Annotated in this window: 47 protein-coding genes (1 of these 47 cut by a window edge); 24 read left to right on the top strand and 23 right to left on the bottom strand. The window is 43.8% G+C overall.

Annotated features, from left to right (window positions below; all coding sequences use genetic code 11):
* Both AB4Z08_RS04715 and AB4Z08_RS04710 read right to left on the bottom strand, forming a co-directional pair.
* Nucleotides 1-251 carry the beginning of a FecR family protein gene (locus AB4Z08_RS04715; RefSeq protein ID WP_441572600.1) on the bottom strand. 871 nt of this gene lie to the left of the window's left edge, so 251 of the gene's 1,122 nt are visible here — the first part of the coding sequence; its start codon is at nt 249-251; its stop codon lies off the left edge, out of view.
* A gap of 76 nt (nt 252-327) precedes the next feature.
* A complete protein-coding gene (locus tag AB4Z08_RS04710; protein WP_441572599.1) occupies nt 328-891 on the bottom strand; it encodes an RNA polymerase sigma-70 factor in 564 nt (187 codons plus the stop codon).
* A gap of 267 nt (nt 892-1,158) precedes the next feature.
* On the opposite strand from AB4Z08_RS04710, the gene AB4Z08_RS04705 reads away from it, so the two are divergent.
* Nucleotides 1,159-1,986 (top strand): hypothetical protein, encoded by an 828-nt coding sequence (locus AB4Z08_RS04705; RefSeq protein WP_441572598.1) that lies wholly within the window; start codon nt 1,159-1,161, stop codon nt 1,984-1,986.
* A 138-nt stretch (nt 1,987-2,124) separates the two neighbouring features.
* The gene (gene carA / locus AB4Z08_RS04700) at nt 2,125-3,237 is read left to right on the top strand and encodes a glutamine-hydrolyzing carbamoyl-phosphate synthase small subunit (RefSeq protein ID WP_441572597.1); all 1,113 of its coding nucleotides are present in this window, start codon (nt 2,125-2,127) and stop codon (nt 3,235-3,237) included.
* Between the two features lie 754 nt (nt 3,238-3,991).
* On the opposite strand, the gene AB4Z08_RS04695 is transcribed toward carA, so the two are convergent.
* The gene (locus AB4Z08_RS04695) at nt 3,992-5,191 is read right to left on the bottom strand and encodes a pyridoxal phosphate-dependent aminotransferase (RefSeq protein WP_441572596.1); all 1,200 of its coding nucleotides are present in this window, start codon (nt 5,189-5,191) and stop codon (nt 3,992-3,994) included.
* 107 nt (nt 5,192-5,298) lie between these two features.
* Nucleotides 5,299-5,703 (bottom strand): DUF1573 domain-containing protein, encoded by a 405-nt coding sequence (locus AB4Z08_RS04690; RefSeq protein WP_441572595.1) that lies wholly within the window; start codon nt 5,701-5,703, stop codon nt 5,299-5,301.
* A gap of 224 nt (nt 5,704-5,927) precedes the next feature.
* Here AB4Z08_RS04690 and AB4Z08_RS04685 point away from each other — a divergent pair, with 224 nt between their 5' ends.
* The gene (locus tag AB4Z08_RS04685; RefSeq protein ID WP_441572594.1) at nt 5,928-8,306 is read left to right on the top strand and encodes an alpha-ketoacid dehydrogenase subunit alpha/beta; all 2,379 of its coding nucleotides are present in this window, start codon (nt 5,928-5,930) and stop codon (nt 8,304-8,306) included.
* Nucleotides 8,307-8,575: 269 nt separating this feature from the next.
* On the opposite strand, the gene AB4Z08_RS04680 is transcribed toward AB4Z08_RS04685, so the two are convergent.
* Both AB4Z08_RS04680 and AB4Z08_RS04675 read right to left on the bottom strand, forming a co-directional pair.
* Complete coding sequence (locus AB4Z08_RS04680; protein WP_441572593.1) at nt 8,576-9,115, bottom strand: hypothetical protein; 540 nt, start codon at nt 9,113-9,115, stop codon at nt 8,576-8,578.
* A 103-nt stretch (nt 9,116-9,218) separates the two neighbouring features.
* Complete coding sequence (locus AB4Z08_RS04675) at nt 9,219-9,539, bottom strand: hypothetical protein (protein ID WP_441572592.1); 321 nt, start codon at nt 9,537-9,539, stop codon at nt 9,219-9,221.
* 74 nt (nt 9,540-9,613) lie between these two features.
* Here AB4Z08_RS04675 and AB4Z08_RS04670 point away from each other — a divergent pair, with 74 nt between their 5' ends.
* The 3 genes from AB4Z08_RS04670 to AB4Z08_RS04660 all read left to right on the top strand — a co-directional run bounded on the left by AB4Z08_RS04670 (nt 9,614) and on the right by AB4Z08_RS04660 (nt 12,366).
* Nucleotides 9,614-10,435 (top strand): alpha-1,2-fucosyltransferase, encoded by an 822-nt coding sequence (locus AB4Z08_RS04670; RefSeq protein ID WP_441572591.1) that lies wholly within the window; start codon nt 9,614-9,616, stop codon nt 10,433-10,435.
* Nucleotides 10,436-10,444: 9 nt separating this feature from the next.
* The gene (locus tag AB4Z08_RS04665; protein ID WP_441572590.1) at nt 10,445-11,401 is read left to right on the top strand and encodes a D-2-hydroxyacid dehydrogenase; all 957 of its coding nucleotides are present in this window, start codon (nt 10,445-10,447) and stop codon (nt 11,399-11,401) included.
* Between the two features lie 242 nt (nt 11,402-11,643).
* A complete protein-coding gene (locus AB4Z08_RS04660; protein WP_441572589.1) occupies nt 11,644-12,366 on the top strand; it encodes a response regulator transcription factor in 723 nt (240 codons plus the stop codon).
* A gap of 108 nt (nt 12,367-12,474) precedes the next feature.
* Here the strand turns inward: AB4Z08_RS04660 and AB4Z08_RS04655 are convergent, their stop codons facing one another.
* Entirely contained in the window at nt 12,475-13,185 is a 711-nt protein-coding gene (locus AB4Z08_RS04655; protein WP_441572588.1) for a YebC/PmpR family DNA-binding transcriptional regulator, read from the bottom strand.
* 170 nt (nt 13,186-13,355) lie between these two features.
* Nucleotides 13,356-14,861, bottom strand: coding sequence for an amino acid permease (locus AB4Z08_RS04650; protein ID WP_441572587.1), 1,506 nt, complete (start codon nt 14,859-14,861; stop codon nt 13,356-13,358).
* 196 nt (nt 14,862-15,057) lie between these two features.
* Between AB4Z08_RS04650 and AB4Z08_RS04645 the strand changes: the two genes are divergently transcribed.
* The 3 genes from AB4Z08_RS04645 to AB4Z08_RS04635 all read left to right on the top strand — a co-directional run bounded on the left by AB4Z08_RS04645 (nt 15,058) and on the right by AB4Z08_RS04635 (nt 18,407).
* A complete protein-coding gene (locus AB4Z08_RS04645; RefSeq protein WP_441572586.1) occupies nt 15,058-16,335 on the top strand; it encodes a dicarboxylate/amino acid:cation symporter in 1,278 nt (425 codons plus the stop codon).
* A 65-nt stretch (nt 16,336-16,400) separates the two neighbouring features.
* Nucleotides 16,401-17,090: a DedA family protein gene (locus AB4Z08_RS04640; protein ID WP_441572585.1), complete on the top strand. Its 690-nt coding sequence runs from the start codon at nt 16,401-16,403 to the stop codon at nt 17,088-17,090.
* 81 nt (nt 17,091-17,171) lie between these two features.
* Nucleotides 17,172-18,407 (top strand): MFS transporter, encoded by a 1,236-nt coding sequence (locus tag AB4Z08_RS04635; protein WP_441572584.1) that lies wholly within the window; start codon nt 17,172-17,174, stop codon nt 18,405-18,407.
* On the opposite strand, the gene AB4Z08_RS04630 is transcribed toward AB4Z08_RS04635, so the two are convergent.
* The 3 genes from AB4Z08_RS04630 to AB4Z08_RS04620 form a co-directional block, all read right to left on the bottom strand.
* Entirely contained in the window at nt 18,404-18,865 is a 462-nt protein-coding gene (locus AB4Z08_RS04630) for a MarR family winged helix-turn-helix transcriptional regulator (RefSeq protein ID WP_441572583.1), read from the bottom strand. The two genes, AB4Z08_RS04635 and AB4Z08_RS04630, sit on opposite strands and share 4 nt — an antisense overlap.
* Before the next feature lie 266 nt (nt 18,866-19,131).
* Nucleotides 19,132-20,073: a malate dehydrogenase gene (mdh, locus tag AB4Z08_RS04625; protein ID WP_441572582.1), complete on the bottom strand. Its 942-nt coding sequence runs from the start codon at nt 20,071-20,073 to the stop codon at nt 19,132-19,134.
* Nucleotides 20,074-20,171: 98 nt separating this feature from the next.
* Nucleotides 20,172-20,630: a peroxiredoxin family protein gene (locus AB4Z08_RS04620; RefSeq protein WP_441572581.1), complete on the bottom strand. Its 459-nt coding sequence runs from the start codon at nt 20,628-20,630 to the stop codon at nt 20,172-20,174.
* Between the two features lie 235 nt (nt 20,631-20,865).
* Here AB4Z08_RS04620 and efp point away from each other — a divergent pair, with 235 nt between their 5' ends.
* From efp to accC, 3 genes are all read left to right on the top strand, one after another.
* The gene (gene efp, locus AB4Z08_RS04615; RefSeq protein WP_133808683.1) at nt 20,866-21,432 is read left to right on the top strand and encodes an elongation factor P; all 567 of its coding nucleotides are present in this window, start codon (nt 20,866-20,868) and stop codon (nt 21,430-21,432) included.
* Nucleotides 21,433-21,561: 129 nt separating this feature from the next.
* Nucleotides 21,562-22,038 (top strand): acetyl-CoA carboxylase biotin carboxyl carrier protein, encoded by a 477-nt coding sequence (accB, locus tag AB4Z08_RS04610; RefSeq protein ID WP_441572580.1) that lies wholly within the window; start codon nt 21,562-21,564, stop codon nt 22,036-22,038.
* A gap of 121 nt (nt 22,039-22,159) precedes the next feature.
* Complete coding sequence (accC, locus tag AB4Z08_RS04605) at nt 22,160-23,497, top strand: acetyl-CoA carboxylase biotin carboxylase subunit (protein WP_441572579.1); 1,338 nt, start codon at nt 22,160-22,162, stop codon at nt 23,495-23,497.
* 82 nt (nt 23,498-23,579) lie between these two features.
* Here accC and AB4Z08_RS04600 read toward each other — a convergent pair whose 3' ends face one another.
* Together AB4Z08_RS04600 and AB4Z08_RS04595 are read right to left on the bottom strand one after the other, a co-directional pair.
* On the bottom strand, nt 23,580-24,404 hold the full coding sequence (locus tag AB4Z08_RS04600) for a hypothetical protein (RefSeq protein ID WP_441572578.1): 825 nt from the start codon (nt 24,402-24,404) through the stop codon (nt 23,580-23,582).
* A 360-nt stretch (nt 24,405-24,764) separates the two neighbouring features.
* A complete protein-coding gene (locus tag AB4Z08_RS04595; RefSeq protein ID WP_441572577.1) occupies nt 24,765-26,954 on the bottom strand; it encodes a glutamine synthetase III family protein in 2,190 nt (729 codons plus the stop codon).
* A 291-nt stretch (nt 26,955-27,245) separates the two neighbouring features.
* On the opposite strand from AB4Z08_RS04595, the gene purL reads away from it, so the two are divergent.
* Nucleotides 27,246-29,474, top strand: coding sequence for a phosphoribosylformylglycinamidine synthase subunit PurL (gene purL / locus AB4Z08_RS04590; protein WP_441572576.1), 2,229 nt, complete (start codon nt 27,246-27,248; stop codon nt 29,472-29,474).
* A 116-nt stretch (nt 29,475-29,590) separates the two neighbouring features.
* On the opposite strand, the gene AB4Z08_RS04585 is transcribed toward purL, so the two are convergent.
* From AB4Z08_RS04585 to AB4Z08_RS04575, 3 genes are all read right to left on the bottom strand, one after another.
* Nucleotides 29,591-31,918 (bottom strand): TonB-dependent receptor, encoded by a 2,328-nt coding sequence (locus AB4Z08_RS04585; RefSeq protein ID WP_441572575.1) that lies wholly within the window; start codon nt 31,916-31,918, stop codon nt 29,591-29,593.
* A gap of 7 nt (nt 31,919-31,925) precedes the next feature.
* Nucleotides 31,926-32,999, bottom strand: a complete 1,074-nt coding sequence (locus AB4Z08_RS04580; RefSeq protein WP_441572574.1) for a PepSY-associated TM helix domain-containing protein — start codon at nt 32,997-32,999, stop codon at nt 31,926-31,928.
* Nucleotides 33,000-33,632: 633 nt separating this feature from the next.
* Nucleotides 33,633-34,874, bottom strand: a complete 1,242-nt coding sequence (locus tag AB4Z08_RS04575) for an aminotransferase class I/II-fold pyridoxal phosphate-dependent enzyme (RefSeq protein ID WP_441572573.1) — start codon at nt 34,872-34,874, stop codon at nt 33,633-33,635.
* Between the two features lie 174 nt (nt 34,875-35,048).
* On the opposite strand from AB4Z08_RS04575, the gene pafA reads away from it, so the two are divergent.
* The 3 genes from pafA to AB4Z08_RS04560 all read left to right on the top strand — a co-directional run bounded on the left by pafA (nt 35,049) and on the right by AB4Z08_RS04560 (nt 38,328).
* Entirely contained in the window at nt 35,049-36,716 is a 1,668-nt protein-coding gene (gene pafA, locus AB4Z08_RS04570; protein WP_441572572.1) for an alkaline phosphatase PafA, read from the top strand.
* Nucleotides 36,717-36,851: 135 nt separating this feature from the next.
* On the top strand, nt 36,852-37,631 hold the full coding sequence (locus tag AB4Z08_RS04565) for an enoyl-CoA hydratase/isomerase family protein (protein WP_441572571.1): 780 nt from the start codon (nt 36,852-36,854) through the stop codon (nt 37,629-37,631).
* Nucleotides 37,632-37,776: 145 nt separating this feature from the next.
* Complete coding sequence (locus AB4Z08_RS04560) at nt 37,777-38,328, top strand: hypothetical protein (protein ID WP_441572570.1); 552 nt, start codon at nt 37,777-37,779, stop codon at nt 38,326-38,328.
* 404 nt (nt 38,329-38,732) lie between these two features.
* On the opposite strand, the gene AB4Z08_RS04555 is transcribed toward AB4Z08_RS04560, so the two are convergent.
* Complete coding sequence (locus AB4Z08_RS04555) at nt 38,733-39,155, bottom strand: hypothetical protein (protein ID WP_441572569.1); 423 nt, start codon at nt 39,153-39,155, stop codon at nt 38,733-38,735.
* A 149-nt stretch (nt 39,156-39,304) separates the two neighbouring features.
* On the opposite strand from AB4Z08_RS04555, the gene AB4Z08_RS04550 reads away from it, so the two are divergent.
* From AB4Z08_RS04550 to AB4Z08_RS04540, 3 genes are all read left to right on the top strand, one after another.
* Complete coding sequence (locus AB4Z08_RS04550) at nt 39,305-40,726, top strand: tetratricopeptide repeat protein (protein ID WP_133808696.1); 1,422 nt, start codon at nt 39,305-39,307, stop codon at nt 40,724-40,726.
* 180 nt (nt 40,727-40,906) lie between these two features.
* Nucleotides 40,907-41,671 carry a phosphosulfolactate synthase gene (locus tag AB4Z08_RS04545; RefSeq protein ID WP_441572568.1) on the top strand — a complete coding sequence of 255 codons (765 nt, stop codon included), beginning with the start codon at nt 40,907-40,909 and terminating at the stop codon, nt 41,669-41,671.
* A 141-nt stretch (nt 41,672-41,812) separates the two neighbouring features.
* Nucleotides 41,813-42,544, top strand: a complete 732-nt coding sequence (locus AB4Z08_RS04540) for a shikimate dehydrogenase family protein (RefSeq protein WP_441572567.1) — start codon at nt 41,813-41,815, stop codon at nt 42,542-42,544.
* 108 nt (nt 42,545-42,652) lie between these two features.
* On the opposite strand, the gene AB4Z08_RS04535 is transcribed toward AB4Z08_RS04540, so the two are convergent.
* The gene (locus AB4Z08_RS04535; RefSeq protein ID WP_441572566.1) at nt 42,653-43,450 is read right to left on the bottom strand and encodes a class I SAM-dependent methyltransferase; all 798 of its coding nucleotides are present in this window, start codon (nt 43,448-43,450) and stop codon (nt 42,653-42,655) included.
* 161 nt (nt 43,451-43,611) lie between these two features.
* On the opposite strand from AB4Z08_RS04535, the gene truB reads away from it, so the two are divergent.
* Nucleotides 43,612-44,307, top strand: coding sequence for a tRNA pseudouridine(55) synthase TruB (gene truB, locus AB4Z08_RS04530; protein WP_441572565.1), 696 nt, complete (start codon nt 43,612-43,614; stop codon nt 44,305-44,307).
* Here truB and tamL read toward each other — a convergent pair.
* A complete protein-coding gene (gene tamL, locus AB4Z08_RS04525) occupies nt 44,288-46,717 on the bottom strand; it encodes a translocation and assembly module lipoprotein TamL (protein WP_441572831.1) in 2,430 nt (809 codons plus the stop codon). The genes truB and tamL overlap by 20 nt on opposite strands.
* A 102-nt stretch (nt 46,718-46,819) precedes the next feature.
* Between tamL and AB4Z08_RS04520 the strand changes: the two genes are divergently transcribed.
* The 3 genes from AB4Z08_RS04520 to AB4Z08_RS04510 are packed head-to-tail and all read left to right on the top strand — an operon-like array spanning nt 46,820 to nt 50,894.
* Complete coding sequence (locus AB4Z08_RS04520) at nt 46,820-47,560, top strand: TrmH family RNA methyltransferase (protein ID WP_441572564.1); 741 nt, start codon at nt 46,820-46,822, stop codon at nt 47,558-47,560.
* Between the two features lie 6 nt (nt 47,561-47,566).
* Nucleotides 47,567-48,598, top strand: coding sequence for a hypothetical protein (locus tag AB4Z08_RS04515; protein ID WP_441572563.1), 1,032 nt, complete (start codon nt 47,567-47,569; stop codon nt 48,596-48,598).
* Nucleotides 48,564-50,894 carry a hypothetical protein gene (locus AB4Z08_RS04510; protein ID WP_441572562.1) on the top strand — a complete coding sequence of 777 codons (2,331 nt, stop codon included), beginning with the start codon at nt 48,564-48,566 and terminating at the stop codon, nt 50,892-50,894. Before AB4Z08_RS04515 ends, AB4Z08_RS04510 begins: the two co-directional genes overlap by 35 nt.
* On the opposite strand, the gene AB4Z08_RS04505 is transcribed toward AB4Z08_RS04510, so the two are convergent.
* Nucleotides 50,895-52,130 carry an ABC transporter permease gene (locus AB4Z08_RS04505; protein ID WP_441572561.1) on the bottom strand — a complete coding sequence of 412 codons (1,236 nt, stop codon included), beginning with the start codon at nt 52,128-52,130 and terminating at the stop codon, nt 50,895-50,897.
* A 186-nt stretch (nt 52,131-52,316) separates the two neighbouring features.
* On the opposite strand from AB4Z08_RS04505, the gene AB4Z08_RS04500 reads away from it, so the two are divergent.
* Nucleotides 52,317-53,606 carry a DUF5103 domain-containing protein gene (locus AB4Z08_RS04500; protein WP_441572560.1) on the top strand — a complete coding sequence of 430 codons (1,290 nt, stop codon included), beginning with the start codon at nt 52,317-52,319 and terminating at the stop codon, nt 53,604-53,606.
* A gap of 65 nt (nt 53,607-53,671) precedes the next feature.
* Here AB4Z08_RS04500 and AB4Z08_RS04495 read toward each other — a convergent pair whose 3' ends face one another.
* The 3 genes from AB4Z08_RS04495 to glpK all read right to left on the bottom strand — a co-directional run bounded on the left by AB4Z08_RS04495 (nt 53,672) and on the right by glpK (nt 57,537).
* Nucleotides 53,672-54,982, bottom strand: a complete 1,311-nt coding sequence (locus AB4Z08_RS04495) for an NAD(P)/FAD-dependent oxidoreductase (RefSeq protein ID WP_441572559.1) — start codon at nt 54,980-54,982, stop codon at nt 53,672-53,674.
* A 315-nt stretch (nt 54,983-55,297) separates the two neighbouring features.
* Entirely contained in the window at nt 55,298-56,008 is a 711-nt protein-coding gene (locus AB4Z08_RS04490) for an MIP/aquaporin family protein (RefSeq protein ID WP_441572558.1), read from the bottom strand.
* Nucleotides 56,009-56,043: 35 nt separating this feature from the next.
* Entirely contained in the window at nt 56,044-57,537 is a 1,494-nt protein-coding gene (gene glpK, locus AB4Z08_RS04485; protein WP_441572557.1) for a glycerol kinase GlpK, read from the bottom strand.
* Nucleotides 57,538-57,671 lie beyond the last annotated feature (134 nt).

Here is a 57,671-nt window from a genome sequence, read left to right as displayed (position 1 = left end):
AGGCTGCCAGCCAGTATGCCGGTGATGACTGCCGCTGCAGCAATGCGCCGGATAATGACAAATCTTCGTACCTGTCCTGTTTGTTTTTGAATATTGCGGAGCGTTTGTGCTTCTATATCCGACAGGTCGTTCAACTCCAGATCCTGTTCCTGCAAGGAATTGCACCAGGCATTGTAAACGGAGATATCTTCGTCTGTGGCGGTATTATCTGCAACGCGCGCAATGATAGCGGCTAATTGTTCATTGTTCATTAAAAGCCTTTTATATCCCTGGTTTGTATAGTAAGAGACATGAGCGAAGGCTACCCCCCAAGGAGCAGAAAAAAAATTAAAGAAAAAGAATGGAAAGAAGTCGTTTGTTGAGATCGGACCTTAATTTTTTCAGGGCAATGGTGATCTGATTTTCCACTGTTTTTTCAGAAATGCCTAATTGCGCTGCAATTTCTTTGTTGCTCAGGTGTTGCTCTCTGCTGAGTTGGAATATTTGTCGGGCGCGCTGAGGGAGGGTTTCGGTCCATTCATTAATAACCTTTTTCAGCTCTTTGGCTTCTATATCATCTTCTATGATGGTAAAGGTTTTCAATGGAACATTTGCCGAAATAATTTCAGCATGGCGCCGGGATGTTTGTATTACTCTGGCCAGCCGGTATTTAACCGAAGCGATGAGGTAACTTTTTAAAGAAGTTATTTCAAGTCTTTCCCTGTTTTCCCATATCCACACAAAAATTTCCTGGATGGCATCACTGCATTCTTCTTCACTTCTGAGAATGTTATAGGCGTAGCGGTAAAGCGTAGTAAAATACCGGAAATATACTTCGTTGAATGCATGTACTTCTCCTTTCTTTATTAAAAGAAGTAATTCATCATCACTTAGTAGTTTATAATTCCCCATATACGTATTAGCCTTCAGCGACGAATCCGGCGCTTATTACTGCGCGTGGATCTCAGTAACTCATCCGGTTCAAATTTGCTACTTTTTTTATGAATAGCCCAATAATTAAAGAGGGTTATTTATGAGCGGGGGAACTGGCGATTTTCAGTGGAAGCGCTCCTGTAATAAGTGGACGAGCTTAAGTGGCATGTTCTAAAAAATAAATCTCCCGGATATTAAATAAATATATTTCGTAATATTACACTCGTTGCACTTAATGATATTCCTATGAAATACCTGCACTGTGATAGTTGTGGACATGCCAATCCACTGAAATCCGAATACCTCACTTTCTGTGATGACTGTGGTAAAAAATTGCCGCAGACTTTTGCCGATTGGCGGAAAACGCATCCCATGGGCTCATTTTCAGAGTATACACAGCAGGTGGGCATCTCCCTGAAAGCAGATAAAACCAATGTTTTGCTCAGCTGGATGAAAAAACAGGCCCAGCCAACTAACAGGGGAAAAGTAATCCTGTTTTTTTCTCTTTTCATTGTATTGATTGCCGTTACTGGTACATTATTCGGCAAAAGGGCCATGTTTACCTTTATATACCCGAAAGTGCCGGCCAGTTCCCTGTATAATAGCTGGCAAACAGCTACCATAGGCCGGCAGGCCCTGGAAATAAGTACACCTGTGAAGTTGTGGGTGCATGACCAGCCATTGCAGGGAGAAGAAGCTAAAGTGATAGAATACGCCAAAAGCTATAGAAATGAGGATGGAGGAGGAATTCGCATAGCCGTGAATATGTTCAGCTACCAGGGTAATGTGGCAAACGACCTGGAAGCCGCCGTAGCAGCCTCGCATAGCAGTATGGAATTAAGTGAAACCGCCAGCGAAATGGATTGTAAGTCAGTACCGGTACTTATTTCCGGCATGAAAGGTATTTTGGAAGAAGGCAATTATTTATATAAAGGAGGAATCCGTTTGGCCTTCTGTAACCTGGTAATGATTAAAGGAAGCAGTCGTTGGCAGATACAGATCAATTACCGGGATGATGACCAGGTGGGCCACCAGGTGGCTCAGAGAATACTGAAGTCTGTAAAAATTAAATAACATCTCTATTTGTGGCAAAAAAAATCTGTAATTAACTGTTGCATTTCATACCTTTGCACGGTTTTTTATCCGAACCTTCAGGGCTTTTTGTACCCTTGAAGGTTTTTTTTAAAATATAAAACAAGACAGATACCAGAAATGCCTCAGACAAGAACCATCCAACCTGCCATACTGCTGTTAGACGACGGTACGGTTTTTCAGGGAAAAGCTTTTGGGAAAATTGGCACTGCTGCCGGTGAATTAGCTTTCAATACCGGTATGACGGGTTACCAGGAAGTGTTTACGGACCCTTCTTATAAAGGACAGGTACTTATAATGAACAACTGCTACATCGGGAACTACGGCACCAAAAAGGATGACGTAGAGAGCAGCAGTGTTAAGATCAATGGTTTGATCGCAAAAAATATCGCGTATAACTATTCCAGGAAGATGGCCGATGAGTCGCTGGAAAAGTTCCTGACCGATAATGAGCTGGTTGCCATTTATGATGTAGATACCCGTGCGCTCGTTTCCCACATCCGCAGCAAAGGTGCCATGAACTGCATCATTTCTTCTTCCGTTCTGGACATAGAGCAGCTGAAAGCTGAACTGGCTAAGGTTCCTTCTATGGAAGGTCTGGCTTTGTGCAAGGAAGTAACCACTCCGGAAGTATACAATGTAGGTGATCCGGCAGCGGAAATCCGTATTGCGGTACTGGACAACGGGGTGAAAAGAAATATGCTGAAATGCCTGTCTGACAAAGGTGCCTACCTGCAGGTATATCCTACTGACACTACTTTTGAAGTATGTGAGGAGTTTAAACCGCATGCCTACTTTATTTCCAATGGTCCTGGCGATCCGGCTCCGCTGACATATGCAGTGGAAACGGTAAAGCAGATACTGGCTGCAGAAAGACCAATGTTTGGTATCTGCCTGGGTCATCAGCTGCTGGCACTGGCCAATGGTATTCCTACTTACAAAATGCACCATGGTCACCGCGGATTGAATCATCCGGTAAAGAACCTGAAAACCGGTCTTTGCGAAATCACCACCCAGAACCATGGGTTTGCAGTAGATCCTACCGCAGTTGCAGCCAGTGAAAATGTGGAAGTAACCCACATTAACCTGAATGATAATTCTGTAGAAGGTATCCGTATCAAAAATAAACCAGCATTCAGCGTACAGTATCATCCGGAATCAACACCTGGTCCGTTCGATAGCCGTTACCTGTTTGATGACTTTTTTGAGATGATTAAGCAGCATAAGGCTTAAAGTAAAAAGCAAAAAGCTATAAAAGCGAATGACCGAAGCGATTATAATATCCGCTTCGGTCATTCGCTTTTATAGCTTTTTGCCTTCCGCTTTATGCTTTTTAAAAAATGGACGGTCCCGAAGAATCGGGACCGTTGCATTTTAAAATTCCACGTTATGAAAACAAACGAAATAACGATAACACATGGTGTTAGTTTTTCCGCCCGTTTTATTACATAACAATATTATAGAAAAAAGGTAAATGGGAAAGCGAATATTTTCAGATTATTTATAAAGCAAATGGGGATTTTGCCTGTTTTTCGGAAGAAACGAATAAAAAGGGCAAAAAAATACGGCTCTGTGATCAGAGCCGTTTGCCTTTATAAATTCCACGTTATGAAAAACTGATACAAAAATACGATATTTTGCTAAAACGTTTTAGTTAATCTTTGAGTTTTACAGAAGAGTGATAATTCTTCTTTGTATAACGATTCAAAGGTCGGACCAAATAAACAGTCTAAGAAATAAAGCAGGTTAAATTTTTCTTAAACAAGTTTAGATTTTGCTGTTCATCGTATCTGTAAATATTTTTATAATTTGATTTTTTTTGTCGTTGTTGTTATTTATGTATCAAATATACGAAACAAAACATGAAAATTCCAAGCACTTGGTGTTAAATAATTGCATTTTTCTATAAAAAAACAAATATTAAATTATTTATAATATGTTTCATGTCTATTTTATTGAATTTTACACCTCACCCCGCTAGGAAAAATTATTTGGAAATTTTACCCGGATATACCTCCAGTGCTTTTTCCAGGCAGACCATTGCATGACTAATGTCCGTTGTATTTAATACATAAGCTAAGCGGACTTCATTTTTACCCAGTCCCGGTGTCGCATAAAACCCGGTGGCCGGCGCCATCATCACGGTCTGGCCCTCATGATTGAAGGATTCCAGCATCCACTGACAGAATTTATCGGAATCATCGATAGGCAATCTTGCCATGGCATAGAAAGCACCACCCGGATTTGGACAGTATACGCCCGGAATCTCGTTCAGCATCTTCACCAGGATATCTCTGCGACTCAGGTATTCCGCTTTGATACCATCAAAATAGTCAGCCGGCAGGTCTACTGCTGCTTCACCTGCAATCTGTGCAAAGGAAGGAGGGCTCAGACGGGCCTGGGCAAACTTCATGGTAGCATCCAGTACTGACTGGTTTTTGGTGACAAATGCACCTATACGGCCCCCACAGGCACTGTATCTTTTAGAAATGGTATCCATGAGGATCACATTATCTTCCATCCCTTCCAGGTTCATGGCAGAGAAATGCTGGCCAGTGTAGCAAAACTCACGGTAAGCCTCATCAGAAAACAGGAACAGGTTATATTTCAGGCACAGCTGCTTCAGTACTTCCATTTCTTCCTTACTATATAAATAACCGGTAGGGTTATTAGGATTACAGATAAGGATCGCTTTGGTCCGTGGAGTAATGGCTTTTTCAAAATCAGCCATCGCGGGTAACGCAAAGCCGGTTTCAATACTGGCTGTGATTGTTTTAATTTTTACTTCTGCTTCTACCGCAAAACCATTGTAGTTGGCATAAAATGGTTCCGGAACGATTACTTCGTCTCCCGGATCCAGGCAGGCCATAAATGCAAATACAATGGCTTCAGAGCCACCGGTAGTTACAATGATCTGGTTATGATTAAGAGAGATGTTGAATCTTTCGTAATAGGTAACCAGTTTACGGCGGTAACTTTCATTTCCCGCACTGTGGCTGTATTCCAGGATTTTGAAATCGGAATGACGCACCGCATCCAAAACAGGCTTTGGTGTTTCAATATCCGGCTGACCGATGTTCAGGTGAAATACCTTCACACCTCTTTTCTTGGCTGCTTCGGCAAATGGGACAAGCTTTCTGATGGGAGACGGCGGCATTTGCTCACCTCTCTGGCTAATGGTAGGCATAAAATTGTTTTGATTCTTGGTGTGCAAAGATAGGGGATCGTATGGGCAACAAAAAACCTTACAGCACATTGTGCTGTAAGGTCTTAGTATGTTTAAAGTGTGGAGTATTACTTGTTGTTGGAACCAACTGTACCTGTCAGGTGCAGTTCCTTATCCTGATCCACGCCTCTGAACTTAACCCAGATGGTTTTATTCTGTTGACCTACACCGTTAGCGCTGTATGTCGCAGTAACTTTACCTTTTTTACCAGGCAGAATAGGCTCCTGTGTCCATTTAGGAGTAGTGCAACCGCAGCTTGCGCGGGCAGCTTCAATCAGAATTGGTTCTTTGGAAATGTTGGTAAATTCGAAATCAGCGGTTACTGGTTTGTTTAACTCAGTTTTGCCAAAATCTACCGTTTCTTTCACAAACTTAACTTTAGTATCGGGAGTGCTCTGTGTCGGTGTGGTCTGAGCCCACAGCGCTGTAGTCAGCAGCATGCTCGCAAACAGGGATAAGATAAACTTTTTCATTTTCATATGATGGTTTTAAAGCGACCGGTTAAAAAATATTGATATCTTTCTTGGCTAGAACAAATTTACGGCCAAAAAGCATTATAAACCTTACAATTTATTAAATTCTTATTAAAAAAAATCAGATTATTTTAAATGAAGGTTTCCGTTCGTTTTTCTACTGTATAATTAACCTTACTTTTGTACTTTAACCATGAGGCATGATAGAAAATAACGAACTAGCTATGAATTTAGAAAGCCGGTTATCATTCGAAGAGTTCCGTAAGGAAGTGCTAAATGATTACAGGTTGGCCTGTGATAGCAGGGAAATTAGTCTGCTGGCCCGTAAGGAAGTGCTTACAGGTAAGGCAAAGTTTGGCATTTTTGGAGATGGAAAGGAAGTGGCGCAGATAGCAATGTCAAAATACTTTCAGCCAGGGGACTTCCGTTCCGGTTATTACCGCGACCAAACTGTTGCATTTGCTACAGGTATCGCAACTCCCGAACAATTTTTTTCGCAGTTATATGCAGATCCTGATCTGGAAAACGATCCTTTTTCAGGTGGCCGCCAGATGAATTCCCATTTTGCTACACCCAACCTCGGTAAGGATGGCAACTGGCTCAATCTGACCGAAATGAAAAACTCTGCTGCGGATATGGCGCCTACAGCCGGCCAGATGCCCCGTGCACTGGGATTGGCATATGCCTCCAAAATGTTCCGTGAAGTAGAAGGATTACATCAATATAAAGGGCTCTCTAACAACGGCAGTGAAATATGTTTCGCTACTATCGGTGACGCCTCTACATCTGAAGGGCATTTCTGGGAAACCATGAATGCTGCGGGTGTATTGCAGGTACCCCTGGCCGTATTTGTATGGGATGATGGTTATGGTATTTCCGTACCCCGTAAATACCAGACAACGAAAAACTCTATCAGCGCCGCCCTGGAAGGATTCCGTAAAACGGAAGATTCCAACGGTTTTGATATCTATAATGTAAAGGGCTGGGATTATGCCGGCATGTGTGAAGTGTTTGAAGCGGCTATCCGCAAGATCCGTGAAACACATATCCCTGCGCTGTTTCACGTAGAAGAGATTACGCAGCCGCAAGGTCACTCCACCAGCGGTTCTCACGAACGTTACAAAAGCAAGGAACGTCTTTCCTGGGAAAGAGAATTTGACTGCAACGTTAAAATGCGTTCCTGGATCATTGAAAATGCTTTATGTGAAGAAGAAGCATTGCTCGCCGTGGAAGCAGAAGCAAAAGTAAAAGCACAGGAAGCCCGCAAAAACGCCTGGGATAAATATGTATCACCTATCAAGGAACATGTTCAATCGTTTATTGCACTGGCCACTCCGCTTGCCACCACTGCCGGCGCAGATGCCAATATGATCAACCTGGCTATCCGCGATCTGCAGAATAACCGTGAACCAGTTCGCCGCGATATTTTAAAAGCATCTGCTATCATCCTGTTGAAACATAAGCACCTGAAATCAGATGCCAACATACAGGCATTGCAGCAGTTTTATGATACCTATCTGCAGGAACAAAAAGATACTTACAATACTTATTTACATGCTACCGGTGTAAACTCTGCACTGAATGTTCCTGTTGTTCCAGCTGCCTACGAAGCAGACGGCATCACAGTGAACGGCTACGAAATACTGAATAAATATTTTGATCAGCTGATTACCAACAACCCTAAAGTATTTGCTTTTGGAGAAGATGTTGGTAAAATAGGTGACGTAAACCAGGGCTTCGCAGGTTTGCAACAGARACATGGTAAAGATCGTATAGCCGACACCGGTATACGCGAACTCACCATCATGGGACAAGGTATTGGTATGGCATTACGTGGCCTTCGCCCGATTGCTGAAATACAATATCTCGACTACCTGTTGTATGGCTTACAACCTCTCAGCGATGATGTGGCGTCCCTGCAATACCGCACCAAAGGCATCATGCATTGCCCGATCATTGTGCGCACCCGTGGCCACCGCCTGGAAGGTATCTGGCACAGTGGTTCTCCAATGGGCATGATCATTAATGCACTCCGCGGTATGTACGTATGTGTGCCCCGTAACATGGTGCAGGCAGCAGGTATGTACAACACACTCCTGCAGGCAAATGAACCAGCGCTCGTAATAGAATCTTTAAACGGTTATCGTTTGAAAGAAAAATTGCCGGCTAACCTGGAAACTTACACCGTACCATTAGGCATCCCGGAAATACTGCACGAAGGAACAGATGTAACCATTGTTACCTACGGTTCTATGACGCGTATTGTAGAAGAAGCCATGGTAACATTAAGCGAAGTGGGCGTTTCCTGTGAACTAATCGATGTGCAGACATTGCTGCCTTTCGATATCAACCACAGCATTGTGGAGTCACTGAAGAAAACCAACCGCATCCTCTTTATTGATGAAGATGTACCAAGTGGTGGTACCGCTTATATGTTCCAGCAGGTGATAGAAACCCAGGGTGGTTACCGCTTCCTGGATGTAGCCCCCCGCACCATGAGTGCACAGGCGCATCGCCCGGCATATGGTTCTGATGGAGATTATTTCTCTAAACCAAACACAGAAGAAGTAGTAAAGGTAGTAATGGAGATGATGCAGGAATAGCATCTGACTAAAATAATACGAAGCCGGTTTCTGATAAAGGAACCGGCTTTTTTAATTGGTGTTATTACCGGAATTGGCGAAGCCATCATAACAGCATTTATCTGCTGAAATGATGGCCTCTTTTAAAATTAAGCAGTTTGTAGGCTTAGTAGTATGTTGCTATTATGGCGCAGCAAAGGTGTGGTGATTTTTTGGATGTAAGAAGGGGTGGGAGCGGAGTTAATGATTATTTCATGTAGGCGATATGATGTGCAAAACCAACCTCATCTTTATATTTCCATCATCAATAATTTCGCACCGGCAATTCTTCGCGCCATGATTTGAAAAAGTGTTTTACCCTCATCAGGTGTATTATATTGCTGATTGGGGAGCGCCCCAAAATAGTAGCAGGTGTTAATGCCGTTATGGTTATCTATTATCTCAATTCCCTGCAGCGGATTTTCTATGAAGTACAGCAGTTGTTCATTTGTAATCATAAACAGATTGCCTTTCCTGTCGTCCATTCTATGACCTTCTATCTGGAAGCGATATCTAATGGTATGTTCATTTTCGAAGTGAAAAATGATCTCATCTCCGGCCAGTAATTGAGTACGATGGTAAAGTGTGGAAATCTGTACCATGTTGTACCCGGCAGTAGTTTGCAGAATAATGCCGAGATAAGAAACATCCGTTTGCTCGTTGATGGGATATAAGGCTATTTCCTCTTTACCCATCATGCCGGAAAGTTTTATAATCCGTCCATGGGGCTTACCGTCGCTATCTTCTATGATACCGGCTTCCGTATTTTCTATATCCGGGCTGACCATCATATGCCGACTGAATTTAAAATATAAACAAGGGTGATAGTTTTTGTGAAATACTGACCTTGCAAAATAACAATTTTTCCAGTGAGAGCATCTGTAAAAACCAAGGTTATTCCCTCACCTTTATCTCTCCCAATCTTTCCTGTAATTCTGCCTCAAACTTATCACAACAACATCCTATCATTTTAAACGTCAACTGTTTTTCACCCAAACCAAGATAGTCTACCTGAACGGTTACCACAGCATCTCTATGGTCACTGCATTTCACCTTACTATAATGTTTATTGAGTGTGTCTACGAGGTTATTCAGCACAGGGCTGCTGATACGTGCATCGAGGTTATCAATTAAATCTCCGAGGGAGTCAGCATCCATTACAGAGGCATGGGATTTTGAAATAAATTTCAGCATAGCATATAGTGTATAGGGCATAAATATAGGGGATAATTAGAAGTGAATGAAGCCACATTTTTATTTGATATATTTGCCACTTATCATCCTATATAATGAGTAGTAAGAAGACCGTTATTTTGACCCAGCCATACGGACAAACGAGTAATATTTATTTCCAGCATCTTAATTTTGATGCCTTCTGCAGAGAGAATCAGATAAAATTCGTGAATCCCTTTATGCGGCGATATTATAAGAATTATCCCAATCTTAATGAGCATAAACGAAGCTGGTTAGCCGATTGGCTGACCCGGAAACTTGTGAAGAAAGGATTGAAATTTAAAATAATTAAGTCGGTTGATTTCGATGATCTTGAAAAGATGCCGGAGTATAATGCCTTCATGTTGGATAAAGATCGGTCTAAAATTTATTGTGAAGGCTGGTATTTCAGACATGAGGATATGGTGGGTGGAAAGTACAGGAAGATCTATCAGCATTTATTTGACCCGAAGTTGAATAAGGAAGAACTGGCGAAACAGTATCTTGTTAAAACGGAAGATCAGTTAAATATTGCCGTGCATATCAGAAGAGGGGATTATAAGGAGTACCTGAACGGTATTTATTTTTATGATGATGCCGTGTATATAAAGAAGATCCAGGAGCTGATGGCCGCATTGAATAAGGATTGCAGGCTGGTGCTCTTTTCAAATGATACTGCACTGAATGAGGATCTTTATCATCAGCATTTTAAGAATGTGACTGTTTCGAGGAATAATGTGATTACTGATCATTATCTCATGTCGCAATGTGATTATATTATTGGGCCTCCCAGTACTTTTTCTATGTGGGCCAGTTTTATGGGAGATAAGCCGTTTTATCATATTGATGATAAAGAAGCGCCCGTGGATATGAATAAATTCAAAATTTGCTTTGCTTAAACTAAGGTCATGAAAAATATAGTGGTATTGGATGGTAATACGTTGAATCCCGGAGATCTTAACTGGGCAGCTTTACAGGCATTGGGCAATGTGAAGGTATATGCCCGTACACCTGAATCAGGAGTGGCGGACAGGATCAGGGAAGCGCATATTGTATTAACCAACAAGGCCATTATTAATGCGACCGCTATCCAGGAAGCCACGAACCTGGAATATATTGGGGTAACAGCTACCGGGTATAATGTGGTAGATATTGCGGCGGCCCGTGAGCGGCATATTCCTGTGACTAATGTGCCGGCTTACAGTACGGATTCTGTGGCGCAGTTGACGTTTGCGTTGATACTGGAATTATGTCATCATACCGGTTTGCATGCAGATAGTGTGCGGGCAGGGGATTGGGGCAAGAGTATTGATTTCAGCTACTGGAAAACGCCTTTAATTGAATTATCCGGCAGCACGCTGGGGATAGTAGGATTGGGGCAGATAGGGCAGGCTGTGGCGCGTATTGCGCTGGCGTTTGGCATGAAGGTGATTGCTAATCATAAACATCCTGATAGAGATGAGATGCCGGGTGTTACTTTTGTGGACCTGTCCACCTGCTTTAAGCAGGCGGATATTGTATCCCTGCATTGCCCGTTGAATGCGGCCAATAAAGAGTTTGTAAATGCGGAGTTGTTGAGCACCATGAAAAAAACAGCTTTCCTGGTGAATACCAGTCGCGGGCCGTTGATCCGGGAAGCGGATCTGGCGGAGGCGCTGGAAGATGGTGTGATTGCCGGAGCCGCCCTGGATGTGTTGTCTGCAGAACCACCATCAGCCAATAACCCATTAATTACCGCACCTAATACGATCATCACACCCCATATTGCCTGGGCTACACAGGCAGCCAGAAAAAGATTGATGCATACCGCTGTTGAAAATGTAAAAGCCTTCCTTGAAGGAACTCCTCAAAATATTATCAACTAGCCATACCCCGCCACGCGAATAAATATGTTATTAGTAATGTAGAGTGCATTAAACCGAAAATGATAACTCCTGGGGTATACGATGACCCACAATGGTTGAAATGAACGCCCGATTCAGAATGAATAGGGATGAATGAACAGGGTTATAATTATGTTATTTATTTTTGAATAAACGTACCGGATACGCTCATTAAGGTATCTACAACTAAAATCTCATATTTACTCGCTTTAAAACCAACGTACATGCAACCAAGCATTCTTTTGGCGGAGGACGATATCTTTTTTGCCAAGGTGGTAAAAAGACAACTGGAACGCGCCGGTTATAATGTTACCCTTTGTGAAAACGGCCAGGAAGGCTGGGAGAAATTTCAAAAACATGTTTTTGACCTCTGTTTACTTGATGTCGTAATGCCAAAGAAAGATGGCTTTGCACTGGCAGAAGATATCCGCTCTATGGATGTTAACGTGCCCATCATCTTTACTTCTTCCCGCTATATGGAACAGGACAGGCTGCAAGGCTTCGAGTCCGGGGCAGATGATTATATCGTGAAGCCCTTTAACATGCAGGAATTATTATGCCGGGTGGAAGTGTATATGAAGCGTAGCCGCCTCCTCAAGAGCGAGCGTCGTATTGTATATACCATCAGCAACCTTGTGTTTGATTATTCTCAATATCATATTAGGCATAAATCCGCCGATTCCCATGTTCGTATGGCCCCAAAAGAAGCGGAATTGCTTCGCTTTCTGTGTGAGAACTCTAACAAAAAACTGAAGAAAGATGATATCCTGGCCTGCATCTGGGGACAGGACGATTTCTTCGCATCACGTGTAATGGACGTCTACCTGACACGTCTCCGCAAACATATCGCTCAAGACCCTGCCGTAAAGCTTGAAACCTACCATGGCAAAGGATTGATGTTTATAGCGGATGACCTGGACCGTTCACACACCATCGCTAAAGTTTAGCTGTTTTTGGTTTAGAAAGTTAACCGTATCCAATGAAAAAAACGTCCGCTGTATAGGCGGACGTTCTTTTTTTATATGCTATAGTGGCCACTTTACAGGACCATCTGTTTATTTCAGATTGTAGAAAACTGCCTGCACATCATCATCCTGCTCCAAACGATCCACCAGTTCCAGTACTTCTTTCGCCTGCTCATCATTTAACTCCACGGTAGTAGCCGGGATACGTTTCAGCTCTGAGCTGATCACTTCAATGCCTTTATCATCCAGGGCTTTTGCCATATTGCCGAATTCACTGAATGCAGCACGGATAATAATATTGCCTTCGCTATCTTCTCCTACTTCTTCCAAACCAAAATCTATTAACTCCAGTTCCAGTTCTTCCAGATCCTGTCCTTTATTCTTTATTTTGAACTCACCTACGCGGTTAAACAGAAATCCTACGGATCCGCTGTTACCCAAACTGCCTCCACCTTTGGTGAAGTGCATACGCAGGTTAGCCACGGTACGGGTAGTATTATCAGTAGCCGTATCAATAATCACTGCCACACCATGAGGAGCATAGCCTTCATACACAACTTCTTCATAATCAGTCTTGTCTTTACCCATTGCACGCTTGATGGCAGCATCTACACGGTCTTTAGGCATGTTCACACTCTTAGCATTGAGTATGCAACGACGGAGCGCAGGGTTGTTGTCCGGATCAGGGCCGGAAGCCTTTACAGCTATGGCTATTTCCTTTCCTATTCTTGAAAATGCTTTCGCCATCTTATCCCAGCGGGCAAACATGGTCGATTTTCTTACTTCAAATATTCTTCCCATTTTGGTGGTATATAATTATAGTTACTTGTAAAAACAGAACGCAAAAATAAGGATTTTCAGATTTAGGCGTAGCGGGATTTAGGGATTTAACGAAAGCGGAGAACAAAACGAATGATTGATTACTTCGCTTTGTTCTCCGCTTTTGATTGAATGACTATATCTAAAAAAGACTATTTATTATCTTCCAACGCCTTACGGGCTTTACTATGCTTCACGCTGTAACGGAAGTAAATGATAAAGCCAATACCCAGCCATACAAACAAACGAGCCCAGTTTTCAAAGCCAAGACTGATGATCATGGTAAGACAGATCAGCGCTCCCAGGATTGGAACAACCGGTACCCAAGGTGTTTTAAAGGCCCTTGGTAAATCAGGATTGCTTTTACGCATCACGATGATGCCCACACATACCAGTACAAAGGCAAACAAAGTACCGATACTGGTCATTTCACCTACCACGTTATCTGGAATAAAGGCAGCAAACAGGGATACAAATACGAAGAACATCCACTGTGAGCGGTAAGGTGTACGGTATTTAGGGTGCAGTTTTGCAAATACGGAAGGCACCAGACCATCGTTACTCATAGAGTAGAATACCCTTGTCTGACCCAGCAACATCACCAGGATAACGGAGGAGAACCCTGCCAGAATAGCCACGGTGATAAAGGTGGACAACCAGCCATAACCAGGCATATAAGTATCAATTGCATAAGCAACAGATGCTTCACCACCTGCTTTCAGGAAGTCGGTGAAAGGCGCGATACCTGTCAACACAAAGGAAAACAGGATATACAGTATGGTACAAATCGCCAGTGATACCAGGATACCGATAGGCATGTTCCTTTTAGGATTCTTTGTTTCCTGGGCTGCAGTAGATACGGCATCAAACCCGATAAAAGCAAAGAACACCACGCCGGCACCCCTTAGGACCCCTGCCCATCCGTGATTCCAGAAGTGGGAATAGTCAACGATCTGACCATTGTGCATTTTTACCGTACCAGCAGTAGCAGGAATGGTAAATGGCGTATGGTTGGCAGGATTGATGTATTTCCATCCAAGGAAAATGAATAACAATACGATCGCTACTTTCGTAATTACGATAATGTTGTTAACAATAGCAGAACTCTGTGTACCCCTGATCAGCAGCAAAGTGAGGGCCAGCAGGATAAACAGTGAAGGCACATTCATGATACCCTGTATGCCTGCATCAGAAGTCTCAAACGGACTATGACACCATTGATAGGGGATCGTGACATTAAAGACGGTCGCCAGTAGTTTATTGAGGTATTGTGACCATCCAATAGCTACGGTTGCAGCTCCCAGCGCGTATTCCAGCACCAGGTCCCAACCAATAATCCAGGCAACAAATTCTCCCAGTGTGGCGTAGGAATAAGTATAGGCACTTCCTGCGATAGGGATCATGGAAGCAAATTCGGCGTAGCATAAACCTGCCAGCGCACAGCCTATAGCGGCAATAATAAAGGAGATAGTAACAGCAGGGCCGGCATGTTGCCCGGCAGCTGCGGCTGTTCTTACAAAGAGTCCGGCACCAATAATGGCACCGATCCCAAGGGCCACCAGTGAACCAGCTCCAAGCGTCCTTTTCAGACCCTTTTCGGATTCTCCAGCTTCGGCCATTAAAACAGACATTTGTTTTTTAGCAAAGAGTTTGCTCATACGCAGTCGTATTGTGGTTGATGTTTTAAGGTAGTTTAGTTATGTTGTTGTTGTCGATCGCCAAATATAATATCTAAAATCAAAAACAGATACTTTTATTTTGCCCGCTAAAGCGCATGTTTAGCTGCTTAACCTTATTTTTGGGAAATTTTCCGGTTACAACTTTTAATTATTACAAGATAAATTTTCGCTCTGCATGAAGAAATCATCGAATCTGCTTACCTTATATATATTCATTGCTATGGTAATCGGAATAGGTACCGGCTACGGCGTATTCCTGGCTTATGGCAATGCAGCTCCTGCTCCCACAGGGACTAAAGACACCCCGCAGATCTTCGCTGATAATATCTCCATTCTTACAGATATCTTCCTGCGCCTCGTTAAAATGATCATAGCCCCGTTGGTATTCTCTACCCTGGTGGTAGGGGTGGCCAAGCTGGGAGATATAAAAGCAGTAGGACGTATCGGTGGTAAAACCATGCTGTGGTTTATCAGTGCAACCTTTGTATCATTGTTCCTGGGTTTAATCCTGGTAAATTTAATGAAGCCAGGCTTATCCCTGCAGTTGCCCTTACCGGACGAACATGCTTCTTCCGGTATTGCCAAAGCAGATATGACGCTGAAAGGCTTCTTTCAGCATGTGGTACCCGACAGTGTGGTAAATGCGATGGCACACAATGAAATATTGCAGATCGTGGTATTTGCTATTTTCTTTGGTGTAGCCGCTGCTGCGCTTGGTGAAAAAGCAATGCCGGTAGTAAAGTTCCTGGATAGCGTGGCGTATATCATGCTGAAAGTAACTGGCTTTGTAATGAATTTTGCCCCTTTCGCCGTATTTGGCGCTATGGCAGGTATCATTGCTTTAAAAGGTCCCATTGTACTGGTTACTTATGGTAAGTTCATATTACAGTTCTATCTCGGACTATTCAGTTTATGGGTAGTCATTGCTTTTGTGGGATGGTTGATACTCGGTAAATCTGTGTTCCGCCTGCTGGGACTGATCAAAGATCCCCTGTTACTGGCATTTGGCACGGCCAGCAGTGAGGCCGCTTACCCACGTACCATGGAAGAACTGGAAAGATTTGGCTGTGATAGCCGCATTGTTAGTTTTGTATTACCCCTGGGCTACTCCTTTAACCTGGATGGCTCTATGATGTATATGACCTTTGCCAGTTTATTTATTGCCCAGGCATATGGTATGCACCTGAGCATTGATCAGCAGATTACGATGTTATTGGTATTAATGATTACCAGTAAAGGGATTGCAGGTGTGCCGCGTGCTTCCCTGGTGGTAATTGCCGGTACCCTGTCTATGTTCCATATCCCTGAAGCAGGTTTGATTCTGCTGCTGGGAGTAGATCATTTGCTGGATATGGGCCGTTCCGCTACCAACGTAATCGGGAATGCAATGGCTACTGCCGTTGTTTCCAAATGGGAAAATAAACTTACACCCGGAGATGCCACTAACGCCTAACTTAACAAATGCGTAACAGATTAATGTTTATTTTACCACTTCAGAAATAGAAATAGCGTACTAGCATGGACCAGATTATTGAGTTTTTTAAACACCTCATTAATCCCTCGTGGATTATTGAACATGGTGGCCTTTACCTGTTACTGGCGATTATTTTCGCAGAAACCGGTTTATTCATTGGCTTCTTTCTGCCAGGGGATTCCCTGCTTTTTGTAGCAGGTATCTACAGCGAAGACCTTTGCCGCAGCTTCTTTGATCTGCCCTTTGTAGTTATTATGTTCCTGATAGCGACCGCTGGTGTGCTTGGTAATATGGTAGGTTTCTGGTTTGGTAAAAAATCCGGTCCGATCTTATTTAAGAAGAAAGACACCTTCTTTTTCAAAAAGAAACACCTGCATCAGGCGCATGAGTTTTTTGTAAAGTATGGCGGCGGCGCTATTTTCTTCGCCCGCTTTCTGCCTATCATCCGCACCTTTGCTCCTATAGTAGCAGGTATTGTGGGAATGGAAGCAAGAAAATTTATGTTCTTTAATATCATCGGATCTTTCGCCTGGGTGTTTTCTATGATGCTGGCAGGTCATTACCTGGACAAATTGTTCCCTAATCTGAAAGATCACCTGGAGCTGATTATCCTGGTAATAGTATTGATCACCACTTTACCGGTATTGATTAAAGTGATTTTCGGAAAAGTGAAACATCAGCATGTACACGAAGAACACAAGGAAACAACAGAAAAAACAGATTCTCCATTATAATTTTTTATATCTTTAAAAGGGCCTTGAAAAAGGCCCTTTTTTTTATTTATTCCCGTTATTATTATCGTCAACCAAACTAAAATGAAAACCGACAATCGTCCTGTTTCTATTTTCAACATAGCCGTGATAGTGGCTTCACTGGGCTATTTCGTGGACATCTACGATCTTTTGCTGTTTACTATTGTGAGAGTACCGAGTTTAAAATCACTGGGATTGCCCCAGAGTGAAATTGACGCGGGTGCTGGTATGCTACTGATTAATATCCAGATGATTGGTCTGCTTGTAGGCGGTATTTTCTGGGGTATTATCGGAGATAAAAAAGGTCGTTTAAGTGTATTGTTTGGGTCCATCCTGATTTATTCTGTTGCAAATATTGCCAATGGTTTTGTGCATGGTATCAATGGATACATGCTATGGCGCTTTGTTGCCGGCTTTGGTTTGGCAGGGGAGCTTGGCGCAGGTATTACCCTGGTATCAGAAATACTACCCAAAGAAAAAAGAGGATATGGCACCATGATAGTGGCTACTGTAGGCGTTTCCGGTGCGGTAGCTGCCAACCTGATTGCCAAACTGGTGGGCGACTGGCGCATTTGTTATTTTATAGGAGGTGGACTGGGGCTGGCTTTGCTGGTGCTGAGGGTAAGTGTGATGGAATCTCATATGTTTAATGCGGTGAGGGCATCTGCTGCCTCCAGGGGGAGTTTTATGGCGTTGTTTACCAATAAGGAACGTTTTATTAAATACCTGAAATGTATGCTGCTGGGTACTCCTACCTGGTTTGTGGTAGGTATACTCATTGCGTTTTCCAATAAGTTTGCTACAGTGATGAACGTAAAGGGCGCTATCAGTCCGGGGGATGCGGTGGCATTTTGTTATGCAGGCCTGGTATTGGGCGACTTCACCACGGGCTTTCTCAGCCAGGTATGGCGAAGCCGCCGCAAGGTCATGTTATTGTTCCTGGTATTAACAGGGGTGATGGTAACTGTGTATTTAAACCTGCATGGAGTGGAAACCTGGGTGTTTTATACCGTATGTTTTATACTTGGTTTCAGTGTAGGTTTCTGGGCTATTTTTGTGACCATAGCTGCAGAAAGTTTTGGTACCAATCTGCGGGCTACTGTGGCTACTACGGTACCTAATTTTGCCCGGGGGATGCTTCCATTAATATCTTTTCTGTTTATAAAAGTGAACAACTATTTTTCCTATCTGCAGAGCGGGGCTATTGTGGCGGTCATCTGCATTGGTATCGCACTGATTACTGCCTGGAAGGTAGAAGAAACGTTTGGTAAAGATCTGAACTACCTGGAAGAAATTTAGTGATAGCTATCCAGCATTTTGTCCAGCAGTTTATTCAGCTGTATGACTTCTTTTTCGTTTAATGATTTAAGGGTATTGTCCAGCTGCGCAATTTCGACATCGATATCTGCGAGCAGTTGGAGCCCTTTATCATTGATACGAACGTCTACCGCACGCCTGTCCATTTCACTGCTTTTACGTTCTATCAGGTCGGCTTTCCGGAGCCTTTCCACGAGGCGGGATACGTCGCTCATTTTGTCCAGCATTCTTTCTTTCAGCACATTGATATTAGCAGCTTTGGGATGTTGGCCGCGGAGTATGCGCAGTATGTTATACTGCTGCATGGTAATACCGTATTGCTTAAAGAATTGCTGATGACGGGACGTTATCCAGTTACCAACAAAAATAAGGCTGATCAGGCCCCGCTGATTTTCATTTTCAAAAGTTTTCTGCGTAATCAGTTTTTCCAGGTTAGACATACATTGAGAGTTAAACCAAATTTGATGAAACGATTTGGAAGTGTTTCATTTATACTGCTTTAGCCGCTTAAGGGCCGGGGTAAAATTACGAATAAAAACAGAAACCGGGGATCTTGTCTTGTTCCGGATTATTGTTTTTTATTTGATTTTGGAAGATGAGAAAAGATTAGCGGAGATAGATGGGAAAAATCCACATCGGTCTCCGCTAATCTTTTAAATGGCATTGTATAAAATCAGGATCATCCTGTGTAAGAAAAAAAGTTCGTTTATGCGGTAGCTGACTGCATATTATCCAGTACGTCCATCACTTCTTTTACATGTTGGGCAGAGGTATTGAGTAATGCTTTTTCAGCTTCATTGAGCTGCAGTTCAATGATTTTTTCTATACCGTTTTTACCCAGTACAACAGGCACACCCAGGTAAATGTCTTTCAGACCGTACTGACCGGATAACCAGGCGCATACGGGGAAAATACGTTTTTCATTTTTCACGATCGCTTCTACCATTTGAGCGGCAGCAGCACCGGGAGCATACCAGGCGGAAGTACCCAGCAGGTTTACGATTTCACCGCCACCTACTTTAGTACGCTGAATAATGGCTTCCAGTTTATCCTGGGCTACCAGTTCTGTTACAGGAATACCACCTACGGTTGTATAGCGTGGCAAAGGCACCATGGTATCGCCGTGGCCACCCATGAGTATCGCCTGTATATCTTTCGGAGAGCAGCCTATTTCTTCGGCCAGGAAAGCGCGGTAACGGGCAGTATCCAGTATGCCGGCCATGCCGAATACTTTGCTGCTGTCTTTTTTGGCAGTGAGGTAACTGCAATAAGTCATTACATCCAGCGGGTTGCTTACAATGATGATGATGGCATCCGGAGAATGTTTGGTAATATTTTCAGTAACCGATTTCACAATATTGGCATTGGTAGAAATCAGGTCATCTCTGCTCATTCCAGGTTTGCGGGGAAGTCCTGAAGTAATGACTACCACATCGCTGTTGGCGGTTTTCGTGTAATCACTGGTCACCCCGGTAATTTTGGTACTGTAATAATCAATGGGAGCCTGCTGCCATGTGTCCAGGGCTTTACCTTCAGCCGTTCCTTCCTTAATATCCAATAAAACCACCTCCTGCAGAAAATCTTTGTGGGCCAGTACGTTGGCACACGTTGCGCCTACATTCCCGGCTCCTACTACTGTAACTTTCATTTTGTCTATAGCTTTAAAAGTGAAGAATGATTGTGATTAAACAAATGTAATGATTCGGCTTTAGAATAACCGGTCGGGCAGAGACATTTTCACAAGGATTATTTATTCAGATAAAACAGCAAAGAATCTACCTTGGCTGTTCCCTCAAAACCCTTTACAAACTGTTGTTTCTTGTCATATATGTATAAACCAGGGAAGTAATGGAGGTCATAAAAATACATGATCTGCCGGGTAGGTTCGCTGGCCATAATGATGTTTGGATAGTCTTTAATTTTATATTGATCGTAATATTCCTTCATTTGTTCCACCTTAAAAGGGGTAACCATAAGGATTTGTGTTTTTTTGAACTTGCTGATGTTTTTCAACACTTCTTCTGTCAGGTGCTTACAGTGATCACAATCTACACTGAATACAAACACCATAGTTTTCTCGTTCCGCTTGAGGTCGTTTTTAGTGATAGAATGGCCATCGGTAAGCATAAGCGGGAAGGCTGGTATGATCGGATACTGTAAATATGGTGGTTTTGTGGGTGGATTAGTGGCAGTTTGAGCCTTCAAAAACACAGGTAAACAGCTTAAAATAACGAAAAACACGTAGCGCATACTTATAAAAGTTTCTTGATTTGAGTTTAAATTTACCGGATAAATGTCATTTATTGAATAAAAAAGACGAAAATTGGGCCGAAAAGGGACTAATCTCTCTAATTTTGGGAATTAGTTGCTTGTTCATATGCGAAAATTTTTACTTTTGCAATCCGTATAAATTTTTAACTTAAAATCAGTAACCTAATTTATGGCTACCACCGCAGATATCAGAACAGGATTAATAATCAAGCTGGATAACAGTTTGTATTCTGTTGTAGAGTTTGGTCAGAACAAAACCGCCCGTGCAGCCGCAAAGGTTTGGGCTAAATTGAAAGGCGTTGACAATAGCCGTTCCATAGAGCACACCTGGAACTCAGGTGATACCATCTATCCCATCCGCATTGAAAAGAAAGCTTTCCAGTATTTATATAAAGATGATACCGGCTACAACTTCATGGACAATGAAACGTTTGAGCAGATTGCTATGCCGGAAACAGCCATTGATGCGCCACAGTTCCTGAAAGAAGGACAGGAAGTAAGTGTGCAGATCAACACAGAAACTGAGCAATACATGGCAGTGGAATTACCTGACAAAATTGTTGTACTGGTTACCTATTCTGAGCCTGGTGTTAAAGGTGATACGGCTACCCGTACCCTGAAGCCAGCTACTGTTGAAACCGGAGCTACCGTAATGGTGCCGTTGTTTGTGGATGAAGGAGAATTGATCCGTGTGAACACGAAGAATGGCGAGTATATCGAAAGAGTAAAAGCATAAATCATTTGGAGTGCTGATTTTTTGGAGAGGAATTTTGTTTCTGAGGGGTATTCTTTCTGAAACAAAATTCCTGACCGCGTAAATCAGTCGTCCATCATATTCTATATTTCTAAACCAAAAACTGTCTACATGGACTTTAAACAGATTCAGGAACTGGTAAAAATGATCAACAAATCAAATATCAGTGAACTGAGCATTGAACAGGACAAGTTTAAGATTACAATAAAGCAGAAGGATAACGAAGTACAACAGGTAATCACTGTTCCTGCAACCATGGCACCCGTACAGGCGGCCGCCGCTGTAGCTCCTGCAGCAGTAGCCAACACCGCAGCACCGGCAGCTACACCAGCTCCTGTTAAAGCGGACAACCTGGTAACCATCAAATCTCCCATGATTGGTACCTTTTACCGCAGCGCCGGTCCGGATAAAGCCGCTTTCGTAAATGTTGGCGACGAAGTTACTTCCGGCAAAGTGGTGTGCATCATCGAAGCAATGAAGTTATTCAACGAAATAGAGAGTGAAGTAAGTGGTAAAATCGTGAAAGTACTGGTAGATGACGCATCTCCGGTAGAATATGATCAACCTTTATTCTTAGTTGAACCGTAATAATAGTTATTAGCTATTAGCTGTTAGCCTTTAGCCTTCCTTAACCGGAGTTCTAAAGATGCTAACAGCTAACAGCTAATGGCTAACAGCTAAAAGCTATTATCAACTTATAAGGAAAACAATGTTCAAAAAAATATTGATTGCCAACCGTGGTGAAATTGCCCTTCGGATTATCCGTACCTGTAAGGAAATGGGTATCAAAACGGTGGCAGTTTATTCTACAGCAGATAAAGACAGTCTGCATGTGAAATTTGCCGATGAAGCAGTCTGCATAGGCAAACCACAAAGCACTGAGTCTTATCTGAACATCCCTCACCTGATGGCGGCTGCTGAAATCACCAATGCAGACGCTATCCACCCCGGATACGGCTTCCTGGCAGAAAATGCCCGTTTTGCTGAAATCTGTGGTGAACATGGTATTAAGTTTATCGGCCCCACTCCGGAAATGATCCGCAGAATGGGCGATAAGATGACTGCCAAGGAAACTATGATTGCTGCCGGTGTACCGGTTATTCCAGGATCTGAAGGATTACTCCAGAGCGTGGAAGAAGCCAGAACAATCGCCAGAAGCATGGGCCTCCCGGTAATCATCAAAGCTACTGCCGGTGGTGGTGGTAAAGGTATGCGCGTGGTATGGGATGAGAATGAGCTTGAAACCGCCTACAACATGGCTAAGAATGAAGCCCGTGCCTCTTTCAGTAATGATGGTATCTACATGGAGAAATTCGTGGAAGAGCCCCGTCACATTGAAATACAGGTAGCGGGTGATCAATACGGTAAAGTATGTCACCTCAGCGAAAGAGATTGCTCTATTCAGCGTCGTCACCAGAAGCTGGTAGAAGAATCTCCTTCTCCGTTTATGACGCCTGAACTGCGTGAGAAAATGGGGGAAGCAGCTATCAAGGCCGCCAGTGCTATCAACTACGAAAGTGTTGGTACCATTGAGTTCCTGGTAGATAAGCACCGTAATTTCTACTTCATGGAAATGAATACACGTATCCAGGTAGAACATGGGGTAACAGAAGAAGTAATCAACTTCGACCTGGTAAAAGAACAGATCAAGATTGCTGCAGGTATTCCTATCTCCGGAAAAAATTATACGCCACAGATGCATGCCATCGAGTGTCGTATCAATGCGGAAGATCCTTACAATGATTTCCGTCCTTCTCCGGGTAAAATTACTACACTGCATATTCCTGGTGGTCATGGTGTGCGGGTTGATTCCCACATCTACGCCGGTTATGTAATTCCTCCTTATTACGATTCTATGGTAGCGAAAATTATTACCATGGCGCAAACCCGCGAAGAAGCCATCAATACGATGGAACGCGCGCTGAGCGAGTTCGTGATCGAGGGTGTTAAAACAACTATTCCTTTCCATCAGCAGCTGATGCGCGATGAAAACTTCCGTAAAGGCAACTTTACCACCAAGTTTACTGAGACGTTTAAGTTGGTATAACGGTAACGGATATATTATTTAAAAAAGGCCTCCTGATCAGGAGGCCTTTTTTTATGTTTTTTACATCCGTTGAGCGTGAGGGTTATTGACGTCCGTAGAAAATTTCGTACGCCCTTACCGGGTATAACAAAAAATGTTGCGAATCCATTTTAGGATTTTTAAAAGGGACTTTTACCGGTAAACCATAGCTGTTATAAGAATCAGCAATAAATGGATTGTTTCTGCTATAATCGAGATTAAAGAATTGCCAGAGAGGATGCAGCAGGTTTGGATTTACCTTATTATCGTACACTGGAAATACATCATTTGACACGGTGCTACCATTAGGATATAAGATCAAAGTATTGATCTTATAGGCATTACCGGATGCATTATAAAAGTAGGAGGTTGTTCGCATTTCAAAAAGATCCTCCACCAGCAGGAAGCGTTTATCTACCACCTGGGTAATCCTGTCGAGGTGATCGTAAGCATATTTTCTGACGAAGAAAAGATAACGGGCATCAACAATAGTAAGTGTATTCCTGTCGTAGTGGCCGTATGCAAACACACTATCTGAAATAACTCTTTTTTTATTATCACAAACACATTTATAGCCCATTTCAAACTCAGTGCTTTCATCATGGGAGGCACCTATTACTATTTTAAGTGCGTTTTGAGCATCATAGCCCAGTAGGTATTGAGGATAGTTTTCAGTGATGACCCGGCCGATTATATGGATGGGATTGTGTCTGGAGTTGTAGGTAATGTGAAAGGTATCTTTCGTGTTGTCGTACTTCTCTGCGCCAAATCCAGTGATTTCATAATGCGGGGGGGCAGGTAAACAGATCGGGGATTTAACGCAATTGCTGAACAGGACTACAAACAGTAAAATCATAGCACAACGTGCCAGGGGATAATTCTTTTTCATGTTTTAAATGTTTTTTGGTTAAAAAATAATGATCAATGGGAGCGTCCGGAGGTAGGAAGGATGTAAACATATTTTAGTGGAAGTGTTGGAAAGAGTATACTTGTCATGGTGCCTGCAAAGCAGATTCCAATGGTCATTACTGCCAGGGATAAATGTCTTTTCATAAGTAAAAATTAAGGTGGTATTTATGGGTTAAAACACTACCGGGGCTAAGGGTTAAAGGGTTACTGCAATAATTTATGATAGTAATAGTGAGGTGGTTCAGTAACAGGGGTAATTAAATCTAAGGAGAAATATTAACAAAACAAAGCCCCGGATGAAAATCCGGGGCTAATCATACACCAAAACAATCTTACGGTTTTATCGCAAGAAAAGCAGCTCTCTGTATTTAGGCAGTGCCCATTTTTTGTCATCCACCAGGAACTCCAGTTTATCGGAGTGGTAGCGGATTACATCAAAGTACGGCTTAATCTTTTCACAGTAGTCAATCGCTTTCTGACGGCTGTCGGTGAGCTTGTTAGCTACCTTACGCGCCTCGATCATAGCCTGTACATTTTCACTAATGGCATTAATATGTTCAGCTATTTTAGCAGCAATTTGTGTTTGAGCTTTAACAGCATCATCGCCTAAACCAATTTCTTTCAGTCCGCGGATGTTAGTTACCAGGTCATTTACATAACTGATAGCTGACGGCAGGATGGTGTTGGTAGCGAGGTCGCCGATAACGCGGGCTTCGATCTGCACTTTCTTCACATAATCTTCCAGCAGTATTTCGTGGCGTGCGTGCAGTTCTTTTTCGTTGTAAACGCCGGTATCTGTATAAAGTTTGGCAGCTTTAGCAGTCACCATAGCATCCAGTGCTTTTGGTGTGGTTTTAACGTTAGCTAAACCTCTTTTTTCTGCTTCTTTTTCCCACTCTTCACTGTAGCCGTYGCCTTCGAACAGTATTTTTTCCGAATCTACAATATATTTCCGAAGAGTTTGCATAATTGCAATCTCTTTTTTCTCGCCTTTTTCGATCAGACCATCTACTTCAACTTTGAAGTCAGTCAGTGTTTTTGCAACGATCGTATTCAATACAGTCATGGCAGAAGCACAGTTGGCAGAGGAACCTACGGCGCGGAATTCAAACTTGTTGCCGGTGAAAGCAAAAGGAGAAGTACGGTTACGGTCAGTGTTGTCCAGCAGCAGTTCCGGAATGTGACGGTGCAGGTCCAGTTTCAGGATCGCTTCGTCTTGTTCGTCGAACTTGTTGTTAACACGGTTTTTAACTTCCTGCAGTACATCAAACAGGTATTTACCTGAGAATACAGAGATAATAGCAGGAGGCGCTTCGTTGGCACCTAAGCGGAAGTCATTGCTGGGAGAAGCAATAGCAGCTCTCATCAGATCAGCATAGTCATGAACCGCTTTAATGGTGTTTACAAAGAAAGTGAGGAACATCAGGTTGGTCTTCGGTGTTTTACCGGGAGCCAGCAGGTTAACACCGGTATCGGTGGACATGCTCCAGTTGTTGTGTTTACCGGAACCGTTGATGCCTGCAAAAGGTTTCTCGTGCAGTAACACTTTCAGTTTGTGACGTTTAGCCACTTTATTCATTACATCCATCAGCAGAGAGTTGTGATCTACTGCGATGTTTACTTCTTCAAATATAGGAGCACACTCAAACTGAGAAGGTGCTACTTCATTATGACGCGTTCTTAAAGGAATACCCAGTTTGTAAGATTCTACTTCGAAATCGCGCATGTAAGCGTAAGCACGCTCAGGGATAGCACCGAAGTAATGATCTTCCAGCTGCTGACCTTTGGAAGGAGCGTGACCAACTACGGTACGACCAGTCATGATCAGATCAGGACGGGCGTTAGCCATTGTTTCGTCTACCAGGAAGTATTCCTGTTCCCAACCCAGGGTACCAGTTACTTTAGTAACGTTTTTATCGAAATAGTTACATACGTCTACTGCAGCTTTGTCCATAGCAGCCAGTGCTTTCAGCAATGGAGCTTTGTAATCCAGTGATTCGCCGGTGTAGGCAACAAAGATAGTAGGTATGCAGAGTGTTTTACCATAACCCTGTTCCAGGATGAAAGCAGGAGAGGAAGGATCCCAGGCAGTGTAGCCGCGGGCTTCGAAGGTAGCTCTCAAACCACCGTTAGGGAAACTGGAAGCATCTGGTTCCTGTTGTACCAGTGCATCACCATCAAAAGTTTCCAATGCAGTACCATCACCTTTCAGCGTGAAAAATGAATCGTGCTTTTCTGCGGTAGTGCCGGTCAATGGCTGAAACCAGTGTGTGTAGTGAGTCACACCTTTTTTCATCGCCCATGCTTTCATGCCTGAAGCGATCTGCTCGGACATCTTACGTTCCAGCTTGGTGCCATTTTTAACAGAGTTCATCAGGCTTTTATAAGCCTCATCGCTCAGATATTCCCGAACAACTTTACCAGAGAAAACATTGCTGCCAAATACATCGGTAATTTTACCGTTATGTTCGGTGAGAGTGGAGTCTACGCCAGCTAATCCTTCCAGCGCTTTGAAACGTAACGATTGCATGCTGTAAATTATTTTACACAAAAGAACGCATCCGTAGCTATAAATGCAAATAAATTGTTCATTTTAACTGAAAAATTACATTTAGGGCTTTAAAAGAGCTGTTTTTTTGCTGTTTCGTTAAATATTTATGCTTCACTTGTCTCTAATCTGATGAATTTAAAAATTAATAATATGATGTAGTGTGACTAAAAATTTACCATTTGAAGCCAGGTGGCAACCTCTTGGCATTTGCAGGAAAAACATGTACTTTTGCGACTTCTTTTAAATTACTCGTTTTTTATACTTAAATACATGCAAACCACCGTAGAAATTGCTGAACAGCTAGGACTTACCGCTGACGAGTTTGAACGAATTATATCCATTTTAGGCCGTACCCCCAACTTTACAGAATTAAGTATGTATTCTGTAATGTGGAGTGAGCACTGCTCTTACAAAAATTCAATCGTTTGGCTGAAATCCCTGCCCCGCGATGGTGACAGGCTGCTGGTAAAAGCAGGAGAAGAAAATGCCGGTCTGGTAGATATTGGTGATGGCTACGCGGTTGTATTTAAAATAGAGTCGCATAACCACCCATCCGCTATCGAACCTTTCCAGGGCGCTGCAACAGGTGTTGGTGGTATTCACCGCGATATCTTTACAATGGGCGCTCGCCCTATCGCTGCACTCAACTCACTGCGCTTCGGTAATATTAATGATAAGAAAACACAACACCTGGTAAAAGGTATTGTACATGGTATAGGCCACTACGGTAACTGCTTCGGCGTTCCTACGGTAGGTGGTGAAGTTTATTTTGAAGACTGCTACGGTACCAACCCACTGGTAAACGCATTCAGCGCCGGTATCGTAAAAGTAGGACAAACCGTTTCCGCTACTTCTTATGGTGAAGGCAACCCTGTTTTCATCGTAGGTTCTGCTACCGGAAAAGATGGTATCGGTGGTGCTTCTTTCGCTTCTGCCAATATCACAGAAGACAGCGCGGAAGATTTACCTGCTGTTCAGGTAGGCGATCCTTTCCAGGAAAAGAAATTACTGGAAGCCTGTCTCGAAATCATCAAAACAAACGCCATCATCGGTATGCAGGATATGGGCGCAGCCGGTATTACCTGCTCCACTGCAGAAATGAGCGCTAAAGGCGAACATGGTATGAAGATCTGGTTAGATAAAGTACCTACCCGCCAGAAAGATATGAAAGGATGGGAAATGCTGCTGAGCGAAAGCCAGGAACGCATGCTCATCGTTGTGAAGAAAGGCGAAGAAAAACCAGTACTGGATATCTTCGAAAAATGGGACCTGCACTGCGTACAAATCGGTGAAGTAACCAAAGATAAAAACCTGAAGTTCTATATGAACGGCGAACTGGAAGCAGACGTTCCTGCTGAAAGTATGGTACTGGGTGGCGGTGCTCCCCAATATCACCGCGCTTATACCGAACCCGCTTACTTCGCCAAAATAAAAGCATTTGATATCCACAACATTCCTGATACAGAACATCCGCATTTTGTAGCAGAAAGAATGGTGGCCCTGCCTAACATCGCTTCCAAACGCTGGATCTACAACCAGTACGATAGCATGGTAGGTACTGCAAATGCCAGCACCAACGCACCAAGCGATGCAGCCATCGTATTGGTAAAACCAACCAAGAAAGCTTTGGCAATGACTACCGACTGTAACGGTCGTTATGTTTTTGCTGATCCTCATAAAGGCGGACAGATCGCAGTAGCAGAAGCTGCCCGTAACATCGTTTGCTCCGGTGGTGAACCAGTTGCTATTACCAACTGCCTGAACTTCGGTAACCCTTACGATCCGGAAGTTTACTACCAGTTTGTACACGCAGTACAAGGTATGGGTGAAGCCTGCCGCAAATTTAATACACCTGTTACCGGCGGTAACGTAAGCTTCTACAACCAGTCTCCTGATGGTCCGGTATACCCAACACCAACCATCGGTATGGTGGGTATCCTTGATAGCCTGGATCAGCGCATCACCCTTGATTTCAAGGAAGAAGGCCACCTGGTATACCTGATAGGTCGCAGCCGCAACGATATCAACAGTTCCGAATACCTGCACAAAATCATTGGTATAGAATATAGCCCTGCACCGCATTTCAACCTCGATGAGGAACTGCACGTACACCAGGCTATCACTAAACTGAATAAAGCAGGCCTGATCCGCTCAGCACACGATGTGAGCGATGGTGGTTTATTCGTTACCCTCCTGGAAAGCGCTATGCCTGCAGGAAAAGGATTTGAACTGACTACCAATAACAAATTCCGTAAAGATGCCTACCTGTTCGGTGAAAGCCAGAGCCGTGTAGTAGTAACCGTTAGACCGGAAGATAAAGAGAAGTTCGAAGCACTGATGCACGGTCTGGTAGACGCTTCTGATACTTCCGTACGTTACGAGAAACTGGGCGTTGTTACCGGCGAACACATCAAAGTAAACGGAGAAGACTGGGGTAATGTAAGCACCTGGAAGAAATCATACGACACCGCTATTGAAGAACATCTTCGGAAAGCGTAAAGCATAAAGCAGAAAGCAAAAAGCTATTGAGGCGATTGATTGAAGCGAATATATATTCTACGCTTTAGTCAATCGCCTCAATAGCTTTTTGCTTTCTGCTTTATGCCTTCAGCTCACTAAAAGTTGTATTTAAATCCTAAATTAAACCTGGCACCACTGCCTTTGATATAAGAATCGGTACGTACTCTTCCCTGTGATGCTACCGGGTAATAATCAGCATTCAGCAGGTTATCCACACCTAAACGGATGGCCATCGATTTATTGAAACGATAGGTAGTATAGAAATTCACCAGGTAGAAATCGCTGACAGGTCCATTGCCCAGGTCATATTGTTTGGTGGAAGGATTGATATCAAAGCGTTTGCGTACACCTGAATAAATATAATACACACCCAGATCCCATTGTTTCAGTGGGGAGTAGTTAACATTCACGGTCATCTTATCCGGAGAAATACGGGTGGTAGGTAACCAGGTCTTTACCCCGTTTACATCTTTCTTACCTTCTACATGTGAATAAGAAGCGTTGGCAGATAAGTTAGACCGGAACTGGTAGCCGGCTGTGAATTCAAAACCCTGTACTCTTTCAGGAGCACGCTCCGGCACAGCAACGCCGTTTACATCTTTTAAACTGGTACCCAGGTTGGAAGTGCTGATGAAATAAGCACCGGAAGCATTGAATTTACCGATGTTGCTGTTGAAGCCGGCTTCGTAGTTATTGGTAATAATGGCTTCGGTTTCAATGGTATTAATGCTGGTAGCTCCATTAGACACTGCTTTCGCCAGTCGCAGGGTACGGCCCAGGTCATACAGGGAAAAGCTCTGGGAATAACTTACAAATGGATTGAATACCGGGTATCTGGTATAACGTAAGCCGGCGTTGAATACCAGCGCTTCATAAGGCAGGTTGCCACCTTTTACAAATACGCCGCCGGCATAGTTCCCAAATTTGATCGTGGTATAATCAGGAATGTTCAGGGAAATATTTTCATAACGCACGCCTGCTTTTACCAGGAAGTCTTTGAAGAGATATGTTTTTAACTGTGCATAAGGTGCATAGTTTTTCATATTCATCTCTGGTACAAAACCACGGCCATCGGTCAGTGGCTGGGAAGTTTTATCATTCAGGATGTCCACGCCCCAGGTAATATCACCGAATAAGTTAGGGTGGAAGTTGAAAAGGGTATTAAAGTTTATCCTCGCGCCCATTTTTTTGGAAACAATAGCGGAGTTGCCGGGAGGTGCATAGAAATCAGAATATTCAAAAACCGTGTAAAAGCTTTGGTAGTAAAGGTTTGCGTTCAGTGAGGTGTTTTTAAAAATGTTTTTGTTGGTATAGTTCACATAGGCGTTGTGGTTATACGGTGTACCTTGTTTATCGCCGGGATTGGTGCCCTTTACACCTATAATGGGAGCTTCTCCAAATTTGCCGGTAGCAGAATCCACATACGTGCTGTACTGCATGGTGCGGTAGTAGTTGTACATCACTTCTATGCGGCTGTTGTTGTTGATATCATAACCCAATTTTGCAAAAAGGTTCAGGTTCTTATTTTGTGCGAGTGACTGGAAAGGTGCAATGATCACGCCGTCAGCGTCTTTTACTACGCCGGTTTGTTCGTAGGTACCACTGGCTACGTAATCAAATTTATTGATTTTGCCGGTGATGTTCTGGGAGATGCGGCCACCAACGGTATTGGAAGGATGTAACAGAGAACCGGCGCTGCTCACATCGGTGCTTCCGCTGAAATGTTTGCTGGGGTTGGCTTTGATGGTGATAAAGTTAACGATACCACCATCTGCACCATTACCATAAATAGCGGTAGATCCTTTGATGACTTCTACTCTTTCAATAACGGAAACGTCTATACTACGCATATCTTTATCGCCGTTGCGCAGCGGGGTAGATTGTGGAATACCATCAATCATGATCAGCATACCGCGGCCACGAAGGGTTTGTCCTTTGTTGGTAGAGGTGTTGGTCCCCAGCGTAAGTCCGGGTACATTCATACTGAGCAACTGGTTAATGTCTGTAGTAATGGCGCTTTGTTCGCGTAGCTGTTTACCGGAAATGATGGTAATGGAAGAAGGTACGGTACCCAGTGTTTCCTTATTGCGGCTAGCCGTTACCACTACTTCATTCAGGCCAACGTCTGATGGCTGTATAGTCAGATCCAGTTGAGTGGTGCTGTTAGTTACGGTAACAGTTTGTTCCAGTGTTTTATAACCGATGCCTGCAGCCAGTAACTGATAGGTGCCAGGCTTTACGTCGTTGATGGTGAACTGGCCGTTGTTACCGGTAACGGCATGCTTTTGTGTACCGGAAAGGTAGATTCTCAGCAAGGGAACGACTGTTTGGGTCGTATCTTTTATTGTACCCTGTATCTTTTGCGCTGCTGCCTGCAGCGTGGCCATCATTGCCACCAAACCCAAAATAAAAAATTGCTTCATAGCTATGTTAAATCCTGTTGTGTACTTTAATAATATATTTTCTGCGATACCAGATGAGGAAACCAGAAACAGACAATACGCCGGGGGTTAAAGCAAGGAGTGAATAAATGATTTTTAATATAATGCCGCCATAGTTACCAAAGTGAAGTGGTGCTATACAGGCGTTGAATTTATCGCCAAAGGAGGCGTTACTGAAATTCACTGTTTTTTTAATGTTGCCGCCGGCATCGATAAATACCGAAGAGGAATACTCACCAAAGAAGGCGGATTCGTGTGCATGTCCCAATATTCTGAGGGGATCGCCGGCTTTTTTGGGTGGGCGTACTCCCATTATTTCGAAGCCGGGTATACTGGCTTTCGCTTTTTCCAGGAGGGGTTCATAATCACCGGCGAAAGGAACGGCTTCAAAGCTGGCTTTGGGATTTTTCCGGGAGTCCAGCACTTTCAGCTCCATCATAAATCCGGTAAGGGAAATCAGCAGATTAAACAGCAGTGCCCATACACCGAGGATGCGGTGCAGGTTCCGCCAGCGCCGGGTGCGGTTATTCCATTCCGGTTTTACCCGGAAAGTCAGCACTTTGACAATGGCGTTCCGGTAAATAAATATGCCGGTGAGAACGGAAAAAAATAGCGCTATTGCCGCAATGAGGACGATCGTGGCCCCTGTTTTACCATTCAGGAGGGTGAAGTGCAGGTATAGCACGTAGCCCGTTAAATGGTCTGTATTGGCGTATTGCTGTAATATTTTGCCGGTATATGGATTCAGGAAGACGTATACCTTATGATCTGCTGCATATTCGGCCCTCAGCACGATGCTTTCATCGGGCGCCTGCGGTAGTCTTACAAAAAAGAGGTAGGGATTACCGGGAAGTGACTGCCGGGCGTCCTGCATGAGCTCCTGTAGTGACCTGGATTGTGTTTCGGGGGTAACGTGGTATGCATTGGCATATTGCGCATGATCTATTTCATCACTGAAAACAAGCATACTGCCGGTAATGCTTAACAGCAGCAGCAGGATGCCGGCTATTAAACCCATGATCCGGTGTATCCGGAAAAACTGTTTACTCCATTGAAGTTTCAATTCCTATCGTTTAATGATCCCTTTATCAGTTGACGGGAGCATTACCCGGACGTGGCGGTCAACGAATGTGCTATAGACGTAGTCCGGCGCCCTGCCTTTACCAGCCATAATGGTTAAAGGCCTGAGTATGTATTGCTTCCGCCGCAAAGTTATCACGCTAATGGTGGGAAGTGCTTACGCAAAAGGGAATTTTTTTGATCATATTGGGAAAAAACAGGCCTTTTTACATTTTAGTGATGTATTACCGCAGTGTTAATCTTTAACAAGCTGTTAACAAAATCCAACGGATGTGTTATAGAATTTGCTGAAATCTCCCCTATTTTTGATAAGTATCAATGAAAAGAAATACTGAATTAAAATAAAACCTATTTTATAAAATATTTGGAATCACTTGGTTATTCCAATTTCTATGAAAACCATTTGTTCTCTACCATGTCCTGATGAAATCTAATGAAAAATTACACCTAGTGAAAGAACGATTTGAAGTAAGGGCTGAGTAAAATCAGCCCTTTTGTTTTTTAGCCCTTTATTGACTTACCTTATTGCTATGACCCCTCTGGCCTTTTCCCATTTTAAATAGAAAAGCCTTCCTGAAGAGCAGGAAGGCTTTTAATATTATGATCGGTGTGACTGTTATACCATTGGGATTTCAGCAACCTGGTAAACTTTTTCATCCAGTTTAGCCTTGGTTTCGCTGAACGCCTGGAGTGTCAGTTCAATATCCTCATAGCTGTGTGCAGCAGTAGGAATCAGGCGGTAAATGATCTGTCCTTTAGGAATAACAGGGTATACCACGATAGAGCAGAAAATGTTATAGTTTTCGCGCAGATCCAGGCACATAGCAGTAGCTTCCGGAATATCGCCCTGCAGGTAAATCGGCGTTACCGGTGAATTGGTTCTGCCAATGTTGAATCCACGTTCTTTCAATCCGTTCTGCAGTTTATTCACATTATCCCACAGTTTCGCTTTCATTTCAGGATGCTGACGCATCAGCTGTACACGTTTCAGGTGTCCGATAACGATAGGTAAAGGAATGGATTTTGCGAAGATCTGTGAGCGCATGTTATAGCGCAGGAAGTTGATGATTTGCTTTTCGCCGCTGATGAAAGCTCCGATAGAAGCACCGGATTTTGCGAAGGTATTGAACAGCAGATCGATTTGATCCTGTACACCTTGCTCTTCGCCGGTACCAGCACCGGTTTTACCCATTGTGCCGAAGCCGTGCGCATCATCTACGAGTAAACGGAACTCATATTTAGATTTAAAAGAGGCAATTTCTTTCAGTTTACCCTGGTCACCGGCCATACCAAATACGCCTTCTGTTACCACGAGTATACCGCCGCCCTGGGTTTTAGCCAGTTCAGTTGCACGCTTCATCTGTTTGTCGAAATCTTCCATATCGTTATGTTTGAACACATAACGTTTGCCGGGATGCAGGCGTAAACCATCCAGGATACTGGCGTGGCATTCTGCATCATATACAATTACATCTCTGCGGCCCACAATGGCGTCAATAGCGCTCATGATACCCTGGTAGCCGTAGTTTAATAAAGTAGTCGCTTCTTTGCCCATGTAGTCGGACAATTCGTTTTCCAGCTGCTCATGATAGTTAGTGTTACCACTCATCATACGCGCTCCCATTGGAGACGCCATTCCGTAGTCGGCGGCAGCCTGAGCGTCGGTAGCACGCACTTCCGGGTGGTTGGCTAAACCCAGATAGTTGTTAAGGCTCCAGACAATTTTTTCATTGCCCCGGAAATTCATGCGGGGGCCTATTTCTCCTTCCAGTTTAGGAAATGCGAAATAGCCATGGGCTCTGTCTGAATGTTCCCCGATAGGGCCCAGATGTTTCAGCAGTTTCTCGAAAATATCCATACGATATATTATGTAATGGTTAATTCATTCCATTTAAAATGGACACAAAGGTATTAAAATATTACTTTTTGTAAACTTGGTTTACATTTGGCGCGTCTCCGAAAACAAATTATTTGCTAAGCAGCAACGCCTTATGTCGTTGTATTACAGTGATTTTTAAATATTTACGATCTGATGAAATTTACACATTTCCTGACAGCGGCCCTCCTGTTGTCCGCAACAGCTACCAGGGCGCAAAAAGCGACCTCTCCCAAACCTTTTAATCATCTTGCTGCTTCCAAAACCACCAAAATGTCTGCCAGACCTAAGCTGGTAGTGGGCGTGGTGGTAGACCAGATGCGCTGGGATTACCTTTACCGCTATGGCAACCGCTATGGTGCGGGAGGATTTAAAAGATTGCTGCAGGAAGGCTTTTCCTGTGAAAATACCCTGATCAACTATACCCCTACTATAACGGCCTGTGGCCATACCTGCGTATACACCGGCTCTGTTCCTGCTATCCATGGTATTATCGGCAACACGTGGTACAGTCCCGAACTGGGCCGCACCATGTATTGCGCCGAAGATACAACTGTTAGCACAGTTGGCAGCAATTCTGCTGCAGGTAAAATGAGTCCGCGCAATATGCTGGTCACTACCATCGGTGATGAACTCCGGATATCCAATCATTTTCAGAGCAAGGTAGTAGGTGTAGCAATCAAAGACCGTGGCGCCATTTTGCCCGCCGGACACAGTGCCAACGCGGCTTTCTGGTATGATGGCAGCACTGGTAACTGGGTGAGCAGCAGCTATTATATGAAAGAATTGCCGGTATGGGCACAGGAATTTAATAAACAGCAATTCCCACAGCAATATCTCAGTAAACCTTGGACTACCCTGTACCCGGTATCTACTTATACCCTCAGTACAGCAGACGAAAAAGCTTATGAAGGCAAGTATAAAAATGCCACAAATACTTCGTTCCCGCATAACCTGAGTGATATTTCCAATTCCGCTATTTCTGCTTCTCCCTTTGGTAATACCATGACCCTGGAATTTGCTAAAAAGGCCCTGGAAGCCTATGATATGGGTAAAGGTAATGTCACTGATTTTCTGGCGGTAAGTCTTTCTTCTACGGATTATGTAGGTCATCAGTTTGGACCTAATTCTATAGAAATTGAAGATACTTATCTGCGCCTGGACCAGGATCTGGCCACGCTTTTTAAATACCTGGATGCTAAGGTAGGCAAGGGACAATATCTCTTTTTTATTACCGCAGATCATGGGGTAGCACATGTACCAGGTTTTATGGAAGAAAACAAACTGCCTGGGGGTACCTGGGATGAGCCGGCTGCCATAAAGGATCTCAACGACCTGGTGGCTGCCAAGTTTGGTGTAAAAGGAGCAATAAAAGGATCTGATAACTACCAGTTGTGGCTGGATCATGATGGCATTGCGCAGGCAGGGAAAAGTGAAGCCGATATCCGGCAGCTGATCATTGCCCGTTTGCTGAAATCACCGGCTATCGCCAAAGTTTTTCCCATCGAAAACCTGATGACGACTACTTTACCGGAGCCAATGCGTACGATGCTTTCTAACGGTTTTAACACCAAAAGAAGTGGTGATATCCAGGTGATATTAACCCCTGGCTATATTGATGGCGGTAAAACCGGTACTACACACGGTTTATGGTATCCTTATGACGCACATATTCCGCTGGTATGGATGGGTTGGGGTATTCATCCCGGCAAAACCAACCGTACCGTTGGTATGACAGATATTACACCTACATTGGCTGCATTATTACATATTCAGATGCCCAGTGGTAATGTAGGGCAGGTAATACAGGAGATTACCCATTAAATTTTTTTTGCTTAGATTGCCATAAGGAAAATTACGAATTACGAATTATGAATTACGGAGTGGTGAGAAGATCAGGTTCTTGTCCCTCTCCCGGTAATCACTAATTCGTAATTCGTAATTCGTAATTCTTCAATTATGGCTTTTTCTTTTTTACAATATACTGTAGCGGATCGTATTGCTACCATCGCCTTAAATCGTCCTGAAAAGCGTAATGCGCTGAATGGCCAACTGGTAGCGGAGTTACGGGAAGCCTTCCGGGCTGCGGAAGCAGATGAGGCGGTGAAAGTGATCATTTTGAAGGGAAATGGCGAAGCATTTTGTGCTGGCGCCGACCTGGAGTACTTGCAGCAACTACAAAAAAATACCTATGAAGAAAATCTCACTGATTCCCGGGAACTGATGCAGTTATTCCGGGAGATTTACGACCTTGATAAGATTGTAATTGCCCAGGTGGAAGGGCACGCGATTGCCGGGGGCTGCGGGTTAGTTACCCTTTGCGACCTGAGTTACGCCGTACCGGAAGCTTTGCTCGGCTATACCGAAGTAAAGATTGGGTTTATTCCTGCGCTGGTGGCCATTTTTCTGGTTCGTAAAATAGGAGAGGGCAGGTCCCGCGAATTATTGCTGACCGGGAAACTGGTAACGGCAGAAAAAGCGGCTACGGATGGCCTGATCACTGCGGTGGTACCTGCAGCAGAAATTAATACCTATGTAGCTAAAGTGGCTGGCAGCCTGTGTAAGGAGGCCTCCGCGAACTCACTGAAAGTAACCAAAAAACTGATTGGCACAGTGTTGGACTTACCGTTAGCGGAAGGGTTGCTGCATGCGTCAGCATTGAATGCAGAAACCCGTGGACACGATGACTGTAAACGCGGCATCGCCGCTTTTTTAAATAAAGAAAAGTTTACCTGGTAGTTAGTTTACCAACCATAACTATACCGCCATTCAACTAATACACCACACTATGTCATACCGGTTGTTATTAACTTTTATCTTGGCATGTTGCGCGGGCTCATTGCTGGCGCAGCGTACTGTTTCAGATGCTAAAATTATTTACAAAATGGAGCTGCCGCCAGAGCAGCTGCAAATGGATGCCATGCTGGAAGGCAGCACCTTTACCCAATACATGCGTGGGCCACTGAGCAGGATAGATATGAATTTCAATATCGTTCATTATACCTATCTCATTAACAGCAAAACGGAAACTATGACCACGCTGATTGATCAGCATGGCAATAAATACCTGATCCGGGCTGGTAAAGATCAGTACAACAAGGACCTGAAACAATATGAAAATATTCAGTTTAAGGATCAGTCAGACACCAAGGAGATTGCAGGGTATACCTGCAGAAAAGCGATTGGCACCATGCCGGATGGCCAGACTTTCGAGGTATTTTATGCCACTGACCTGATACCGGAAAACAAGCAATATAACCGTCGTTTTGTGAATTTGAAGGGTATTCCCCTGGAGTTTGAAATTTTGACCAAAACCGGTGCTAAAACGCGCGTAATTGCCACCAAAGTAGATTTGTTCCCAATTCCTGCTTCTTATTTTGATGTGCCTAAAACAGGCTATAAAGAGGTAAGTCAGGAAGAGTTGAAGAATATGTAGTTTTTTTGTCTTTCTTCAGGATTATACTGATTTAGATGATTTTCCAGCATTTTTTACTTGATTTTATAGGATTTAAAAAGATTAGCGAAGATAGATGAGGGACATCCACATTGATCTTCGCTAATCTTTTTAAATCCAGGAAAACAACGTCCTGGAAATGGATCAAGTTGAAAACCAGGGGATAGCGTAAAATCATTGTAGTCAACATTGTCTTTTCACTATGTTGACTATATTGATCCTATGCTTGAAACAGGCTGTGGATATATAGTAGCACTGCAGCAGAGGTGGACTTGAGGTGGACTTGATGCAGGGATGGCAAACATCTGACCCAAAAAAAGAGCCGGTTAAAAAGCTGTATAACTTTTTAACCGGCCCATATTGTAATTGAAGAAACGTAAAGTTTATTACCCTTTCTTGAGTGGCAGAATAATCTGCAATTTCTGAAAGTTCATGTTTCCGGGTGGTTGTGATTGCACCTGGACGTTAGAAGGAACAATATAAGTAACGTTACCCTTAGTATAGGTCATGACCGCTTTAAGGTTGATCACGTTATTAGTACTACTATTGACATTGTTGGTATTAAACTTAAAGTCTGAGCTGAAAGTACCGGAGTAGCGGTAAGCTGCATCCAGGCTCAGGTTGGTTTTAGGCATAGCAGTATTCAACACAAAGTGTTGGCTGTCAGCCGTTTTTTTCGACTTGTCTTTTTCGTTATCGGAGGGCAAAAAGCTATTATTCGCCAGGGCATTGAGAGCAAAAAACGCCATAGCGCCCGCCAACAAGCAAGACAATGAAAAAGTGCGTGATATGTATGTTTTCGCTTTCATTGTAACACAAATGTACAAACTTTTTGATATATTAAATAACATATTCTTAACGCAAGATACGATTAAATCACAAGGAAATGTTAAAAAATATTTAAAAGGTCATTTTTACCCCATATTTGGGCATAAATAAAAGTACTATATTTACAGTAATGAGTAAAGACTTTTCCTTTTTAAACGAAGATTTTGATGATCTGAGAGACTTGTTGCAGCAGTTTGAAAATCTCAGGGCTGGTAAGTCTCATTCTTTTTTGGACGAAGATTCATTTGAACAGATCATAGACTATTATGACGAGCATGACGAAATGCCGATCGCATTGCAGGCCGCAGAAATAGCCATCGAACAATTCCCTTATTCCTCCACATTACTACTTAAAAAGGCCAACTTACTGATAGAAACCAAAAAGTACAAGGAAGCATTGGATTTGCTGGAGAAAGCAGAAGTACTGGACCGCACTGACATTAATCTTTATATACTGCAGACAGATGTTTACCTGGCGCTGAATCAGCATCAGAAAGCAGCTAGTGTGCTGGAAGAACAGATAGAGCAGTTTTCCGGAGAAGACAGGACGGAGCTATTGCTGGAACTGGCCGATGTATATGATGACTGGGAGGAATTTGAAAAAGTATTTGATTGCCTGAAAATGGCACTGGAATATGATCCCAACAGTGAGGAAGCCTTGCATAAGATCTGCTTCTGGACAGAGTTTACTGGTCGCAATGAAGAAAGTATCCGTTTGCACAATGCTATTATAGATGAGCATCCCTTTAACCAGCTGGCCTGGTTTAACCTGGGTACTGCTTTTCAGGGACTGAAGTTATACGAGAAGGCCATAGATGCTTACCAGTATGCGGTAGCAATTGATGAAAAATTCGATTATGCGTACCGGAATATGGGCGATGCGTATATCCGCCTGCGTAAGTATGCCGAAGCCATTGAAGTGCTCCAGAAACACCTGGAAATAGCGAAACCGGAGGATGTTATCTATGAAGCTATCGGGCATTGTTACGAAAGACAGCGCAAATTTACCCAGGCCCGCTATTATTACAGGAAGGCATCGCATCTGAGTCCGAGTGATGATAAGCTGTATTATAAGATTGCGGTGGCTTATATGATGGAAGCCAACTGGGAAAATGCCGCCAAATCGTTGCTGAGTGCACTTAAAATAAACAAAACCAACGCGGAATATAATATGAGCCTGGGTGAATGCTACCTGGAGCTGGGAAAAAACAAAGACGCACTGGTTCATTTTATGAATGCGGTACGTACCCGGCCCAAGAGCGCAGTTACCTGGCAGGAGCTGTTAAAAGGGTTGTATGTTTCCGGTTTCCTGGAAGAAGCCCTGGTACAGCTGTCAATAGCGGAGGAAAAGGCAGGCCGTAAGCCCATATTTATCTACTACCGGGCAGCCATCCTGATCGCTATGGGGAAAACCAAAGAGGGTTTGTTGCATCTGGAAACAGCTTTGCAGCAGGCGCCAAAAATTGTCAAAAAGCTCGTAGAGCTTGACCCTGCTGTATTACAGCATGTGAGTGTGGTGGATCTGATTGCGCAATACCGCCGCAAACGTTAACCAATGTTATTTACTTTAATAAAATAAAGTATACTTCTTATTTTTGCGCCGGCTTTTAATTGTCATGGACAAAAGTCAACAGTATTTCCGGTTACTAAAATTGCATCTACGCTATCCCGAAGTGCCTGGCGAAAATTAGTATGTGTTTTACTGACCAATAAGAAGATAAAAATATTTCAAATGAATTTTAATCTGACACAAATCCCGGAAAGGACAAAGAAGCCCCGTACACATGGCTTAACCATGGTAATGGATAAGGGCCTTAGTTTGGAAGAAGCACGAAATTTTTTATCGGCAGCAGGTCCTCATATTGATATCCTGAAACTGGGTTTTGGCACTGCGTATGTTACGCCCAACCTGCGCGCAAAAATTGAACTTTACCAGGCAGCAAACATCCCTGTATACTTTGGCGGAACCCTGTTTGAAGCCTTTGTTATCCGTAATCAGTTTGAGGAGTACATTAAGGTAGTAAAGGATTACGGCATCAGCTACATGGAAGTTTCTGATGGTTCTATCACTATCCCGCATGCTGAAAAATGCGGTTATATTGAGAAACTCGCTAAAATCGGGTTGGTACTGAGTGAAGTAGGATCTAAAGATGCTGAACACATCATCCCTCCCTATAAGTGGATTGAGCTGATGAGCGCTGAACTGGCAGCCGGTGCTACCTATGTGATCGCCGAAGCCCGTGAAAGCGGTAACGTTGGTATTTATCGCGGTAGCGGTGAAGTACGCGAAGGTCTGGTACAGGAAATCCTGACACAGATACCCGCTGAAAAAATTATCTGGGAAGCACCACAAAAAGCCCAACAGCTTTACTTCCTGGAACTCGTAGGATGTAATGCCAACCTGGGCAACCTGGCGCCTAATGAAGTTATTTCCCTGGAAGCTATGCGTATTGGCTTAAGAGGAGATACGTTTAACCTGTTTTTAGATAGAGAATAGTTTTTTAATAATTACGAATTACGGAATTACGAATTACGGATTTGTGGGAAGATATAAGTGACTGATCATGTCAGGTCTACTATCTACCCACAAATCCGTAATTCGTAATTCCGTAATTCGTAATTTTCAATTATCGGCTTCATGAAGATTTACGGACTTATTGGCTATCCGCTTAGCCACTCTTTTTCAAAAGGGTTCTTTAAAGAAAAATTTGAAAAGGAACAGATCACTGGCTGTCAGTATGAAAACTTCCCGATACCCGGTATCTCCGAATTCACGACCCTGCTGGAGCAACATCCGCAACTCAGCGGATTAAATGTTACTATTCCCTACAAAGAAGTAGTCATCCCTTTCCTGGATGAACTCAGCAAAGCGGCGGCACAAATAGGCGCCGTTAACTGTATTCATTTTAAAGACGGGAAGAAAACAGGGTATAATACAGATGTAATCGGGTTTACAAAATCATTGCAGCCATTACTGCAATCCCATCATACCAGTGCCCTGGTGCTGGGTACCGGTGGTGCCGCCAAAGCAATTATGTATGCACTGGAGCAACTGGGTATTACCTATACTGTAGTAAGCCGTCAGCCGGTTAACGGAGCGATAGCTTATGACGCACTGGACCAGGCGACCGTTGCAGCCCATACCGTTATTGTCAATACTACCCCTTTAGGCATGTATCCCAAAGTAGATACGTTTCCTGAAATACCTTATCAATACCTTACCTCCAGGCACCTGTTGTATGACCTGGTGTATAATCCGGCAGAAACAGCCTTTTTACAAAAAGGCGCTGCACAAGGAGCTACCACTAAAAATGGACATGAAATGCTGATCCTGCAGGCGGAAGCATCGTGGGAGATATGGAGTAGATAAGCTTTTAGCCATTAGCTTTTAGCTTTTAGCAAAATGCAGCGGAGATAAACATATATATTATGTTCTCCGCTGCATTTTGCTAAAAGCTAATGGCTAAAAGCTAAAAAGCTATTCCGGCTTAATCATATAGTACATGCAGGTAGTCACAAAATTCCTGAAGAAGGGAATGGCTGCAATGGGCTTCCACTGCACTCTTGCGCTTACACCGAATTTATATTTATAGATGGGATTGATCAGATAAAATCTGCGTTGGGTAATTTTATAGTGCTGGCGTTTTACGATGCGCTCAAAGCGTTCTATAGAAATGCCGGTCGACTTCACATCCATCAGATCCACCACTACATCATCACCTTCACCAAACAACCGCAATACTCCTTTGTATAAGGGTCTTGGCAGCAAGTGAATATAAGGCACCATGCTGAGGAATTTGTTGGCGCAGATCTGCTGATGGCCTCCATGTGGCATATACCACGGTGGAAATCCAAAATATACCTGTCCCCGGGGGGTGAGTAATTGCTTCAGATGCCCGATGATTTTTTCCTGGTCAGGAATATGTTCGATGGCATCTTTCAAAATAATTACATCAAAAGAATGCTGGAATTCTCCCAGGAAGTCAAGATCATAGATGTTTTTGGCGATCAGCTTTAATTGTCCGCCATCCAGGTATTGTTGAAGGAAATTCTTAGCCAGTTCGATACGGTCAGGTGCAAGATCCACGCCCACACAGTTGCAACCCTTTTCCAGGAACGGGATCAGCACTCCGCCTTCTCCACATCCTACCTCCATTACCCGCAGGCCTTCCAGTTTCGGAAATTCCTGCTGTATGAATGGCAGTACGTAGTCGCGCGAATTGTCGACCTGTTGCTTGTGCCGTAGTGTTGCGTCTAAATGATGTTCTAATGCCATGTATTTGAAAATTGCGTGAATTTAATGAAAAGCCGTTAGCTTTTAGCCATTAGCTTTTAGCTTTTAGCAAATGCAGCGGAGAACATAATATATGTTTATCTCCGCTGCATTTGCTAAAAGCTAAAAGCTAATGGCTAAAAGCTATTTATTATCTTTGCGCCATGCAAACAAACGAAAATATTAATTACCAGGAAGGAGCCGTGATATTGATCAACAAGCCATTAACATGGACTTCCTTCGATGTAGTGCGTAAGATAAGGAATACCACCAAAGCAAAAATAGGTCACGCCGGCACGCTGGACCCATTGGCTACCGGACTGCTGATTTGCTGCACCGGGAAAATGACAAAGAAAATTAATGAATACCAGGCACAGGAGAAGGAATATACCGGTACTTTCACATTAGGAGCGACCACTCCAACTTTTGACAAAGAATCCGAGCCTGAAAATTTTAAAGACATCAGTCATCTTGATGAAGCCGCTATAATGGCTGCCACCCAGCCTTTTATCGGAGAAATCATGCAGTTACCTCCCATTCACTCCGCCATTAAACAAAATGGTAAGCCTATTTATCTGCTGGCCAGGAAAGGGGTAGATGTAAAAGTGGAACCACGTAAATTAACTATTTCGGAATTTGAGATCACCAAAATTGACTTACCGGAAATACATTTCAGGGTAGTGTGCAGCACAGGTACGTATATACGTTCACTGGCGAATGACTATGGTGCTACACTGGGTTGTGGTGCTTATCTGAGCGGTCTTTGCAGAACACGTATCGGTAATTTCAAATTGTCGGATGCTACTGACATGGCTGATTTCATCGCAGCCAACACTGGTCCTAAAACGGATAACCAATAGCGATATTCCAGATAATATTATCACGCCGCCATCTACCGTCTTTCAAATCCCATTGGCTCAGATACCAGCCATTTTTATTGCCGGTAAAGTAAGGTACTTTCAATGGGATACCCCAATCCAGACGGATGAGGAAGAAAGAGAAATCCAACCGCAGACCCGCGCCCGTTCCTATCGCCAGATCATGATATAACTGGCCGAACTGGAACTCGGAACCGGGTCTGGAGGGATCGCTCCGGATCATCCAGATATTACCCATGTCCAGGAAGGTAGCTCCTTTGAGGTTGATAGTACCTCCAAACATTCTTAACAGATCGAAACGGTATTCCATATTGCCTTCCAGCTTCATATCACCAGTTTGATCAGGGAATGTTTGTGAGCTGGGAGAGTCATCCTTGTAGGAGCCGGGGCCCAGTGTACGTAAGCGCCAGGCGCGGATACTGTTGGGGCCACCGGAAGTAAACTGTCTTACATAAGGTAACACCTGTGAATAACTGTACGGGATGCCTATACCGGCATAAGCCCGGGTAGCAAGACCGCTGTGCAGCCCCAGTTTCCAGTAGTGACGGTAATCTGCTTCTATCTTTACAAAATTGGAAATATTAACATTGGTCAGTGTTTCCAGGTTGGTTTTATGTCCGCTGACACTGTTCATCAGGCTGTTGATGCCGCTCAGCCAAAGTCCGGACTCTTCTATGTTTATCCGGAAGTAGCTGTAGTGGCGCTGATGGAGCAAGTCCTGGTTACTATAGATGTAAGAAACACTTTCTCCACCAATCAGTGCCGGTTCAAAACTGCGCCTCAGGTAAGGATTCTTATTGACCACACTGTCGCGGAATATAGGATCCAGGCTTACTCCCACATAGTTCAGGGTGATGGGGCGGATGATCCAGCGCTTATACAGTGACTCGTTCCAATCATAGCCGTACGAGGCATTGATACTGGTAACATCAAACTTTTCTACACGTGACAGGTAATTAGCGCCCAGTGTTAACCGGGTTTTTACATTGGACCTGGCGGATTGTTTGATATTAAATGGAAGTGCAAAACGTGGCCAGGTAAGGCCTATTTCTCCGCCAAACTGTTTGGATTGCAGGTCCCATCCGGATTTCTGACGTATCAGTTCAATACCGGTATTCAGGCTCATACCCAGTTGAGTAGCGGTATTATTCAGATTGATGTGGCGGTAGTTCAGGGTGATACCGGATCCCAGCGTATAGTCGGAACTGTTACTTAACTCAAAGCTGAGTCCCAGCTCCTGTTTGCGGCGTGGTGTCAGGAACACATAAGCATCCAGTGTTTTAACAGAATCTTTCCGCTCTTTGTACTGGAGTGTAACAAATTGCCAGATGCCGATGTCGTATAATTTATTGACCGTATTGGTATACTGTTGCAGGGAATAAGTTTCTCCCGGTCTTAGTAATATAGATTTAGAAAGAATTTTGGGCTTCAGTATCTCCTGGTGATAACGAATGTTGATATACTTGCGGTTATCATGTTTCAGGGTGCTGTCGTTTGGATTGCCATTCAGTGAAAAGTCGGGGTAGGCATAAATCTTACCGATATGATATGGTTGCCAGGTGCCGATACTATCTTCCGGATTTTTGATATGGATTTCCACGTCCATGGTCAGCTTATCCCGTCCTTTGTTTTCGTTGAAGATATTCACGAGTCCTTCAAAAGGGTTGAGGGTGTTGCGGAACAGGGATTTATTCAACGTATCCACACTATATTCTATCGCATCGCGATTAAACTGATAGTAGCCGGCATCTTTGATCAGCCGGGTTAACCTTTCCCTTTCGCTGCCAAGGGTCGCCGATTTAAATACCACGCCTTTTTGTACCAGGGATAATTTTTCATTGGCTTTTACAATGTTTAAAATCGCAGTATCGGGTATGACGTAGGTAATTTTATCTATGACGAAGTTTTTGCCGGTATTTACCTGGTAGGTAACACTGGTTTTCTTACGTTTGGTTTTAGCCTCATAGTTTACCGTAGCATAAAAGAAACCCTGGTTATGGAGGTAGCTGCTCATGCGTTCCACCGACTCTTTGGATTTGGTGGAATCATATATTACGGGTTCTTCGAGGTTCCGTTTTGACAGGACCAGGTTCCAGAACCAGTTTGATTTTTTCTCGTTATACTTCTGGTTATAGAGCCAGACTTTTATGCGGGTGGTCAGTAATTTTTTGTTGGGTTGCTGTGTCATCAGCGATTTCGAAGAGAGGGAGCTACGGAGATCCTGTTTTTCGGAGTTGAGTACTTCTCCCTGTACATCTACTTTACTGCTGGTGTATAATGTTTGATCCTTTTGAAGGTATTTAGTGTTGGAACATGCCGCCAACGTGAATATGACAGCCAATAGCAGCAATTGTTTCAGCAGTAAAATTCTGGATTTGGGAAGCAGCTGCATCACGGGCGAAAACGTTATTAGTAATTTTTAAAGCCATTCCTGACGAACCGGATACCATGCCTCTTCTTGGCTGATTAAAAGAAATCGTGTAGGTTTGGCCCCATGTTGTCAAAGGCGCAAATTAAATATATTCAATCATTACAGCACAAAAAAAACAGGCAAAAATCCAGCCAGTATGTGGCAGAGGGTGACAAGATCGTGCAGGAGCTGCTACAGGCGGGCATGCCCGTGAAAGGAGTATTTGCAACAGCCGATTGGCTGGAGCAGCATACGGCCTTGCTGGACAGGTTGCCTGCGGGTGCAGTGGCAGAAGTGGATGCAACAGTACTGAAACAATTGTCTTCCCTCACCACGCCCAACAGGGCAATGGCTTTGCTGGATATGCCGGCAGTGGCCAATCCGCTTCCTGCAGCAGGTACTGTAGCGCTGGCGCTGGAAGCCATACAGGATCCTGGTAATATGGGAACGCTGATTCGTATCGCCGACTGGTTTGGTATACCACAGATTATTTGTTCCCCGGATTGTGTGGATGTATATAATCCTAAAACCATACAAGCTACCATGGGTAGTATTATCCGGGTACGTATAGCCGAATACGATATAAAGGAGTTGTTGCAGCAAACTAAACTTTCTTCCTATGCAGCTACCCTGCAGGGTAAGAATATCGCCAATTTTCCGGCCATGAAAGAAGGTATTATCCTGATTGGTAATGAAGGAAGGGGGTTAACGGAAGAAGTAATAGCACTGGCTACCCACCGGATCACCATTCCCCGTCTCGGTGGCGCCGAATCATTAAATGCTGCAGTGGCAGCAGGAATTATCTGTGGCAGGTTGCTTATTTAAAATATCATGATACCCCGTATACTGTTTATAAGTTTGTTTGTGTTAACTGCTGCCTGTAATCATCCTGTACAGCGAAAGGTAACGCCTGCCTTTTACTACTGGAAACAAACCTGGAATGGGAACGTCAAAGAGCAGGGATATGTGCAGCAGCTGCCGGCAAAGCGCTTATACATTAAGTTATTTGATGTGGACGTAGACGAGGTGACGAAAGCACCTGTACCGGTAGCCATTTTCAGACAATCGGCTCCCTTGCCCGCCAATGTGGACATTGTGCCGGTGGTATTCCTGATGAATGAAGTATGGGCGCATCCGGATACGGCACTTGCCGGCAAAGTAGCAAAACTGATGGCGGAGTTATGCGATCGTACACCAGGCATGCATATCCCGGAGATACAGCTGGATTGCGACTGGACAGAGCGCAGCCGGGATGCCTACTTCTCCTTTATAAAACAAATCAAACAAACACCTTTCTTTCAGCAGCGGTGTATATCGGCCACCATCCGTATGTACCAGGTGAAATATGCGGTACGTACAGGGATTCCACCGGTAGACAAAGGTCTGCTGATGTGTTACAATATGGGCGACCTCCGTAAGCCGGGCGCACATAATTCTATCCTGGACCCGGAGGTGATGGAGTCTTACCTGGGAGAGCATCGGGTTGCCAGATATCCCTTACCTTTGGACATTGCGTTACCCCTTTTCGAATGGAGTGTTTTATTCCGTAATGATATCGGGTATGCAGGGATCTTAAGGAATGTTGGAGAAACGGAATTGCAAAATGCGGCCCTTTTTGCCCCAGGTCCGCCCCATCTGTACACCGTACAACAGGATACACTACTGAATGGCTATCCATTAAAGAAAGGAAATGTTATCCGGCGGGAAACTATCGATCCTTTAACGCTGGAATCTTCCGCAAAGCTGGTAGCAAAACAGCTACCCACAAAAGATCCGGTTATTATATTTTATCATCTTGATTCGCTGACGCTTCAAAATTATCCATTGGATGAACTACAGAAAATTATTCGTTTTTTTAATTAGCTTTTGCGCTGTTTTCTTTGGTAATGTGATCTACACCTTATCGTGTGGCCCCTCGCCAGATCCTTACGATTATTATATCTCCTTTTACAGTCCTTATTCAAAAGGAGGAGGATATGAACCATTTTATTATACTTCACTGAGCAGTTTTTATGGTGATCCTACGCCTTCTGAGGAAACGGCTAACGTGGGCGACTGGCAAAATTATACTGGCAGTAAGGTAACGGCGAAGGATATACGGGAATGTATTTATACTTATAAGCTGGAGCAGTTGTCGGCGATTGCTACCGGTAGTAATGTGTTACCGGATAGTGTAAAACAAAATTCTTTTGCGCAGTTTTTATTGAAAGATAAAAACCGGGAAGCTGCCCGTTATTTATTATTTGCCAAAACCTGCGAACCGGTTGTTATCAACGCTGACCCATGGTCTGTGCCCGACAGAAATAATGGTTTGCTGGGAGATCTGTATACGGAAGGTGAAGGATTGTATAATAAAACCGCGGATAAAGATATCCGTGAACGTTATGCTTTTCAGTTGATCCGCCTGCAGCATTACCGTAAAGATTACCGGGATGCCATTACTTCTTTCGATAAATTTTTTGAAGGGAAAGATAATTCCTCGTTGGTCTATTTCAAAGCGTTGGCCCTGAAAGCGGGAGCCTTATTGCGTTTAAAGGATTCTGTGCAGAGTGCGTATTTATTTTCGCGCGTATTTGAAAAAGCACCGTCCCTGCGCACTTCCTGTTTCACCAGCTTAATGTGGACCAACACCAGCAATAACCAGGTGTATCCGTTGTGTAAAGACAATCACGAAAAGGCCATTGTAGCCGCCATTTACGGGTTTGCCAACTCTGAACCGGATGTTGCCGCCCTGCGCAATGTATACGGCTTTGATCCTGCTTCTCCTGCATTAAATATATTGCTGGCCAGGGAAATTAATAAGCTGGAAGATGCATACTTCAGCCCGTATCTGAGCGAAGGGCAGTCAGTTGGATTAATCAGCATGCATGACTACTCTACGGAAGAAAAAAAGAAAATGACCACGCGGTTAAGCGCGCTGCAAACCGTTATAGATAGCTTCGTGAATAAGGGTAAATTAAAAGATATGGACCTGTGGCGGGTTTCATCTGCCTATATTTCCTATATCCGTAAAGACTACCCGGCTGCAAAGACCCGGTTGGAAGAAGTGAAAACAAAAGACGGAGAAGTAAAAGATCAGTGGGAAATTGTTAACCTGCTGGTAAATATCAACCAACAGAAAACAATAGATAGCGCCTTCGAATCACGTTTGCTGGCTTCTTTTAAATGGCTGGATGCTAAAACACCTCCGGAAAAAAATCACCGTGACGACTGGTGGAGTATGCCGGACAAAACTTACTTTTTTAAGAAAACCTATCGCAACCTGTTATTTGCCATCCTGGCTCCCCGCTATCATCAGCAGGGAGACGTGCTGAAAGAAGCACTGATCAGGGGACGCTGCGATTCGTTGCAGATAAACGATTATTTTGTTTCTGGTCAGACTGCGATATCCCAGGTGAGTGATGATATGAAGTCTGCGGAACTGATCCGGCTGAATGATTTTCTGCATCAACCAGTGAAAACGCCGTATGAGTCTTACCTGGCGGGTTTCTTCCCCAAGCACCTGAATATGAACAGGATCATTGGAGAAAGCTATGTGCGGGTGCATGATTTCAGCAATGCGCGTGACTGGTTTAAAAAAATACCGGCTGCAGCGCAGGCCACTTCCTACCAGGTATTCCGGGAACAACTGCAGGACTTTGGAGAAGATACCGCTGAACTGGGCTATACTAAAGGCATTACACAACAACAGTTTTGTGATCGCATGGTGCAGTTGCAGGAAAAAATGAAAACAGCACCGGTGTCACCCAAAGTATATTACGATTATGCGTCGGCGTTATTCAGCATCTCTTATTATGGAAGAACATGGTATTTCGTGAAAGATTACCGTCCCTCTACGCAGTGGTATACGACCAGGTGTGATAAAGACCCGTTTGAAAAACAGTATTTTGGTTGCTATGGAGCAGAAACCTACTACTTAAAAGCAGCGCAGGCCAGTACGGACAAGGAGTTCAGGGCCCGGTGTGCATTTATGGCGGCGCGTTGTTCACAGAAGCATACTGCTGAAAATGAGGACAGCGATAAATATATTTCTGCGTTGATACATAACCGTTATTTCCCTTTACTGACAGGTAGTTTTGTGCAAACCAGTTTTTACCACCAGGTATATGGCCAATGCAGTTACCTGCGCGATTATGTAAAAAGTACCCGTAAGAAATAACTACTTAAACTGTATGGCTTTTACCGGCGTTATGCGCTTGATGATTAAAGACGGGAGCAGCAATATCAAAGTACAAATCAGGAAGGTGCCTAAGTTAATCAGCAGGATATCTACCCAATGTATAGAGATGGCTGCTACCGACATATAGTACGATTCTTCCGGTAATTTGAATATGCCGGTGCTTTGTTGGAGGAAAGCGATGCCCAACCCAAAGAAATCGCCGATCAGGATACCCAGTATCACGATATAAGCGGCCTGGAAAACAAACACCTGTTGAATATTCCAGTTGCGCATTCCCAGTGCTTTGGCAATGCCTATCATGTTGGTACGTTCCAGGATCAGGATGAGTATGGCGGTGATCATGTTGATGATGGCCACTATGGTCATGATGATGATGATGATCAATTCGTTCTGGTTCTGTAGTTGTAACCAGTCGAAGATGTTGGGATAAATATCCCGTACGGTGCGGGTAAACAGCTGGTCTGACAACAGGTTCCTGTCCATATACCTGGCGGTGGTATCCATCTTGCGGTAATCGTTGAGCGTTATTTCGTAACCGCCTACCTGTGTGGGTTCCCAGTCGTTCATTTTACGAACCAGGTTCAGATCACCGATTACATATGTTTTATCGTATTCTTCTATACCTGTTTTAAATATGCCCGTCACCGTTAGCTTGCGGGCTCTGGGAGGTAATCCGCCACCCTGAATAAAATAGATAATGGCTTTGTCATTTACTTTCAGCTGGAGCTGTGTAGCCATGTATTCAGAGATCATGATTTCGGGTGAATAGGCAGAGTCGTTAAACTGCAGGAGGTTGCCCGATTGGAGGAAACGCCTTAGCTGTGGCCAGTCGTAGCCCTTATCTACCCCTTTAAAAATGACGCCGTCTATTTCCTTTTCTGATTTGATGATAGCGGACTTGGTGGCGTAATTGCTGATCGTTTTAATGCCAGGCGCCAGTTTAATACTGTCTAGCAGGCTGTTTCTGCCAGTGAAAGGAATTTCTTCTGTCAGTGGTCCGGCATTGGGCTGGTATTCGTTGACATGGATATGGCCCCAGAAGCTGAATATCTTTTCCTGGATCACTTGTTGGAACCCGTTTACCAATGCTGTTGCCAGTATCATTACCGCTACGCTCACCGCGGTGGCGGCTACTGCTATATTGATGATGAACTTGGAGAAAGTGGATCCCTTATTGAAAGCAATCCTTCTGGCAATAAAAAATGATAAACGCATGGAACAAATATATAGGGAAAAGCGGAAAGCGTAAAGCAGAAAGCAAAAAGCTATTGTAGCGGGCGATGGCAGGGCCTAAATTGTTTTATCTTCGCTGAGATCATTCGTTACAATAGCTTTTTGCTTTTTGCCTTCAGCTTTTCGCTTTCCATTAATAGTCGTACCTTAAATAATCAATTACCTCGTATGCGTACAGCAGCATTTTTCATAATAGCCATTGCTTCCTGTTTGTTCAGCAATAACATAGCAGCACAGGTAGATGCTATTACTCCGGACCATGTATACTACAACAACATCAGATCTGTAAAATTCAGCCAGTCCGGTGATCCGCTTAGTATGCCGATGTATACTATTGGTACGGGAGAAAAGCTGGAACTATCTTTTGATGACATGGATAATGATGTAAAAAACTATTATTATTCCTTTGTGCTTTGTAATGCAGATTGGACACCGGCACCGGTGAATCAGTTTGATTACATGCGGGGCTTCTCCGAAACGAGAATACTGAACTATAAGTTATCCAGTGTATCGCTGGCGCGCTATACTCACTACAGTGTGCAGCTGCCAGGCACCAACAGTTATCCGGTGAAATCGGGCAACTACCTGTTGAAGATTTACCTGGACAGCGATACCTCTCAACTGGCATTTACCCGCCGTATGTTTGTAGTGGAAAATAAAGCCGGTATATCGGGGTTTATACAAAGTCCGATTGCGCCGAAGCTATTCCGTACTTATCAGAAGATCAATTTCGAAGTAAATACTGGCTCTTTAAATATTCAGAATCCATTTGATCAGATAAAGGTGGTGATATTGCAGAACTATCGTTGGGATAATGCGCTTACTACCCTCAAGCCTCAGTTTATCAATGGCAACGTATTAAAGTATAATGCGGAGCAGGATTGTGTGGTGCCTGCAGGAAAGGAATTCCGGTGGATAGATTTACGCAGTTTCCGTTTGCAAACGGAGCGTGTGCAGCGATCCGAGTATCATAATAACAGCACCGATGTATTCGCGGTGCCTGATCACGAAAGGGCAGATAAAGTATACCAGTTTATTAAAGATATTAACGGTAAATATTACCCAGCTACACTGGATGATTATGATCCTAATTTTGAGGGGGATTATGCGTCCGTGCATTTCTCCTTTGTAGCACCAGAGCCATATGCAGGCTACGATATGTATATATACGGGGAGCTCACCAACTACGAATGTAATAAAAACAGCAAGCTGACTTATAATGGCGCCAGCCGGGCCTATGAGGGTACGCTTTTCCTAAAGCAGGGCTACTATAATTACATTTATGGATTGGTAGATAAAACACAGCCCAATGCGAAATTCAGTACAGAGCTGACAGAAGGTAATTACTGGGAAACGGAGAATAATTATACTATCCTGTTGTATTACCGGGCATTGGGCGGCCGATCTGATGAACTGGTATCCTCTATCACATTGAATTCTATTCTTAACAGAAAATAGTACTGATAATGATATAATAAAAAAGGGAGATGATTATATCATCTCCCTTTTTTATTATATCATTATCAGTTGATGCTCTGTCTTAGTTTTACAATATTGGCAGCACCGCGTTTGATGATGATGCGGGTACCTCTTTCATAAGTAAAGTAGCGGTAAAACCAGTTAATGAATACCACCAGTTTATTTCTGAATCCCAATAGGCTCATGAGATGCACTATCATCCATGCTATCCAGGCAAGGTAACCGCTCATGCGCATGCCGGCAAATTCGGCTACGGCTCTGTTGCGGCCAATGGTGGCCATACTGCCAAGATCCTTGTAGTTAAAGCCTTTCATGGGTTTGTGGTTCAGAGACAGCCGTAAGTTATTCGCTACATTTTTACCTTGTTGTATTGCCACCTGCGCTACCATCGGATAACCTTTAGGGAAGCGGGGATCGTTGGTCATTTGTGCAATGTCGCCAATGGCGTACACATTTGTAAAGCCTTTTACCTGGTTCAGTTCATTTACAATTATCCGGCCGTTGGGAAGTATAATATCAGCAGGGATTCCTTTTACAGGAATGCCTTTTACGCCGGCAGACCAAAGGAGAGATTGTGTTTGTATCACTTCTCCGGTGCTGAGGGTAACCGTTTTTCCGTCATATTCTTTTACGCCGGTATTGGTCATTACACGTACGCCTATGTCCTGTAAGGCTTCCAGCGTTTTTTGAGATGTTATTTCACTGAAGGAAGCGAGTAATTTAGGGCCTGCTTCAATGAGGTATACATTCATTAATGACTGGGGCAAGGTGGGGTAGTCTTTGGGCATAATGTATTTGCGTAGTTCCGCAAAAGCGCCCGCCAGTTCCACACCGGTAGGACCGCCACCCACCATTACAAAATTGAGTTTGGGTTTGATTTCTTCCGGATTTTGCAGCAGCAGGCTTTCCTCAAATTGTTTTACAACGTAGTTCCTGATCTGTACTGCTTCAATCAGCGATTTCATACCAATCGCATTATCTTCTATATCCTTGTTGCCAAAGAAGTTGGTATTGCTACCGGTAGCGAAAACGAGGTAATCGTAGTGTATTTCACCGATACCTGTTTCCAGTATATTTTCTTCTGCGCGTAAGCCGGTTACTTCTGCCATGCGGAAAACCAGGTTTTGTTGTTTCTGGAATATACCGCGTAATGGAAAAGCGATACTATCTGGTTCCAGTCCGGCAGTAGATACCTGGTATAGCAGGGGCTGAAAAAGGTGGTAGTTATTTCTGTCCAGTAACACTACCTGAACAGGTACGTGTTTAAGCTGTTTGGCCAAGTTTACGCCGCCGAATCCACCGCCTACAATAACGATTCGCGGTTGCTTTGTGTCCGGTATGTTGGGCTGAATCATAATTCGTCAATTTATAATTACGATGATATGGTATTTAACCGGTGGTCCGCAACTTGTGGGCAAACGGTGTACCATCGTTAAATATTCTCAAAGTTACGAAACTTTCAGAAAAAAATGAAAGTTATTCTTTTTTGTCTTGCCCAGGATTATACTGATGTAGATGATTTTCCCGATTTTATGCAGGATTAAAAAAGATTAGCGAAGATGGATGTGGATATCCACACCATCTTCGCTAATCTTTTTCATTTTATAAAATCAAAAAAGTAAAATCGGGAAAATCATCTACATCAGTATAATCCTGACCACGATAAAAAACTATTGCAGGCAGTATTTATAAATAAAAGCCGCTGCTGCAGCACCTGCCAGCGGTCCCAATATAGGGATCCAGGCGTAACCCCAGTCGCTGTCACGTTTTCCTGAAATAGGCAGGAGGTAGTGCATTATTCTGGGGCCCAGGTCACGGGCAGGGTTGATAGCATAACCGGTAGGGCCACCGAGCGACAAGCCAATGGAGAGCACCACGAAGGCTACCGGTAGTGCATCCAGGGAGCCTATACCTACAGTAGGGCCGGTAATGAAGCAGATGGCCAGTATGAATACCATGGTGGCCAGAAATTCCGTGAGGAAGTTGTATTTAGGGTTTCGGATAGCCGGAATGGTACAGAACACGCCGAGTTTGGTATTGGCATCGGGTGTTTCATCGAAATGTTTTTTGTAGCAAAGCCATACCAGCAGGGCGCCCAGCATGGCACCGGCCAATTGAGCGGCTACATAACCGGGTACTTTTTCCCAGGGGAATTTTCCCTGCAAAGCTGCTGAAAATGTAACAGCCGGATTGAGGTGGGCGCCACTGTATTTGGCTGTAGCATATACGCCAATAAATACGGCCATTGCCCAGCCCATGGTGATTACCATCCAGCCACCCTGGTTACCTTTGGATTTGTTGAGTATAACGCTTGCTACCACACCATCTCCCAGTACAATGATAAATGCGGTTCCTAGAACTTCTGCTAAATAAGGTGACATAAGTTGAACGAGGTATTAAGTAACGTGGAAAAATGTTATTCTTCAGTCCAGGCCTGTGCTGCCCTGATGGCGCGTTTCCAGTCGCTGCATAATCTTTTGCTTTCAGCATCCTCCATAGTAGCATCAAAGGTGGCATCTATCTTCCATTGCTTCGCGATGGTTTCAATGCTATCCCAGTAGCCAACAGCGAGTCCTGCAAGGTAAGCAGCGCCCAGGGCAGTAGTTTCGGTAATAACAGGGCGTACAACACGGAGATGGGTGATATCTGCCTGGAATTGCATGAGCAGGTTATTTTTGGTAGCGCCGCCATCTACGCGTATTTCGGTGATGGGCATGCCTGCATCTGCTTCCATAGCCTTCAGCACATCCATAGTTTGAAAGGCGATACTATCCAATGCTGCGCGGGCAATGTGTGCAGCGGTAGAGCCCCTGGTGAGTCCTACCATGGTGCCACGCGCGTGTTGATTCCAGTAAGGTGCACCCAAACCGGCAAATGCAGGTACCAGGTATACACCATCGCTGTGAGGCACGGTGGCAGCCAGTTTTTCCACATCGGCAGAATGGCGGATAATGCCCAGTCCATCGCGGAGCCATTGTACAACGGCGCCACCGATAAAGATGCTGCCTTCCAGTGCATAGCTGGTTTTACCATTGATTTGCCAGGCAACGGTGGTAAGCAGGTTGTTTTTGGAAGGAATGGGTTTGTCGCCGGTATTCAACACCATAAAACAACCGGTGCCATAGGTATTTTTGATCATACCGGGTTGTGTGCACAACTGTCCGAACAGGGCCGCCTGCTGATCTCCGGCAATACCGGCAATAGGAATGCGATAGGGGGTGAGATTGGCTTCTGAGTATCCGTATACTTCGCTGGATTGTTTTACTTCCGGCAACATCGCAGCAGGAATATCAAAGAGTGCTAATAATTCCGGATCCCATTTCATGTCGTGGATATTAAACAACAATGTGCGGGAGGCATTACTCACATCGGTAATGTGGAGTTTGCCATTGGAGAAATTCCATACCAGCCAGCTGTCTACCGTACCAAATGCGAGTTCGCCGTTTTCTGCTCTTTTACGGGCATCGGGTATGTTGTCCAGCAGCCATTTAATTTTGGTGCCGGAGAAGTAAGCATCCAGGCGCAAGCCTGTTTTATCTTTTATAAGTTGTTCTTTTCCTTCTTTGATTAATGAATCGCAATAGGCGGCAGTGCGGCGATCCTGCCATACGATGGCGTTATGAATAGGTTTGCCGGTTTTTTTATCCCAAACAATGGTGGTTTCGCGTTGATTGGTGATGCCAATGGCGGCGATATCTTCACCGGTAACCCTTGCTTTCAGTATGACTTCAGCGGCTACGCTGGCTTGTGAAGTCCATATTTCCATCGCATCGTGTTCCACCCATCCCGGTTGTGGAAATATTTGTTTGAATTCTTTCTGGGCAACGGCTTTGATGCTGCCATCGTGATCAAAAATAATAGCGCGGGAACTGGTGGTGCCCTGGTCCAGCGAAAGGATATATTTTCCCATTGGGTTCTCTGTTTATTGCGTGTTGGGTGTACGTGGATATTATCTTTGAATTTAAAATAAATTATCCAACAAAACACTATCATCTTCCAGACAGTAAAATATAACCCGGGATGAGGGCAAAAAAAATCCCCGGC

The organism is Chitinophaga sp. RAB17 (assembly GCF_052114225.1).
In the GTDB taxonomy this organism is placed as follows: domain Bacteria; phylum Bacteroidota; class Bacteroidia; order Chitinophagales; family Chitinophagaceae; genus Chitinophaga.
This window is presented reverse-complemented; position numbering and strand designations above follow the sequence as displayed.

Coding starts and splice junctions, on each gene's coding strand:
- AB4Z08_RS04710 (WP_441572599.1), bottom strand. CDS start 891: ATGGGGAATTATAAACTACTAAGTGATGATGAATTACTTCTTTTAATA.
- AB4Z08_RS04705 (WP_441572598.1), top strand. CDS start 1,159: ATGAAATACCTGCACTGTGATAGTTGTGGACATGCCAATCCACTGAAA.
- carA (WP_441572597.1), top strand. CDS start 2,125: ATGCCTCAGACAAGAACCATCCAACCTGCCATACTGCTGTTAGACGAC.
- AB4Z08_RS04695 (WP_441572596.1), bottom strand. CDS start 5,191: ATGCCTACCATTAGCCAGAGAGGTGAGCAAATGCCGCCGTCTCCCATC.
- AB4Z08_RS04690 (WP_441572595.1), bottom strand. CDS start 5,703: ATGAAAAAGTTTATCTTATCCCTGTTTGCGAGCATGCTGCTGACTACA.
- AB4Z08_RS04680 (WP_441572593.1), bottom strand. CDS start 9,115: ATGATGGTCAGCCCGGATATAGAAAATACGGAAGCCGGTATCATAGAA.
- AB4Z08_RS04675 (WP_441572592.1), bottom strand. CDS start 9,539: ATGCCCTATACACTATATGCTATGCTGAAATTTATTTCAAAATCCCAT.
- AB4Z08_RS04670 (WP_441572591.1), top strand. CDS start 9,614: ATGAGTAGTAAGAAGACCGTTATTTTGACCCAGCCATACGGACAAACG.
- AB4Z08_RS04665 (WP_441572590.1), top strand. CDS start 10,445: ATGAAAAATATAGTGGTATTGGATGGTAATACGTTGAATCCCGGAGAT.
- AB4Z08_RS04660 (WP_441572589.1), top strand. CDS start 11,644: ATGCAACCAAGCATTCTTTTGGCGGAGGACGATATCTTTTTTGCCAAG.
- AB4Z08_RS04655 (WP_441572588.1), bottom strand. CDS start 13,185: ATGGGAAGAATATTTGAAGTAAGAAAATCGACCATGTTTGCCCGCTGG.
- AB4Z08_RS04650 (WP_441572587.1), bottom strand. CDS start 14,861: ATGAGCAAACTCTTTGCTAAAAAACAAATGTCTGTTTTAATGGCCGAA.
- AB4Z08_RS04645 (WP_441572586.1), top strand. CDS start 15,058: ATGAAGAAATCATCGAATCTGCTTACCTTATATATATTCATTGCTATG.
- AB4Z08_RS04640 (WP_441572585.1), top strand. CDS start 16,401: ATGGACCAGATTATTGAGTTTTTTAAACACCTCATTAATCCCTCGTGG.
- AB4Z08_RS04635 (WP_441572584.1), top strand. CDS start 17,172: ATGAAAACCGACAATCGTCCTGTTTCTATTTTCAACATAGCCGTGATA.
- AB4Z08_RS04630 (WP_441572583.1), bottom strand. CDS start 18,865: ATGTCTAACCTGGAAAAACTGATTACGCAGAAAACTTTTGAAAATGAA.
- mdh (WP_441572582.1), bottom strand. CDS start 20,073: ATGAAAGTTACAGTAGTAGGAGCCGGGAATGTAGGCGCAACGTGTGCC.
- efp (WP_133808683.1), top strand. CDS start 20,866: ATGGCTACCACCGCAGATATCAGAACAGGATTAATAATCAAGCTGGAT.
- accB (WP_441572580.1), top strand. CDS start 21,562: ATGGACTTTAAACAGATTCAGGAACTGGTAAAAATGATCAACAAATCA.
- accC (WP_441572579.1), top strand. CDS start 22,160: ATGTTCAAAAAAATATTGATTGCCAACCGTGGTGAAATTGCCCTTCGG.
- AB4Z08_RS04600 (WP_441572578.1), bottom strand. CDS start 24,404: ATGAAAAAGAATTATCCCCTGGCACGTTGTGCTATGATTTTACTGTTT.
- purL (WP_441572576.1), top strand. CDS start 27,246: ATGCAAACCACCGTAGAAATTGCTGAACAGCTAGGACTTACCGCTGAC.
- AB4Z08_RS04585 (WP_441572575.1), bottom strand. CDS start 31,918: ATGAAGCAATTTTTTATTTTGGGTTTGGTGGCAATGATGGCCACGCTG.
- AB4Z08_RS04575 (WP_441572573.1), bottom strand. CDS start 34,874: ATGGATATTTTCGAGAAACTGCTGAAACATCTGGGCCCTATCGGGGAA.
- pafA (WP_441572572.1), top strand. CDS start 35,049: ATGAAATTTACACATTTCCTGACAGCGGCCCTCCTGTTGTCCGCAACA.
- AB4Z08_RS04565 (WP_441572571.1), top strand. CDS start 36,852: ATGGCTTTTTCTTTTTTACAATATACTGTAGCGGATCGTATTGCTACC.
- AB4Z08_RS04560 (WP_441572570.1), top strand. CDS start 37,777: ATGGAGCTGCCGCCAGAGCAGCTGCAAATGGATGCCATGCTGGAAGGC.
- AB4Z08_RS04555 (WP_441572569.1), bottom strand. CDS start 39,155: ATGAAAGCGAAAACATACATATCACGCACTTTTTCATTGTCTTGCTTG.
- AB4Z08_RS04550 (WP_133808696.1), top strand. CDS start 39,305: ATGAGTAAAGACTTTTCCTTTTTAAACGAAGATTTTGATGATCTGAGA.
- AB4Z08_RS04545 (WP_441572568.1), top strand. CDS start 40,907: ATGAATTTTAATCTGACACAAATCCCGGAAAGGACAAAGAAGCCCCGT.
- AB4Z08_RS04540 (WP_441572567.1), top strand. CDS start 41,813: ATGAAGATTTACGGACTTATTGGCTATCCGCTTAGCCACTCTTTTTCA.
- AB4Z08_RS04535 (WP_441572566.1), bottom strand. CDS start 43,450: ATGGCATTAGAACATCATTTAGACGCAACACTACGGCACAAGCAACAG.
- truB (WP_441572565.1), top strand. CDS start 43,612: ATGCAAACAAACGAAAATATTAATTACCAGGAAGGAGCCGTGATATTG.
- tamL (WP_441572831.1), bottom strand. CDS start 46,717: ATGCAGCTGCTTCCCAAATCCAGAATTTTACTGCTGAAACAATTGCTG.
- AB4Z08_RS04520 (WP_441572564.1), top strand. CDS start 46,820: ATGTTGTCAAAGGCGCAAATTAAATATATTCAATCATTACAGCACAAA.
- AB4Z08_RS04515 (WP_441572563.1), top strand. CDS start 47,567: ATGATACCCCGTATACTGTTTATAAGTTTGTTTGTGTTAACTGCTGCC.
- AB4Z08_RS04510 (WP_441572562.1), top strand. CDS start 48,564: ATGAACTACAGAAAATTATTCGTTTTTTTAATTAGCTTTTGCGCTGTT.
- AB4Z08_RS04505 (WP_441572561.1), bottom strand. CDS start 52,130: ATGCGTTTATCATTTTTTATTGCCAGAAGGATTGCTTTCAATAAGGGA.
- AB4Z08_RS04500 (WP_441572560.1), top strand. CDS start 52,317: ATGCGTACAGCAGCATTTTTCATAATAGCCATTGCTTCCTGTTTGTTC.
- AB4Z08_RS04495 (WP_441572559.1), bottom strand. CDS start 54,982: ATGATTCAGCCCAACATACCGGACACAAAGCAACCGCGAATCGTTATT.
- AB4Z08_RS04490 (WP_441572558.1), bottom strand. CDS start 56,008: ATGTCACCTTATTTAGCAGAAGTTCTAGGAACCGCATTTATCATTGTA.
- glpK (WP_441572557.1), bottom strand. CDS start 57,537: ATGGGAAAATATATCCTTTCGCTGGACCAGGGCACCACCAGTTCCCGC.